This is a genomic window from Curtobacterium sp. VKM Ac-1393, assembly GCF_015350995.1.
In the GTDB taxonomy this organism is placed as follows: domain Bacteria; phylum Actinomycetota; class Actinomycetes; order Actinomycetales; family Microbacteriaceae; genus Curtobacterium.
The window spans coordinates 1-55151 of the sequence record NZ_JADKRW010000009.1 but is presented as its reverse complement, the minus strand read 5'-3'; the positions used below and the strand labels follow the sequence as shown (position 1 = coordinate 55151).

The window sequence follows — 55151 nt, the reverse complement described above, 5'->3', positions numbered from 1 at the left end:
GCGACTTCTCGCTACGAGGGAGGGCGAGTTTGAATCTGACTCGGAAGTTTCGGCGTGGCCAGATCTCCGAGCGATGATGCCGCCCTCCTGGTAACGCCGCCCACGGGTCACCAGACACGCGGGCCGCTCGCCGCATCGCATCGGACGCCATCGCCGCCGAGGCCCTCGTCCTGAACGCCGCCGTGTCCATCGGGGCTGCGCACGGCGCGATCGAGTCCGGTGATGACGGAGCCGACGCGCTGGTCGATGCGGCCGAACTCCGGACGGTCGTCCTCTAGGGAATGGTAGTCGAGATCGTGCTCCGCGGCGACGACGCTCTTCGAGGTCGGCGGGGGCCAGCGCCACCGACCGATCCCTCGGCCGGCACTGGTGGAACGCGGACCTTGTCGTCCGACAACCCGGTGGTGTTCCAGCAGTGGGTGGTTGGCGACCACCTGCTCAACGGCTCCCCGCTGACCTACTTCTGGGCCACAGGCGAGACAGGCTGCTCACTAACGGAGCCTCACAAAGGACCGCCGGATCACCCTGCGTCGGTCTGCCCGGCATTGTGCGGCGGCCGATGCGACAAGCAAGACATTTCGTCGGTGGTACCGGGTAGACAGGAGTCGATGAGCCACGAACGCGTCCGCCCGATGCTCGACGTCCGACGGATCTACGCCGAGCCCGCTGCGCTGGAGTTGCAGCGCGGGCAGGAGGTCGTCGGGCAGTGGCCGGACGCCGAGATCGTCCCGGTCGAGTCGCACTGGAACATCCCCGAGGTGCACGGCGACGAATGGAACGTCCAGCGCTGGGTTCGGATCAAGACCGTGCGTGACCCGACGCCGGTTTGCCCAGTGGTCGCTGAGTGGCCATTGGGGATGCTGAACCGCGTTGGACTCCGACGACTGACCCGGAACGAAATCGTGAGGTCTGCACAGAACGCGCGTTAGCCGGGGCCGAAGGGTTCGGCTTGGTGCTAGGCGCGGGTGTTGCGGCGGCCGGTGATTAAGCCCCAGATGAGGAGGACGACGATCGAGCCGACGATGGCGATGGCGATGGTCCAGGATTGCAGGCTAAAGAAGCCGGTGTAGTTGACGTGGAAGATCAGGCCACCGAGCCATCCGCCGAGGAGCGCTCCGATGACGCCGAGGATGAGGGTCGCGAACCAGCCGCCGGGCTGATTGACGGGGATGATCAGTTTGGCGATTGCGCCGGCGATGAGGCCGAGAAAGATTAAGCCGAGGAAGCTCACGGGTGCTGCCTTCCGAAGTGGGGAGTGTGGCATTTGCGCCTGGTCTACACCGTCCGCGTTCGTGGGAAAGCGGGTACCGGTGCTGCGGGTTTGGGGCTGCGTGGAGGGGATATGCGGCTTGTCTACCGGAATGAGCGGCGGCGGCGCCGTGACATCGTTGCGGTGGCGCCGTCGCCGCGGTGCGCCGCTACGGGTGGCGCCACCGGAACCCAGGAGCTCGCTCAAACCGAGTTCGGAGGGAGGCTAGGTCACACATCCGCGGCGCGCTAGTGGCAAGCAAACCAGCACCAAATCTTGCGGATAGTCCACGCAGTGCCGACGCGGATGTGCCGTTAGCGGCTGCTGCGGCCTTGTGGGGTGACGTTCGTGAAGAAGTCGTGCAGTGACCCATCGCGATCGTTGAACTGGCCGCGCTTCGCGCGCCGACGGATGCCCCGCAACGTCTGCACTCGTGCCGGCTCCACACCAGGAGCACTCTCGTACGTCGAACCGCCCATGACTTGCTCCAACCGTCGTCCCCACCGTGAGTATCGTCCTCGACTCGGCGGCGGGCTCGGTGCTGCGCAAACCGGTCTTTCCCCCCGAAGTTGCCCGGGCCGTTTGCAACAGATCCCTTGGTCGGTGATGACGGGGTGTGGCAGTCCGACCTGGCCACGGTGACATGCCGTGGATTGCACGTTCGCCGGTGCGGCGTCGCTGAGGCCTCGTGCGTCGTCGAAGGCAGCCGTCTCGCGATGCAGGGCCGACCCTGCGGCGTTATGCGCGGGTGTGAGCGCCGATGCGGGGCAGGACGATCCCGAGGACGATCATCGCGACGGCGAGGAAGGCGTGGAGGGCGTTGTCAGCACTGTTCAGCGGGACGAAGTTCGCGGCTCCGGTCATCCCCGCGGTGAAGAGGCCGTAGATGAACAGCACCAAGTAGACGATGCCGCCGACGAGCAAGTACAGGCGTGCACCTGAGGCACTGCGAGCGGCGAGGAGGCCGACGATCCCGAAGAGCAGGTGCACGATGTTGTGGAGCACGGATACCTGGAACAGCCCGAGGAGCAGCGCCATGGAGCCGTCTCCCGCGACCGACATCGAACTCATGTCCATCGTCAGGCCGGGGATGAATCCGGCGATCCCGACGATGAGGAACACGACGCCGAAGAGCAGGGCGCCCTTCTGCGTGAGCGTGGAACCGTATCCGACACGGGGCTGCGCGGCGCTGTTGGTCATGATGTGAAGCCTTTCGTGCATGTGGACGGTGCCACGGGTGCGATCTTGTTGGGTGGTGTTGGTTGCGGTCAGGCTGCCGCAGCAGCTTCGAGATGGGTTCGGAGAGCGATGAGACCGTCCCGAACCCGGGTCTTCGCGGTACCGACGGTGACGCCGAGCTGTCGGGCTACTTCCGGCACGCTCTGCTCGCCGAGGTAGCGCAGCACGACCGCGTCGCGTTGTTTGTCGGTGAGCGTTCCCAGGGCGCGGCGGAGTGTGCTTCTGGTGAACAAGACGTCCCAGCGATCGGTGGTGTGGTCGATACCCCGGTGTTCGCGAGTCCCCATGCGCAGGTCTCGGTGTCGCGCGGATTCGATGCTGCGGATTCGGTCGATTGCTCGGCGGTGCGCGATGGTTCGGAGCCATGACTGAAGGTCGGCTCGCTCCGGGTCGTGACGGTTCGGGTGGATCCACAGCTCGAGGAACGCTTCGTGCACGATGTCTTCGGCGAGGTGCCGGTCGACGATGATCCTCGTCACGAACCAGCGCAGTCGAACGGCGTGTTGCCGGTATGCGTCGGTGAGCGCGTCGGCAGCAGCCTGCTGCGGGGAGTGTGCGTGGGGCATACCGATCCTTCTCCCGTTGTGTGGCTCAACGTAGGCGGTCCTGGGGGATCGGGTTTCCCCCAGTCCGGGTGCCCGACGCTGCGAGAAGGAGCATCCTGACAGCTCGGCATGGTGCTCTCATCTCGTTCTCAGCCAGCCGAACGTGGTTGGAAATCTGAGCGGGCGTTGCGTCGGAGCGCTCTACGGTGAACGTGGATGACGCTCTGACCCGAGGGAGCAGCAGATGAGGACCGAGACGACGGAGTTTTTGCGTCAGCTGATGTGGTGGTTCGCGCGGCCGGTGCTGCACGTGCGGCTGTGGTACTTCCGCACGCTCGTCGGTGACACGGTGTACTTGCCGCCGGTCGGTGTTGCGCTGCCACCGGAGGGCGCTGATCGTGTGTTGTTGCTGGGCAGCACTGACGCGGTGCGCGTTGGGGTGATCCGGGATGAGCTGACGACCCTGTCGCACATCTCCGCGCACGTGGCGAAAGACCGTGACCGGCCGTTCGCGTGGGCCTACACGGGGGCGCCGGTCCTCACCGCGCGGCAAGCGGTCCGACGATCGCCGGTGGAGTTGCGGACCGCGGATGCGGTACTGGTCGTGCTCGGGTTCAGCGATGTGCTGCTGATGACTGATCCGGACCGATGGGAGCGTGATCTGCTCCGCCTCATCGCGGCAATCCGATCCGCTGCGGGGAATCCGTGCGGAATCGTGGTTGCAGGGTTGGCACCGATGGACCAGTTCCGGTACACGGCCCGTTTCGGACGCCGCCGAATCCGCAGACAGGTTGACCGACTGAACCAGACCAGCGCACGCGTCGCCGCCCGCATCAGCCATTGCCAGTACGTGCCGCCACCGGCCTTCCCGCAGGCGCAGGGTCGCCCCGGTGACGAGCAGTACTCATGGGCGCTGATTCACCGAATGTGGGGTGCAACGCTTGCTCCAGCAATTATCACGGCCTTGAACGGTTCGCGTCGAGACGACCGGCCCACCTCGAGTACCCCGTGACATCGCCGTCGCGCGGGCACTCGTCAAAGGTTTACCGACGCTTCAGCAGCGAGTGCAGCGCGGCGGTTCCAGATACGGCTGCGACGATGCCGGTCCAGAACCACCATGCGGCAACAGCGAACGAGTCCCCCGCCTGATTGTCCGCGACGCCACTACCCGGACTGAACAGTTGGGCTTGTTGGTGTGCTGCGTATTGCAGCAGCACCCCAATGCTTGCGGCAGTTGCACCGATAACGAGGAGCAAGAGACCGGCGATCAGCCAGCCCGGACGGGAGCTCCAAGGTGGGAACCGGCGACCGGGGTTCGTATGCAGCATGCGGTTCATCGCGCCGTGCTGTCCACGCGTGCACAATAGACGCCGTGGATCGGCATGCGCAGGCGTGGGAGGTGATGCTGACTGCACTGCGTGTCTTTTCTGCCGCGCATGATCACGCGGATGTGCCGCGGTCGTATGTGACCGAAGCCGGGCAGCACTTAGGGGCGTGGGTGCACCGGCAACGCTCACTCCACACCGCTGGAACGCTGCCGGATGATCGCAGTTCGCGGCTAGAGGATGCTGGTCTCCGATGGTCCATCGCCGACCGTGAGGCGGGCCTTGTCGCGTTTGCAGCGTTTAAGGAAGCGACGGGCCACGGACTCGTCCCGCACACGTTCCGCACCGCAGACGGCTTCCCGCTTGGCACGTGGGTGCAATCCCGTCGACAGCAGTGGGCAAGTGACCCGCAGGTTGCCGAGCGGTTATGGCCGGAGCTTTGTCGCGGAGGGTTCGTGTGGCGAATCCGTGACCACGATGCTGCTTGGGTCGCAGGCGTCGACGCGTTGCGGCGGTACGAGGCGCAGCATGGCGACGTCCTCGTCCCGCACTGGTTCGTCACTGACAATGGGGTCCAGCTTGGACGGTGGCTTGACAGCCGACGGGTGGAGTACCGCGCCGGCGTGCTCGCCGCCGACCGGGTCGAACAGTTAGAGATGCTCGGGGTTGCGTGGCGTCTCCGGTCGTCGCCGGATGACGGGGCGCGTCGCAACCGTGAGGAGGCGCACTTTGTCGCCATGGTGCGCCGCGTCGACCGGTGGGTGCGGGCTCATGACGGGGCGATGCCGCGTGCGCGTGAGGTCGACACGGATCAGGTGGGGGTCGGACGGTGGCTGTTGCGCCAGCGACGGCAACACCGGGACCGGAAGCTTGCACCTGAGCGACGTGTAACGCTCGATCAATTGCTCACCGGATGGCGGGGACGGTCGGCAACGGGTGGCAAGAGTCCTCCTTAGGGATGCCGCCAGCCGGTGTGTTCGGGGCTGGATGCGGCGGTTGCTTCCGGTCGGTAGGTGACGGCGAGAACGGTGACGTCGTCCGGGTGTTCGGCTTCTGCGGCTCGTGCGGTGATCGCGTTGACGATGTCGGAGCTGGTGCGCTGCTGGCTGAGAGTTGCCTCGAACCGCTCGAGGGTGCGCGCGTCATCGCCGAACAGATCGAGGACACCATCACTGATGCTGATGAGCGTGTCACCGTCGGCGAGGACTGTGGTGCGACTTGCCCAGGAGGCGCCGACTCCGATGGGGAGGTCCCTTGATCGAAGATGCTCGAGGGAGCCGTTCGCGCGGCGCAGGATGTTGAGGCCGTGCCCGGCGTCCGCCCACTCAGCGGCACCGTCCTGTCCGATTCTGACGTGGAAGCAGGTTGTGAACTGCGCGCTGAGAATGTCGGATCCGCCGCTGCTGAGTCCAGCACCGACACGTTGCAGGGTCTGCCCGACGTCGTCGTCATTGATGGCGCTTCGGATGACTGAGCGGACCGCGGTCGCGATCATGCCGGCACCGACACCTTTCCCCATCACATCGCCCAGCGTGAACGCTGCACCGGTGCCGCTAGGGAACCAGTCATAGAAGTCGCCACCAACCATCTTCGCCGGCACACAGGCCCCGGAGACCTCGAGAGCAGTCGGTAGGCCTGCCGTGGTGGTCGGAAGGAGAGCTTGTTGCACAGTCGCGGCGCGGACGATCTCGGACTCCGCGACCCGACGTTGTCGTTGTGCGATATCGACACGGGAGCTGGCGTGCCGAGCAAGTTCATTCGTCACCGATGCTGCGGCCGCGCAGACAAGTAGCGCCACGAGCAGTCGGACGAGCTCACTTGCCGCTGGGGTCGTCGGGGAGAGTACGTACGGCAACAGCAGCGTGATGCTGGTGCCGATCAGGGGATAGACAATGTGCTGGCGTCCCGGGTTCGCTGCAATCCAGATGACCGGCAACACGATGATCGCCAGGAACACTGAACGGGTCTCACCGGTGCCAAATCGCAGCAACCCGATCGCGATGAAATCCACTCCCGGAATGAGCAGTTCTGCCAGCAACAGCGTCGGCACTCGGAAAACGGCTCCGGCGAACAGAAGCCCACCGAGTGCGCAGGCAACTCCGGACCACATGCTGATGGGATCTGTCACGGGCAGCCAGGGCAGAGTGCTGCTGGCAACAGCTGCAGCCACGATGAGGCCGGCAACGACAGCTTGCTTCGCAAGCGGTGCCCACGATCGGCTCATGGCACTCAGAACGATTGGGCCGGTGTCCTCAGCCACCCTGATTCGAGTGAGGACGCGCCGCGGCGCGATCCGGGTGCTGCGCTCGGACCGGGGTGCTGCGTTTGAGACCACGTCTGACAGTCAACGGGATGCAGGCTCCACATGTCATATCCCCGTTCAGGCGACGGCCAACCTACTTCCCCGCCGGGTCCAGGCGGCGTGCCGCGGCGCAGTGATGCCGGGCAGCTGCCAGTGCCGGGGACAGATACGCAATCGACAGTTCGAGGATCCCGAGTGAGAGAACGACCGTTCCCCCTGTTTTGGGGATGGACCTACAGAGCGGGACTTGTTTGACTCTGTTCATGAGCAGGTTCGGGTATCTGCTCCGCAGCTGAAGCCGCGTTTGTGTGGTCTCGCTCCGGGATGTCTGGCCGCCTACGGGTGGCGGCCAGACATGCCCCGTTCAGTCCGTAATGGATGCTGTGTCCTCTGTAGTGCCGACTTGTTAGCACATGCGTGTGCGCGCATTCTTGGTGGTGCGCCCCCTGTTCGGGTCAGGGTGTGGCGCGTGCGGGGTGTCGGCGGCGCGTGGTGCGTGGCCGACACCCCGAACCTTTGCCGGGGAAGTGAACAGCGGGGTTCCGCCGGTGATGGGTCGGTCCTATGCTGTGCGGAGCGCTCCGCGGCAGTGATGCTTGCGTGACACTCGTTTCCCGTTCGAGAGGCTTGCCTTTCCTGCCGTCAGGTTGGTAGGGGAGTGCGCTATCCCGGGGGTGGCGGGATGACCCGAACTTTCCATCGCCCCCGGGAACCCGCCCGACCCGGCCTTGCGTCCGTCAGCTCTGTGGGGCGGTGGGGATGTCCCAGTAGGTGGGTTGTTCGTACTGTTCGGACCAACCGCGGCGCATGCGTGCGGCGGCGCGGTCGAACTCGTTGACGACGTCAATGTCGGCGGTGAGTAGGTGCTGCAGGCGGAGGCCGTCGTAGAGGGCGAGGAGCTGCTTCGCGCCGCGGACCGGGTCCATCGTCGATGGCTCTCGCCCTGCGAGAACGTCCGCGGAGAGGCCCTCGTGGATGACTTCGCGGAACCGTCGGTAGGCGGATCGGTAGTAGTCCGCCCCGTCCAACGTGGGATCTACGGAGGCGGCGAGACTGTATGCCAGCAGTTCCATCAGTGCCGGTTCTTCGGCATGTGCCGTCATCAGGGCGTGCAGAAACGCGACGGTGCCCTTCTCACTGATCAGCGGCATGAGTGGCGCCGAGATCGCCCCGGCCCATCGCTCGACGGTCGCTGCCAGCAGTGCTCGGTCGGTGGGGAAGAACTCCCGGACCGATTCCGAGCTCATCCCTGCGTGTTCGGCGGCGATGTTGAGGGTGAAGCGGGTCACGCCGCCGTCGTGGAGGGCGGTGATCGCACCGTTGATCGCCCGCGTCCGCGGTGCTTCCTCGTCGGCCGCGGTCCGACTCGTCAACGGTGCCAGCGGGTGCTTCCGGAACCAGTCCAACAACCCCCGGGCGCGGGTGAGGCCTGCAGCCGGGTCGAGGGGCCGGCTGCCGGCGAAGAGGTCGCTGAAGCCGGGCACGTGCTGCATGAGTGGGTCGAGGGGTTGAAACGCCATCGACCAGTCCGGGAACGACCGCTGCCCGACCTGCTCGTCGAGGAGGACACGGACGTTGGTGTGGCGGGGGTCGATGCGGACCTGCTCGAACCGGGTTTGCACTACCTCGTCGTCGCCCTCGAGGATTCCGAGACAGTTGTGGCCCTTGTGCGCGAGGATCCCCGTCACGCCGAGGGCGGTGTTCTTCTCCCGGCCGACCGCGAGGATTTGCGCGAGCTCGGAGTCCGTGATCGGACGGGTCTGGGTGCTGGTGTACACGATTAAACGCATCAGTCCTGGTCTCCCTACTGGCCGGCGTTGACGTCACCACGAGTCAACGACCCCAGCCCACGAGCCGCAACCCCACATTCGAGCCGCGCCGGATACCCGCTCAGCAACCGACCGGTTATTGAAGCGGCCGTATCAGTCCTGCTGCTCGGGTTCGTGGGCGTACTGGCGGCAGGCCGCCGCGGCTGTCGGCGGATCAGGTGCGGACGGCTCGGCGTTTGTATGAGCAGAGATATGACGGTCGCGCCGATCGGGGACGTGCTCGGGGTCAGCCGGACGACCGTGTATCGGGCGCTCCGACGCGACAGCGATCCCGTTGCAAGGCGCCGTGGCGGGACAGCACTCGAACGGTGAGGCTGATCACCCACGAGCAGGCGCAGCGCCTGAATGCCGGTGGGCTGGCAGTGCATCAGCGTGCCGCTGCTGTCGCAGCACGTCGGCTCGATTGCAGTTTGCCAACGTACCGAGATCAGCGGAGTGCTGATGCGCGCTTTCGGACGTAGCTGGTCACCGCCGAAGTGATCTGACCGCTGTCGCTCGGGCGGCTTCCCCGTGCGTCCTGTCACGGGGGGCAGGGATGAGGTGCGCTACCGGAGGGACGCCTGCTTTTCCACGGTCCTGAGTTAGACGGTCCAGCCGAGCTCGATGTCATTCTTCGTCCATGCCGGACTTCGGGAGGCGGTGGGGCGCTTGCGGTCGGGTTGTTCAGTTGACGCTGTCTTCACGGAACGCGAGTGAGATGCGTTCAGTGAAGTGGATGAAGACGTTGACGTTCTCAACAGGAAGCGATTTCTCGAGCGCTTGCCGGTAGGCCGCGCGAAGTGCGCCGACCACCGCGAACCCGTCCACGCTCAGCTCGATCCGCACGCTCCGCCGGTCATCCGGGTTGCGGACACGATCGAGCAGACCTCGCTTGGTCAGACGGTCGAGCAGCGCGGTGACGGCTCCCGTCCCCATCTCCAGGTACCCGCCGAGTTCCTTCGGCGTGCGGTCGTCGTCCACTGCGCCGAGGAACTTCAGCGCTCGGAGGTCGACCGGGTTCAGGTCGTGCGTGACGGCGAGGTGCTGCATCAGGTGCGCGTGCTCGACCTGAGCGCTGTAGAACGCGGCGACCGCCTCGTCCAGCAGACGATCCTGGTCGGCGTCACTCATCGGAGGAGGGCTTGCACTCATGGACCCATCTTAGACGTGATCCGTTTTGGACGAAAATTGACTTGAATGAATTTGTAGGCGTATGGTTCACTTAACTCGAAATTCGAGTCAAGTTTCAACCTGAACGGATCTCCTCTCATGCGTCGCCCGAACCGCACCATCGCCCGTGTCGCCACCCTCGCCGTCATCCCGGCTGCCCTGCTCGCCGCCGGTGTTGCGGTGTCCACCGCGTCGTACTCGGCGTTCTCGGCCACCTCGTCGGACGACGCCAACAACTGGTCGATGGGATCGGTGGCGCTGAGCAACGACGCATCGAACGGTGCGCTCTTCGCTGCGTCGAACCTCAAGCCCGGTTCCACCGGGACGAACTGCATCGCCGTCACCTCGACTGGCTCGCTCCCCAGTGCAGTGAAGCTCTACGCCACGAACGTGCAGCAGACCAAGGCGCTGGCCTCGTACGTCACCCTGCAGGTCAAGCAGGGCAGCGGTGGAGGCTACGGCACGTGCAACGGCTTCACCGCGGCGGCCGGGTCCGACGGTCTCCTCTACAACGACTCCCTCGCGTCGTTCGCGTCCACCCGAACGAGCTACGCCACCGGCGTCGGGACGTGGAAGCCCACCGGCGACAAGTCGGAGACCAAGACCTACCAGATCACCTACACCGTCTCGTCGGATGCCCCGGCCTCCCTGATGGGTGCCACCGCGAGCCTCGGGTTCACCTGGGAAGCACAGAACTCCTGAGCGGCCGGGAGGACACGAGAGGAGGTCGGTCGTGCGTCCGTCCGTGTGGGGTCGGTTCGCCGTGGTGCTCGGCGCCCGGGGGATCCTGGCTGCCGTCCTCGGTCTCGTGTTCTGGGCTGTCGCTCCGATGGTCCTCGGCTGGCACACCACCACGGTGATGACCGGCTCCATGGAGCCGTCCCTGCACCCGGGTGACGTCGTGGTGAGCAAGACGGTCACCGCGGGAGAGCTCCGGAAGGGACAGGTGTTGCTCTTCGCCGACCCCGACCACGTCGGCACCCTCCGGCTGCACCGGTTCGACTCCCTCAACAGCGACGGGACCCTCACCACGAAGGGCGACGCGAACCCCTCCGCCGACTCCACACACATCTCCCGATCCGCCGTGGTGGGGGTCGGGTACCTCCGTGTCCCGCTCATCGGCACACCCGTCCTCTGGGCTGCGGACCATCGAACGGGCCCGCTCGTCGCCCTCGGTTCGGCCCTCGTCCTCGTCGCTGGACTCGCCGTCCTGCCCGCCGTCGCAGATCCAGGCGGGACGACGGGGGCGTCCCGACGTGGGCCCCGGCATCGTCAGCAGGACCACCGGCCGTGGGCGGTGGGGGCACTCCTCGTCGCGTCTGTCTGCACCGTCGCGGCGCTGGCGATACCTGCTCCGGCGGCCGCCGTGGCCTTCGCCGCCACCGCCACCGCACCCAGCAAGATGGCGACCGTGGCCGCGACCCCGGCCACTGCGCTGACGTGCACGTCGAACACGAACGGGTCGGTCACCATCGGGTGGAGCTACGACGGGGTGGCACCCGAGCGGTTCACCACGGTGATCGACGGCGTCGCGAGCAGCGACACCAGCGCCGGCACCGCCCGATCCACCACGATCAGCTCCTGGGACCTCTTCTCGTTCCGGACCTCCAGTGTCGCCGTCCGCGCCGACGTCACCTCGACGTGGACGACGACCTCCGCCAGCAGCGTCCGCATCAGCACCGTCCGGTTCCTCGGACTCGGCCGCACCAGTTGCGCCTGACCCGATCCCGCCCTCGTGGGCCGGGAGGTCACGGCGTCCGCGAAGGCGCCGCGCGGAGCCCGGTGGAGCGCCGCTCGAGATCGCCCAGCGCGCGGATGACCTCCGGATCTCGGTGCCGCCACCGGTCGACGACGTCGATGCCGAGCCGGCCGGCGGCGTTCCGGGTCGTCAGCGCGCGGACAGCGAGCAACTCGGCTCCGTCCGGCTGCTGACCGAGGTGCTGTGTGAGCGCGGCGAGCCGGATGAAGCCGCCGCGGTACCGGATCCAGACCACCACCAGGACGATGATCAGCACCGCGGTCGACGAGGTGCCCAGGAGGTGCGCCACGTGCAGCGTCTCCTGCTGCTGTTCTCCTCCGGCAGCCGCGATCCGCTGCGCGCTCTGGCTCGCGTCCTGCAGTGGTGCGCTGACCGACTTGCCGATGAACGGCACCTTCTCGAGTGCCGTTGCGGTGCTGCTCAACTGCTCCTGGAACGCGGTGCCCTGGTCGTGGACCCGAGTCCCGATGTCGGCAAGGGCACTGATCGATGCGGAGACTGCTCGCCCGAGCAGAACCACGGCGACCATACCGGCCACCACGACGACATCGAGCACCACCTGCCCTGCCGTGCGGATCGGACGTGCGTCGTAGAACACCATGGACAGGTCCTACCACTCGCGCGATGCTGTGCCTCTCGGCCATCGGCCTATGTGGAGTCGGCGGGACCGGCTCCCGTCGTCAGGCGCTGGGGATCGTGGGCAGGTCCCAGTAGGCGGGTCGTTCGTAGTGTTCGGTCCAGCCCCGTCGCATGCGCGACGCGGCGCGGTCGAAGGCGTCGACGACGTCGGTGTCCGGTGTGAGAAGCGCCTGCAGGCGGATGCCGTCGTAGAGGGCGAGGAGCTGCTGTGCACCGCGGATCGGATCCATGGTGGCGGGTTCCCGCCCGGCACGGACGTCTTCGGCGAGGGCGGTGCGGATGGTCTCGCGGAACTGGAGGTAGGCGGACCGGTAGTAGTCCGCTCCGTCGGTCGACGGGTCGGTCGACGTGGCGAGTGTGGACGCGATCAGGCGCATCAGGGCTGGTTCCTCGGCATGGGCGGCGAGGAGCGCGTGCAGGAACGCGATCGTGCCCTTCTCGGCGGCGAGGGGGAGCAGGGGAGCGGAGACTGCTCGGGTCCACCGCATCACGGTCGCGGCGAGCACGGCGTGCTGCGACGGGAAGAGCCCCAGGACCGCGGGGACGGTCATCCCCGCGCGTTCTGCGACGTCCTCGAGGGTGAACCGGGACGCGCCGCCGGCGTGGACAGCGGTGATCGCGGCGTTCAGGATCCGGGTTCGGGGGATCGCCTCGTCGGCCGCGTCTTGGTTCGTCAAAGGAGCGAGCGGGTGCTTCCGGAACCAGTCGAGCAGGGCCCGCGCGCGGGACGCACCGAAGGTGTAGTCGTTGGGGCGGTTGGCGGTGAAGAGGTCGCTGAACCCGGGCACGTCGTGCAGCAACGGGTCGAGCGGCTGGAACGCCATCGACCAGTCCGGGAAGGACCGGTGTCGGATCGGCTCGTCGAGGAGCACTCGGACGTTGGTGTGGCGGGGATCGGCTCGGACCTGATCGAAGCGTTCAGCGACGACGTCGTCGCCGCCCTCGATGATGCCGATGCAGTTGTCGTCGCGGTGTGCGAGCATCCCGGTGACACCGAGGCGGGTGTTCTTCTCCCGGCCGACGGCGAGGATCTGCGCGAGTTCCGAGACCGTAATCGGTCGGGTCTGCGTGCTGGCGTAGACGAGCGATCGCATGGTGGTTTCCCCTCAGGTTCTGACATGACCGGACCGACCACAGCGTGCTCCACCTCGACCGCCGCGGCAACCCCCCGGAACGGGAGACGCCGCGGTGACCGCAGTACTCACCCGGATGACGTCTTGGTGAGACCGTGCTCCGCCTTCTCCCGGTGGGGAGGTTAGTGGGGGGCACTGTCGCGTTGAACCCGAATCGACGCGCGACGCCCACCCGAGGGGCAATCGCCCTCACATGGTGCCGAGGCTTCGCTTGGCTAGTAGGGGTTCTCCCGCGCGAACCTGTTCTACATGCGCCGGTTCGCGGGGGAGTGGCCGGCGGAGGCGATCGTCCAACAGCCTGTTGGACAACTGCCGTGGGGGCACATCACGGTGCTCCTCGATCGGCTCGCTGACCATGAGCTCCGGGACTGGTACGCCGGCCAAGCAGCCGCGCAGGGGTGGTCACGGAACGTCCTCGAGCACCAGCTCCGCTCGGAGGCGCACGTGCGCCTGCGGGCGGCGCCGACGAACTTCGCCGAGGTGCTGCCGCCGGGGGACTCGGATCTGGCGCAGCAGATCACGAAGGATCCCTACGTACTGGACTTCCTCGCCCTCGATGGTGACGCGAAGGAACGCCGCCTCGAGCAGGCGCTTGTCGACCGGATCATCGATACTCTCCGCGAGCTCGGCGAGGGCTTCGCGTTCGTGGGTCGGCAGGTGCACTTCGATGTCGACGGTGACGACTTCTACGTGGACCTGCTGTTCTTCCACGTCGAGCAGCTCCGGTACGTGGTGATCGAGCTCAAGACGGGGAAGTTCAAGCCGGAGCACCTCGGCCAGCTCGGCTTTTACGTCGCGCTCGTTGACGACAAGCTCCGCAGGTCCCAGCACGCGGGCCCCTTTCAGCGACACTGGGTGCCCGGCCGGGGGTGGTGTTTCAGGGACAGCACCCCGGGCACCAACCCCACCCGGATACCGCCCGGCGGAGGACCCCCGCCGGAGGGCCTCAAAGGCCTAGCGCGGCTGTCGTCGCCACACCCGCTCATCCTTGCCAAGCCCGCGCGGGGAGCTACAGGACCTGCACCGGCCTGATCAAGTACCCGGGTCCTGCACCAGATACTCGAGGTGCCCTTCCGGCGCATCCGGTATCTCGTACCAGCTCTCAAGAATCTAGCAAAACGCACCGCACCCGGGCACGTCAAGGAGTCAGCCAAACCTGCAGCAGTCCCGGGTGTGGCGGTCCGGCCGTGGGCTCTGTCGGGGAGGGGTTACTTCCCGAGGCGGCGGAGGGCGATGCCGAAGAGGGAGGTGACGAGGCCGAGGCCGATGGCGAATGCGGCGGTGCCGAATGAGACCACGGACGTGTACAGGGACGCCCGTAGGAACGATGCGTTCATGATGACGGGTCGGTTCGGGTCGTCTTGGGGGAGTTCGGCAAAGGTCTTCCCGCCGCTGATCGCGGTGGCGTGCGTATTGATGATTTCAGCTTGCGCGTAGGCGGTGAGGGGGCCGCGGACGGGGCGTTCGGGGAGGAGCTTGCTGTCTGGGGCGACGGTGATCTTCTGCGCGGTGAGCTCGGCGGAGATCAAGCCCCACACGATGGCGCCGGTGGTGCTGAGGATGCCGCCGGCAAGGATGCCGATAGCGCCGATGTTCCGAACGGTGCGTGCCTGGTGACGGCGAGAGCGAGACATGCGAGCGGTTCCTTCTTCCGTGTTGGACGATGCACCCGTCTCGGGAGGAGAGGGTGTGGTCAGTGTTAGTGGGCGGCGTTGTAGGCGTCGCGGATGACCTGGCTGATCCGGCCACGCGAGGAGACGTCGTGGCCGTTCGCGGCGGCCCATTCGCGGATCTTCGCGAGCTCTTCCGAGTTATCGCGCTTCGGCGTGCTGCCGGAGCTGGCACGACCGGAGCGCCCCGTCACCTTGCGTGCGGCGGCGACATAGTCGGAGAACGCTTCGCGGAGGGCGTCAGCGTTGCCGTCGGTGAGATCGATCTCGTAGTGACCACCGTCGAACGAGAACTGCACGGTCTTGCCGGTGCCTTCTGCGATGGTGTCGCCGGTGAGGTCGTCGACGAGGTGGGTGGTGACCTTCTGCGCCACGGGATGCTCCTTTTGGTCGGTGATAGGAGCACCAGTGTTGCAGAGGAGCGCGCGAGCGCAACGAAAGCTCGGCGTGAGGAAGCCGCATGCAAACAGAGCCCTACGTAGGTGCGGGTTGTGATGTATGAGGGCAGTGTTGCGGTAAGTGGCTTTGCCACAGTGCGGCTCTGCCCCCGCGACAAGACGAGCGGGTCGAGGAACTAGTTCATCGCGCCGATCCGTCGGTGTCGTGCGGGCGGAGGAGATCAGCGGCCCGGCGTTCGGCGTTACGGCGGGCATGCTCACGGGCTTGTCGCTTCAGCTGCTGCCACTTGGCTGCGGAGACGTGCCGGGGCTGGTCGTGTTCGGGCATGCTCTAACGTTCCCGCGCCACGGCTCCCGCCGGGAGGGCCCTTGGTCCCGCCCTAGGTCACGTCCTCCTCGCGCCGTACACTGCGGCTTGCGTGCGACGTTCGAGGTGCAGTTTTCCGAGCAGGACCGTGACGTTATTCTTCACGGTCTTCTCTGCGATATGGAGCCGGTCGCCGATCTGCCGGTTCGTCAGGCCGTCGACGATGAGGTCGAGAATCTGCTGCTCGCGCAGTGTCAGTCCGTCCGGGTCCAACCGGTTCGGCGTCACCGCCGCGCGCACCCGTTCTGCGGTCTCGGGCGGGAACAGCACCGCACCGCCTGCCGCACGGCGGATCGCCGCTACCAGGTTGTTCCCTCGGATGTCCTTCAGCACGTACCCGCTCGCTCCTGCGAGTACCGCTGCCCGGGTTGCGTCGTCGTCGTCGAACGCGGTCAGCATGAGACAGACCAGTTCCGGACGCTCGGACCTGATGGTGCGGCACAGGTCGATGCCGCTCCCGTCTGGGAGGCGCACGTCGAGTACGGCGACGTCCGGGCTGGTGGCCGCGATCCGCGGGATGGCGCGGGCGATGCTCTCCGCCTCGCCGACGACCTCGAGGTCGGGTTGGGCGTCGATGATTCTCGCGACGCCCTGTCGGACGAGTTCGTGGTCGTCGACCAGGAACACGCGCAGCGTCACACTGTCACCTGCTTGGGGAGCGGGACCCTCCAGCTCATGGATGTCCCGCCGCCGGGACGAGCGTCGAGGACGTAGCGGCCACCGCGGGCTGCTGCCCGGGCCGCGAGGTTGGCGGTACCGCTTGCACGGCCGCGGCGCTGGATGCCCCTGCCGTCGTCGTCGACCCGCACGGTGAGGTGTTCGTTGTCGATCGCGATCTGCAACTCGGTGCTCGCCGCCCGGGCGTGACGGCCGACGTTGGTGAGCGATTCCCGGACGACCGCGACGATGTCGTCGCCGAGCTCGGTCGGCACCATGACGTCGACCGCGCCGACGAAGGTCACACTGACCGGCCCGGTGAGCAGCCGACCGACCTCGGACACGACGTCGAGGACGCGGTGCCGGATGCTCTGCCGCTCGTCGTTCCCGCGCGTGCCCAGCGCGAAGACGGCGGTACGGATCTCAGCGATGGCAGCGTCGATCGCGTCGATCTGGTCGCCGACGTCCTGGCGGAGCGCTGCAGGCACGGCTGGCTCGATGCTCTGCAGGATGAGTCCCGCGGCGAACAATCGCTGAATCACGTTGTCGTGCAGGTCACGAGCGATCCGGCTGCGGTCCTCAACGCGCTGGAGCTCCTGCCGGTCGCGGCGGCCGTGCGCGAGCTCGATCGCGACACTGGCCTGGGCAGCGAACTCCGCCGCCAGGTCGATGTCGGAAGCCGTGAACCGTGGACGTTCGGAACCGCGGGCCAGCAGCAGGGTGCCGAGCGGTCGCTCGGACGCGGCGAAGGGGATAGCCACCGCCCAACGCAGATGCGCGGGCCAGAACGGCGGTTCCTCACGCAGGTCAGCGGTCGTGACGTGGCCACTCTCCATCGAACGGCCGGCGATCGTACCGGCCGGGGCGTCGATGGTTCCGGGGAGGTCCTCGGCGCCGAGACCGCGTGCTCCGTCGATCCGCAGGACCGGGCCGTCCGGCACGAGGACACAGGCGAAGTCCGCCTCGGCGAGCGGTGTGACCCGGTCGACGACAACGCCGAGCCCGTCGACGACCTCGGTCGACATGAGCGCCGTCGTCACCTCGGTCAAGGCTGAGGACCACGCCTGCTGTCGCCGGGACTCGTCGAAGAGCCGTGCGTGGTTGATCGCTGCGCCCGCGGTCGCGGCGAGCGAGACGAGGAGTTCCTCGTCCTCGTCGCTGAAGGAGTCCCCGTCGTCGCGGGTCAGGTACAGGTTGCCGAAGAGTTCACCCCGCACAAGGATCGGCACCCCGAGGAAGGCGTCCATGGGCGGGTGGTGTTCCGGGAAGCCCGCCGAGCGCGAGTCGTCCCCGAGGTGTTCGAGTCGCAGGGGGTGCTTTGCGGCCAGGATGGTGCCGAGCAGGCCGCGGCCGCGGGGGAGGTCGCCGATAGCCCGGACCTCGTCCTCCGGCATGCCCACGTGCAGGAATTGCTCGAGCGTGCCGTCCGGTGCGAGGACGCCCATCGCCCCGTAGCGCGCGTCGACGAGTTCGAGTGCGGCCTCGACGATTCGGCGGAGGACCGTCGGGAGGTCGAGCTCCGCGACGACGAGGCGGTTCGCCCGGAGGAGCCCCCGCAGTCGTCCCTGGGTCGCGAGGACCTCCTGGGCGTGGTCGACGAGTTCGCCGATCGTCCGCTCGAGTGCGGTCTGGGGACCGTTTGGGAACTCGATCCGGTCCTGTTCGTGCGGCATGGCTGCTCCCCTCGTGATGTCAACCCTATGGGGATGCCCGTCGGCGCTCGGGACTTTGGTCTCTCCCGCCCGGCCAGGAGCGGATGGACGATCGATGGCGGGAAGGACGTGCATGGACAAGCGCTACCTCGTCGGGTTCGACGACTCGGGACCGAGCCGACGGGCCTTGGAATGGGTGAAGAGCCGGGCGGCCGACGAACACGCCCCGATCGTGCTGGTCCACGTCTGGAGCGGTGGTCCCGACGCTGACGAGGACGACGGGGTCCTCGCAGCCCGGCAGGCGCTCCGTGCTGCACGGGAACGGCACCCGGAGGCGGACCTGTCGTTGCTCGTGCTCGAGGGCGACGTGGTGGGGGCCCTTCTCGACGTCGTCGACCCGGATACGGTCCTCGTGATCGGAACCCACAAGACTGGGCACCTGCACGGGCGTTCCCTCGGCACCACCGGGCTCGTGCTCGCCACCGCGGCACCGTGCACCGTCGTCGTGGTCCCGGACGTTGACCTCCGGTTCCGTCGCGGTGTCGTGGCCGGTGTCGGAGCTGGGGCGGACGCGGCCGACGTCGGCGAGATGGCCGCGTCCGAGGCCGTGCGTCGTGGCGAGGAACTCGTGCTCATCCGTGCAAAGAGCGCAGACGCCACCGGTGCCGAGGACCTGGCGGCGGCGGGCAGGCGTCTGCAGGACGCCCACCCGCGGCTCACCGTCTCGTGCCGCACCACCGGTCGCGCCGTGGCTCCGACGCTCCTCGACGCGGCATTCGGCCATGCGCTCCTCGTCATCGGCGGTCGCCAGACGTCCGGGATCCGGGCCGGGCACGTCAGCGCTGTCCTGCACGACGTCCTCATCAACCTCACCGCCCCGGTCCTCGTCGCCCGACACGACGACGGCCGGGGCCGGGCAGCAGCACCCCTCACGAAGGAGACGGTATGACCGACACGACGACCCAGACCACCGCCCCGCAGCGAGCCGAGGGCGAGCACACCGCCTTCCGGCGCGGTAGCGGGGTGTCCCTCGACGAGGCGACCGTGGACCGCCTCGATGCGGCTTGGCGAGCGGCGAACTACCTGGCGGTTGGCCAGATCTACCTGCTCGACGACCCGCTGCTGCGTCGACCGCTCACACGCGATGACGTAAAGCCACGACTGCTCGGCCACTGGGGCACGACGCCCGGCCTGAACTTCATCTACGCGCACCTGAACAGGACGATCCAGGAACGCGACTTGAACACGCTGTACGTCACGGGGCCCGGCCACGGGGGCCCTGGGATGGTCGCGAACGCGTACTTGGACGGCACGTACAGCGAGGTGTACCCGGGCATCCCGCAGACGACGGACGGCGTCCGCAGGCTGTTCCGGCAGTTCTCGTTCCCCGGCGGGATACCGAGTCACGTCGCCCCGGAGACGCCGGGCTCGATCCACGAGGGTGGTGAACTCGGGTACGCGTTGTCGCACGCGTATGGCGCGGCGTTCGACAACCCCGATCTGCTCGTCGCAGCGGTGGTGGGCGACGGCGAGGCCGAAACCGGTCCGCTCGCCACGAGCTGGCACTCCAACAAGTTCATCGACCCGCTGCATGACGGCGTCGTCCTGCCGATCCTGCACTTGAACGGGTACAAGATCGCCAACCCCACCGTGCTCGCACGCATCCCCGAGGACGAGCTTCTCGCCCTCATGCGTGGCTACGGGCACACCCCGTACATCGTCTCCGGCGGCTTCGACGGTGAGGATCCGCGCGCCGTGCACCGGCGGATGGCGGAGACGCTCGACCGGGTGCTCGACCACATCGCCGACATCAAGGCGCACGCCGCCGCGGGGACGCTCGACGGCCGACCGGCCTGGCCGATGATCATCCTGCGCACCCCGAAGGGGTGGACCTGCCCGGCCGAGATCGACGGCAAGCCGGCGGAGGGCAACTGGCGTGCCCACCAGGTGCCACTGGCCAGCGCCCGCGACACCGCGGAACACCTGCGCGTGCTCGAGGGGTGGCTCCAGTCCTACCGGCCGGAGGAACTGTTCGACGAGACCGGCGCGCCGGTCGAGCTCGTCACCGCCCTCGTCCCGCGGGGAGGCCGACGCATGAGCGCCAACCCGGTCGCGAACGGCGGGCTGCTCAAGCGCGATCTCGTCCTGCCAGACTTCCGGAACCACGCCGTCGACGTCCCGACCCACGGCGGCACGATCAGCGAGTCGACCAGAGTGCTCGGCGAGTGGCTCGCGGGTGTCGTCCAGTCGAACCCGGAGAACTTCCGGATCTTCGGTCCGGACGAGACCGCGTCGAACCGGCTCGGCGCCGTGCTCGAGGTCACCGACAAGCAGTGGGACGGCGAGTTCCTGCCCTCCGACGAGCACCTCGCCCGCGCGGGGCGCGTGATGGAGATGCTGAGCGAACACCAATGCCAGGGCTGGCTCGAGGGCTACTTGCTCACCGGGCGCCACGGACTGTTCACGAGCTACGAGGCCTTCATCCACATTATCGACTCGATGCTCAACCAGCACGCCAAGTGGCTCAAGGTGAGCAAGGGGATTCCGTGGCGCCGCCCGATCGCCTCGCTCAACTACCTGCTGTCGTCGCACGTGTGGCGGCAGGACCACAACGGACTCTCGCACCAGGACCCGGGATTCATCGACCACGTGGTGAACAAGAAGCCCGACGTCGTCCGCGTGTACCTGCCCTTCGACGCGAACACCCTGCTGTCGACGTACGACCACTGTCTCCGATCGGTCGACTACGTGAACGTCGTCGTGGCGGGCAAACAGCCCACGTTCAACTGGCTGCCGATGGACGAGGCGATCGCGCATATGACCCGCGGGCTCGGGATCTTCGAGTGGGCCGGCAACGAGGTCGCCGGCGAGGAACCGGACGTCGTGCTCGCCTGCGCCGGGGACGTGCCGACGCTCGAGACGCTCGCGGCCGTGTCGATCCTGCGCCAGGAAGTCCCGGAACTCCGCGTCCGCGTGGTGAACGTCGTCGACCTGATGCGGCTGATGTCGGAGGGCGAGCACCCGCACGGCCTGTCCGACGCGGAGTTCGACGCGGTGTTCACGACCGACTGCCCGATCGTCTTCGCGTACCACGGCTACCCGTGGCTCATCCACCGCCTGGCGTACCGACGCCACGGACACGCGAACCTGCACGTGCGCGGCTACAAGGAGGAGGGCACGACCACGACGCCGTTCGACATGGTGATGCTCAACGACATGGACCGGTTCCACCTGGTGATCGACGTCCTCGACCGCGTGCCCGGCCTCGGCTCGCGCTACGCCGGCGTGCGCCAGCAGATGCAGGACAAGCGGGTCGCCGCCCGCGCCTACACGCGTTCGCACGGCGAGGACCTGCCTGAAGTGGCTGACTGGACCTGGACCGACACGGGCCCGGCATCGCACGACGCCGGCGCGGTCCGCTCCGCGAACGTCGGCGTCGGCGCTCCGGCGCCAGCGTCCGCCGCGGTCGCGACCGGCGGGGACAACGAGTGAGGGTGACCGCCTGACACGGGCGAGGCGGGTGCGTTCCCCATCAGGGTGCGCACCCGCCTCGCCAGTTCGCCCGTTCGCCCGTCAGACGAGTTCCACCGTCTGGCGGGCGATCTCCAGCTCCTCGTTCGTCGGGACGACGAGGACCGTCACCGGGGACCCTTCCGGCGAGATCCGTCGGGCGCGCGTGGACGCGAGTTCGTTCCGGTCGATGTCGACCTCGACACCCAGGTGTTCCAGCCCCGCCAGGCTCCGGCGACGGAGCAGCGGGTCACGCTCGCCGACACCCGCCGTGAACACGACGGCGTCGAGCCCGCGCAGCTCTGCGGTGTACGCGCCGATGTGCCGGCGGATCCGGTGCCGGTAGACCGACAGGGCGAGTTCGGCGTGGTCGACGCCGTCGAGCGCCGCCGCCTGGACATCGCGCATGTCCCCGTGGCCGGTGAGCCCGAGCAGACCGCTCCGGTTGTTGAGCAGCGTCTCGAGCTCGTCGAAGTCCAGGCCGGCTTCACGGTGCAGGTGGAAGAGCACCGCTGGGTCGATGTCGCCGGACCGGGTGCCCATCACGAGTCCTTCGAACGGCGTCATGCCCATCGAGGTCTCGATCGATCGACCGCCGTCGATCGCGCGGGCTGAGGCGCCGTTGCCGATGTGCAGGACGATCATCTTGAGTTCCTCCACCGGCCGCCCCAGGAATGCCGCGGCCGCGCGCGATACGAAACGGTGCGACGTGCCGTGGAACCCATACCGTCGGATGCCGTACCGCTTCGCAATGTCGGCGTCGATCGCGTATGTCGCGGCGGCGTCGGGGATTGTCTGGTGGAAGGCGGTGTCGAAGACGGTCACGTGCGGGGCACCGGGCAGTGCGGCGCGAGCTGCCCGGATGGCGGCGAGGGCGGCCGGGTTGTGCAAGGGCGCGAGCCGGGACAGGTGGTCAATCGCCGCCTCGACCTCCTGGTCGACGACCACCGCTCGGTCGAAGCGATCGCCGCCGTGGACGACACGGTGGCCAACCGCGACGGGCGCGTCCGCGCCCTCCGCCGTGAGCCGGTCGAGTGTGTCCCGGACAGCCGCTCCGTGGTCCGGTGACGGACCTCCTGGCTCGCCGATCCGCTCGACGGAACCGTGTGCGCGGACGGACCCCGTCTCGGGGTCCACGAGCTGGTACTTGAGGGACGACGAACCGGCGTTGAGGACGAAGACAGTGGACACGGGTCGACACTCTCGCCGATCCGTGCGCGCGGGCAGGGCCGTTGGTCCCGCCCGACGGGCCAGGGCGGGCGAGGAGGAGCCCGTGACCATCCGGGAGGACCTGCACCCGCCCGGTGCCGGTCACGTCTGGCACCCGCGCCGACCAGGGCCCCGGCGCCGGACCGTCGCGCTGGTGCGGCCGAGGACGTCAGGCGCCGATCCGGGACCTCGGTCCCTGTCGTCGCCCGTCCAGCCGCAGGAGGATTGCAGCACAGCGAGGGCGACGGGCCCGAGCGATAGTCCGGAGGGATGAGCACCATGACAACGACAGCGCACGACCTGCACCACACGGAACACCCCGCCGGCGTTGTCCAGCCGCAGGCGGCCGCCGCCGAACGGAGCGTCGTCACCACGGTCGTCGGCCGGCGTGCACTCGCCGCGCTCCGGCTAGGGACGGGGTTCGTTTTCCTCTGGGCCTTCCTCGACAAGACCTTTGGACTCGGGTTCTCGACCCCCGCCGCTGGCGCCTGGATCCACGGGGGAGCCCCGAGCCAGGGCTTCCTGATGAGCGACGCCGTGAGCGGACCCCTCAAGGGATTCTTCGCATCGATCGCGAGCCCGGTCACCGACGTGCTGTTCATGGCCGCCATGCTCGGTATCGGTCTCGCCGTGATGGCGGGCGTCGGCCTGCGCCTCAGCGCCGTCGCCGGCAGCGTGGTGATGCTGCTGATGTACTTGGCGGAGTGGCCCTTTACCGCGAACGCCGCCTCGACGAACCCCCTGGTCGACTACCACATCGTCTACGCACTTGCCCTCATCGCGGTCGCAGCGGTCTCGGCCGGCGACACCTGGGGGATCGGCGACTGGTGGAAGCAGCTGCCGCTGGTCCGCCGAGCACAGTGGCTCGCCTGACACGAACGACCGGTGGCGGATGCCGTGGGGGGGTCCGCCACCGGCCTCTACAGTTCCGCCCCCAAGTGCTACATAGAGCGCCGCCGGACTTCCCGCCGGCGCTCGACTCACGAGAGAAAACAACCATGAAGGCAGCTCGTTACCACGCCCGCGGCGACATCCGGATCGAGGATGTTCCGACGCCGGAAGCCAGCCCCGGGACTGTTCTCATCAACGTCGCCTGGTGCGGCATTTGCGGGACTGACCTGCACGAGTATCTGGACGGCCCAATCTTCGTACCGCCGGCCGGATTCCCGCACCCGATCTCGGGGGAGGCAGCGCCCGTGACACTCGGACACGAGATGTCCGGTACGGTTGCAGCTCTTGGCGAGGGCGTCACCGACCTCTCGATCGGAGAGCACGTCGTCGTGGAGCCGTACATCATCCATGACGACGTGCGCGTTGTGCCTGGCGTCGAATACCAACTTTCCCCCGACATGAACTTCATCGGGCTCGCCGGCCGCGGCGGTGGATTGTCCGAGAAGATCGTCGTCGAGCGCCGCTGGGTCCACTCCGTCGGCGACCTACCCCTCGACCAGGCCGCGCTCATCGAGCCGCTTTCGGTCGGACACCACGCATTCGTCCGCAGCGGAGCGTCGGCCGGCGACGTCGTCCTGATCGGCGGCGGAGGTCCGATCGGCCTCCTCACCGCCGCGATCTGCAAGGCGGAGGGACTCACGGTTGTTCTCAGCGAGGTGAGCGCCGCGCGCAAAGCGATGGCGCTCCGTACCGGTGTCGCCGACCGCGTGCTGGATCCGACCGAAGTCGACGTGCCTGACGAGGTCCGCACGTTCACCGATGGGCGCGGCGCCGACGTGGCGTTCGAATGCTCCGGTGTCGATGTTGTGCTCGACACCCTGCTTGAGGCGGTCGGGCCTGGCGCCGTCATCGTGAACGTGTCAATCTGGGGACACAAGCCCGTAGTCGATCTCGAGAAGCTTGTCGTCAAGGAGATCGACTTGCGGGGCACCATCGCGTACGCGAACGACCACGCAGCCACGATCGAGCTTGTTCGATCTGGCCGACTCAATCTCGCCCCGTTCATAACCGGTCGCATCGCGCTCGACGACCTGGTGGAGCACGGCTTCGACCAGCTAATTCACCATAACGAGGACCACGTCAAGATTCTGGTCCACCCCTAACCACACCCGGCCAGCAGCGCGGGTGGTGTCTCCCTCGGGGCCTCCGCGAAGATGTCCTGCCACCTCGATGGGCGCAGGGGCTTTGCCCTATCTGCTTCAGAGCCTGCACCCTCCACACAACGTGGTGTGGTGATTTGACCGACTCGGCTGATCGATCCGGCACGTGCTGGCCTCGGTGATGCCCCAGAGGACGAGGTTGTCCAGGTCGCCATGGTGCTCAAATCAGCCGGATGGGTCAGCGGCGTCCTATGGGAGTTCGGCAACGACCCTGATCCCCACCCACACCGCGCCATCGTCCTGACCCAGCCTCAATACCGCCCAAGCGGAAGCGACGATGTCGAACCGCTCGAGGGGGTGGACTACGTCGTCATCGAAGCCGACGAAATCGAACAGCTTCACGCGGCCTTCGTTCCCGTCGAAGAGCCGGAAGTCGGCGGCCCGATCGAGGAGTAGATCCTCCCCATGTGCAGAGCACGGCGCGCGGCAAGGATGCCCCCAAAGCTTCCGGCGCCGTCGCGGTAGCCGATCGGCTACCGGGCCGAGTGGGGCCGGCGCGATCTTCGTGATTTGCTCGTATCCGCTTGCGTGAAACAGAACTGGTTGAGGTGCAGGCTCATTGCTCGCTGTGCGTCGGCCTGCAGGCCGATGCGGACGTCGCGGAAGGGGCTTACGGTGGCGGCATTTATGAGACAGAGGTTTCTGTAGGGGACACCGGCCTGACGACGGGAATGCGAGTCGCAGCACCCTCGACCATCACGACAAGCAGCAGCGACGTGGCTGCACCCGTAGCGTTGCCCGTTGCCATCCACGAGGAGTCGCTGGTCAACGCCGGCGTCGACTCGGCAACACTGCAGCATGTCGGCGATGACGGATCGGTGCAGTTCTGGCGAGCTGCGACCACGACGGGGGAGCGGTGCTCGTCGCGGTCGATGGTGAGTACGTCACTATTTCGGTCCGTAGCGCCAGTGACTTCAAGCAGGCAGGCCTCACGCTTCGCCTCGACGACACTGACCTCTCCGCGCAAGGAGTGCTGCTGCCTGAGGGCACGGCCATCGATGCGTTTCGTAATGCTGGCCTGCACCAGGTAAGTGATTCGTTCCTCGTAGGAATCACATCACATGCCGAAACTATCGCTGTGGGCACCTCGGCTTCCAACGTGCGGCTGAACGTGGCTGCAGGAACAGTCGGCAACAGCCCGGCCGTTCAGCTCTACGCCGCGGGTTGAGGTTCGTGTGACACATAGGGCTTGCGGCGAGACGTCCGGCTGACTGGTCGATATCGCATGGAGGAGGGACCCGCCAGCTAACGTTGGCCGGTCCCCTTCTCTCGTGACAGTGTTGCATCGTCGTGACGGGACCGCCCGTCGGAGTGCCGTACCGGTGAGGGATCGGCTACCGGGCTGTAGCAGCTGGCGCGGGGAGACGGGGAAGCCGGTATCCACTTATGCGTTTCCTGTGTCGAGTTGGTAACGGTGCTTGGTGCACCGGCGCCATCATGCTTCGATCACGTTGGGGGATCGACTCGACGATCACTCACGGGGGGAGGGGCCGCGCTGACGCGGGGCTCCTGGTTGCCCCGTTCGTTCGGATCTTTGGGGTGACATGAACAAGTTCACTGCTCGTTTCGCTGCACGTGTGCAGGCGGGGCGGACACGACGGTACGTGATGCTGGGAACCGCTGTCTTGGCGGTGGGGGCGATGGTCGCATTGCCCACGTCCGCGCAGGCGTACGCGAAGCTCGGCTACAACTGGGCCAACGGGAACCTCCGCGTGTACGTGGCCACGACGTCGGGGAACTACCGGACAGCGATCGGACAGGCGGCCACGAACATCTCCGCAACGGATGTGAACCTGACCCTCACCAACACGGGTGGACCCGCGTTCACCGCGGCGCAGACCAACGAAGGCGCGACCGGCTACGAGGGCCACACCGACCAGATCCACATCGGCTCACGCACGACCAGTGCCCACTCGTTCCTGAACACGCACTACCTCGCGGGTAAGCCGGTCGCGCAGCTGAAAGTCGTGTGGTTGCACGAGCTCGGGCACGGTCTCGGTCTCGACCACGTCTCGGGTGTAAAGCACGTCATGTACAAGAGTGCATCTGCCGCATACGGCGCAGGCATTCGTAACCTCACCGCCGACGAAGTCGCCGGCCTGAACTCCATCTACTGAAAGGGACCGCGCACATGAACAAGCACATCATCCGCAGCGGCGCCGGTCTCGTCCTCGCTGCCGCCTCGATCGCCGCTCTCGCCGGCTGCGTATCGAGCAGCAGCCACGGGTCACGGGTCGAGTTCTACTCATCCACCGCGGATCTGTCGGACGCCAGCACCCTCGTAGTGTCCGGCACGGTCACGGAACAGCACGTCGCGCAGGACATCGAGGGATCCGGAGACTTCACTCTCTCGACTCTGCATGTCGCTGATGCTCCGAAGGATGCCGACGGGGTGGATGCCGGTAGCGACATCGTCGTCCGGCAGCTTGGCAGCACCGCGAACCCGGGGCCTGCGGCGTTCCTCGAGGATGGCGGGACCTACCTGCTGTACCTCACGGCCTCCGGGCTTGATGGCGATCTCGCCAGCCAGTATTACGTCACCGGTGGCGAGGCCGGCCTGTACGAGGAGGCGACGCAGACCGCTGCGAAGCGATCGGCGTCGACGTCCGACGTGTCCACGTTCACGAAGGTTCCCGAGGGCGATGAGGGCGGCGACACGCTCCCGGAGCAGGTCACCTTTGAGGAAGCGGCCGGCTAGCGACGCACTTCGGCGGCCGGTGATACCGATTCGGTGTTGCCGGCCGCTGTCGTCCGTGCGGCGACGATTGCGCGCCAGATAGCGATTGCGATGACGGCGGCTCCGAGTACCGAAATCACCCAGACCCCGGCCGTGCCGACCGCGGGCCCGGTCGCGCTGCAGGTGCTGTCGGTACCGGATGCTGCGTCGTTGCAGGAGCTGCCCTGCAGGACGAACGCAAAGAACACGACCACGAGCACCGCAGCGACCGCGACCGCGATCCAACCAGCAACTCGGCTCACCCCTGAATTAGTCATGGCGACACACAACCACCGATCTGGGCGGATCCTCCGCTCGGACGATCATCGACACCGAATCGCAACACGTCCACAGGAGCCACTATCGAGACGGCATGTGCGCCTTAAAGTTACGGGCTCTCGTCTTGACCTTCCTCGATGGGCGGTGCTGGGGTACCGCTTAGCCGGTGTCTCGCCGGCCACGGCGGGGCAGGTGGGTCATGCGGGGACACGCCCGTAGGACGGTCGTTCCACGGCGCGGCGAATCCGCGTTACCGTCGGCACCATGAGCACTCAGGACAACACCGGTTTCACTGTTCGACACTCGGGGTGGGCGCGGGTATGGATGATCCTCGTCGGGGTGCTTGCAGTCGGCATCGCGGCGGGGGTTGGGCTCCTTGTCGCAATCCCGTTCGCGATTTCAAGCTCCCTGAGCGGAAGTGATGAGGAGAATCTCCAGCTGGTGCGGGAAGTGGGCTGTGTTTCGTACGCGAACGGCGTCCTCGAGCTGGCGAAGCAGGGCTATTCCGCGGAGCAGATCCAGAAGGTCTACGAGACCGCCACGACGCCGGAGGCTGATGGTGAGCGCGTTGACGGCGCCCCGGCGGGTCTCGCAATCCGCTACTGCGGATCGCCGCAGCACGTGATCGACAGCGCGAAGTGACGACACCTCCGTGATCGATGAGGCAGAAGTGTGGCGCATGGCGGCGAGGCGTCAGCTCACTCTGACGAACGCCGAGGTCGCCGGTGTGCTCGCTCTGATGAACCGAACAGGGAACTTCAGGCCCGAGGCCGAGGTGGTCCAGTGTTTCCAGGTCGGAGAACTCACGTCCGGGATGGTGACGCTCTTCTTGCCGTCCATGTGGCTGAATCGACGCGACGAGTCACCGGTGCCGGCCGAAGTGTGGCGGGCGATGTTCGAGTGTGCGGCGTACACGGAAGACACGATCGTGCGGCGCCGGCCGCGGCGCTCTTCGTTGGCGTATCGGGGTGCGACGGAAGCGAACCGGGAAGGGCTCTCGTGGAGCCTTGACGTGCAGCAGGCTCGCGACTTTGCTCGTTCTCGTCAAGCGCCGGGAATAGCCGGGAGTATCTGGGTCACGAGGATCCCGGGCGACCGTGTTTTCGCGCGGTTCATGGAGGGCTGGGAGAAGGAACTGACTGCCGATGTGCGTGGTCTGGAGATCTACCCGCTCGAGGACGCATCCCGCCTAGTCCGACCCTGGTGGCGGATGGGTCTTTCCCGGACGCCCGCGAGGGCGTAACCTCGCGTCGACTCGGTTTGAGCTTGCTCCTGGGTCATGGCTCGCCGTCCGTTCGCGGTGAGGTCGCGGCGGCGGTGCCGGACCAGTGGGGCACTGGCACCGTCGCAGCGATCGACACCAGCGTCGACTGTGAGCGCTCGAGGTGTTGCGGTGGTTGACCGTCGACGTGCCTCGTCACCGTGCGATCAAGCAGGGGAACCTCCTCGACTATTCTGCGTCCGGGCGCTAGGCATCAGGGCTGCACTGCAGTGCCGCCGTGAACCGGTTGGGCTGGCGCAGAACGCGCGACGGTACCGGGGGCCCGACACAGCAGATCAGGAGCCGAGTGCTGCCTGCGCTGCCCTGCAGCCCGGGCACCAGTCGACGTCGTCTGCTGAGCAGTCCCACCCGTACGATTCCGCGTGGCCACGCGCGCCGTGGTAGCTGACCGCGTTGGGGCCGATCAGGGCAAGCTTCTCGCTGCACTGGTAACCATCGCAGGTGAGCACAATCGCGGGGTGGATTGCCATGTCCCTATCGTCTCTCGTCGACGTCAGGCGTCGATGGTGATGCCGAGGCTGATCCACCCGTCGGGGATCGACTGGAGATACGCGGCCAGGGCAGCTTCGTAGTTCGGCCCGGACGCTTCGTGCGGCTGGTTCTCGGTCGACCGGGCGACAGCGCGAACGGTGATGTTCCCGGCCGCGGTCGAGCTCAGCGTGTTCGTCTGCACGACGTCGTACCCGGCGAGATCCAACCCGTCGACGGCGCGGGCCCGGGCGGTGCTCTGGTCGTCTGCAAGGCCGTCAGCGGTGATGGTGTTCGTGGAGCGGATCGTGCCGCGGACGGTGGCCATGGATCCATCTTCACCGATCGCGCCGACACCACCGGTCCGAGTGAGCGTGAGGGATCGTTAGGTGTACTGACCGGGGACATTGATCGACGGTGGGGTATGGCGCTTACCGGTCATCAGACTGGGGCGAGTGCCGCTCGGCCATGTCCGTGGCGAGCTGACGGATGCGTTCGCGGGCTGTTTCCGGGGTGAGTATCTCGATGTGGTCGCCGAACTGGAGGAGCTGACGCACTGATTCGACGTCGGGGTAGCGGACGACGACGGTGCACCACCCTTTCTCCGCGCAGGAGACCTCGTGGATGCGGGTGCCGAGGATGCGTCGTGCGAGGTCGAGTCGGCTTTCTCGGAGGCGGACGGTCACGCTCACCCGACCTGGCGACTCGGTGCGTTCTTTCAGCGCCGCCCACACGGTGCGGAGGGTTTGACCTGAGCGAAGGGCGGCCGGTGCGTCGAGCGGCTTGTAGTCCGAGAGCCGTTCCAGGGCGAACAGCCGGCCGGTGCCCAGGTCGTCGGCGATGAGGTACCAGCGGCCCGACTTCGCCGCGAGCCCGTACGGGTCGACGATACGGGGCGAGGCCCGCCCCTCGGCGCTGCGCCGGTACTGGATTTGCATCCGACGTCGGTGACGCAGCGCCCACGCAAGTTCGGCGACGTCCACCTCCGCCCTCGGATCTGCCAGCCACGCGCTGCTGTCCACCACGACCAGGTCAGCCAATCGCGTCAAGTTCGGAGCCCCGGGCGCCGCGGCCTGACGGGCAGCGATCTTCCGCGCGGCCGTCTCATGCACTGCAGTCAGTCCGAGGCGCTCGAGATGCTCGCCGTCCAAACCAGCGACGGACAGTGCTTCCAGCTCCCCAGGTTCCAGGTGCGAGACATTGAGCCGCGCACCGGGGAGCAAGACGATCCCGCCGTTGCGCCCCCGTTCGGCATAAACCGGCACACCTGCCATCGAGAGCGCCTCGACATCCCGCAGCACCGTCCGCCGGGACACCTCCAGACGCTCGGCGAGCTCGGTCGTGGTCATGCGCTGGCGCGTCTGCAAGAGCAGCAGGAGATGCAGCAACCTCGAAGCCTTCATGCCGACCAACCCTCGCAGAAAAGATGACAGGTCCTGTCGTGATTTGGTGGTCTGCTGATCCTGTATCGAGATCCATCAATCGGAGGAGCACTCCATGCCCGCACCCAACCTGTTCCTGATCTACGTCAGTGACGCCGAGGCCGCCTCCGCCTTCTACAGCAACCTGTTCGAGATCGAACCGACCTTCACCAGTCCCCGCTACGTGGCTTTCGAAGTTGCCCTCGGAGTCCTGTTCGCGCTGTGGACCGGCCGCAATGAGCACGCCGTCCCGAGCACTCCGCGCACGAGCGAGCTCGGGCTGATGGTGCCCGGCCCGGCGTCCGCAGTTGACGAGACCTTCACGAGTTGGGTCTCAAAGGGCGTCCACGTCGTGGAGGAGCCGCACGACGACATCTTCGGCCGCACATTCGTGGTTACGGACCCGGACGGCAATCTCATCCGGGTCTCCCCGGTGGACTGACCGCACGAACCCCGCCCACGTCTTTCGCCCTCGAAGGGCCGGCCACGCCCGCTGGTCGGCCCTTTGGCCTGTTCAGGGGGACAGACATGTCACATCCGAACGCTGCCCTCACCCCACGTCACCGCCTGAAAGTCGCGCGACTCGTCGTTGACGACGGGTGGCCGATCAGCGAAGTCGCCGCCCGCTTCCAGGTGTCCTGGCCCACCGTGAAGCGCGGACTCTTCTCGATGGATGGTGTGTGTTGATTCAGCTGCCAGCCGGCCTGAGTCGGTTCAGTTCGAGCGCACCGGGGCTTCGCCGAAGTGATCGAAGTACGTGTTGGTGAACCGGCCGAGGTGCGCGAATCCCCACCGGCGGGCGATGATCCGGACATCGGTACCCGGGGTGGGCGGGCCGAGTTCGGCGCGGACGCCTTCGAGTCGGAGCTGCCGAACGTACTGCAGCGGTGTGACGCCGAAGTGGGCGAGGAACTGCCGTTGCGACTCCCACATGCTCAGGTTGGCGACGGAGGCGATCGTCCCAGCCGACAGGGATTCGGCGGCGTGGGTGTCGATAAACGCGACGGCGATGGCCAGGCTCGCCGACACTGGCGTGTTACACGAGGTGGTGAGACCGGTCGGGAACTCGTTCGGGTCGGCACCCGACCGGTGGTTCGGGGTATCCGATGACGAGTCGTCGAGGGAACGCTGTGAGCTCACGATGTCCTCCTGGTCGTCATCGGAATGGGGTGGTGTTCCGGCGACCAGGGACTGGGGCAGCTGAGACGCGACGCTAGGTGGTCGGCTCCCGCTCGCGCAAGACCAGCGTCGTAATCAGGAGAACTACACGTCATCACGCGTGCTCGTTCATGATGGGGATGACCGTCTCGCGGCGCACGACCGACCGCGCGAGGTCGGCAAGCCGGATCTGGTGCGATCGGGCGTAACTGCGGAGTAGCTGGAACGCGGTGTCCGTGTCGACGTGGTGCGTGTACGAGACGAAGCCCTTGGCTTGCTCGATGACAACGCGGCTGTTCAGCGCACGTTGCAGCTGCTCCTGCGCGAGGGTGGCGTGATCGACGCTGCGCTGCTGCAGGATGCTGATCGTTGCCACGTCTGTCAGCGCCCGCGCCGCGGTCGCATCGTCTTCGTTGAGCGCGCCGGATGTCTCGCGGAACAGGTTCATCGATCCGAGGATGGTGTCGCGCAGCCGCAGCGGGATGGAGTGCACGGAGGTGTAGCCGGCTTCCTGCGACGCTGCCGCGAACTGCGGCCACCGTCGACGCATCTCGTCGGCGTCCTGTACGGACACCGGTGACCCCGTCGTGAACGCCTCCACACAAGGACCCTCACCGGCTTCGAGCTGCAGCAACCCGACGAGCGCACTGCGCTCACTGGTGGAGACCACCACTTCCAGGTCCTGCGACTGGTTGACGAGCAGGATGCCGGCCGCAGTCGCGTCGAACAGGTCAGTGGCGTTGTCGACGAGGGACTGGAGCAGTTCGACGACGTCGTACTCGGTGACGAGGGTGTCGGTGAGGGTGACGAACGCGTCAACGAGTCGGTGCTCTCGAGTGTGGACCAAGGTCTGCCTTCTTCCCTACGATGCTGCGTCGTGATCGGTGAAGTCCACGACCCGGGCGACTACGTCAGCGGCCAGGTCACGGACAGAGCGGCCAGCTGCGTAGGCATGGCCGCGGAGGATGAGCAGCGAATCGTCGACGTCGGCGCCGGTCTGGGCTGCGAGCATGCCGGACGCCTGGTGCACTTCCCGACGCGAGTAGCGCCCCGCGTCGAGCCCCGGGTGGCCCTCGGCGTCGGCCTCCGCGCGCTCCAGTGCCTGCTGGAGCACCCGCCGTGACACAGCAGTCGTCAATGCGACCGCACGAGCCTGATGCTCAGCAGGCAGGGCGCCGGGTCCGTCCGTGTAGAGGTCGACAGCCCCGATGTCGAGTGTGCCGAACCGCATCGGGAACGCGAACACCGCGCCGAGCCCAGCCGCTTGCAGCCCCTGCAACGCGACCGGCCACCGCGTCGTGGCCGTACCCTGCACGTCCGGGACGATGACCGGGAAACCCGTCTGGATCGCCTCCCAACAGGGGCCCTCACCGAGGTCCAGTTGGATCTCGTCCAACCGGGCAGCCGCATCGTCGCTGGCGCAGACCGTCTCGGAGCCGAACGGGTTCCCCACCGTCGAGATCGCAACCCCCGTCACCGGCAGCACGTCCAGGAACGGCGCGCAGAGGTCATCGTCGGCGTCCCTGCCGTGCAGGGCAGCGACGGCTGCTGCGAGATCGTCACCATCCATCAGCCGCACCCGTCCGGGATGCAGGCAACAGCGACCGAACCTGCACAGCACCACCCCCGAGAGTCTCAACCAGCGCGGGGTCCGGGCACTGAACTTTGCTCCGACCGTAGCGCCTTCCCTGCATCAGCGACAAATGCGCACCACTCAGCGACTTGCGCTGATGCCACGTCGGCCCTGTCGTGCCCAGCTGTCCCAACCCCTCGTCGTGGCCCAGAACTATAGGAGGGCCGTCCTGCCAGATGGGATGTGACGCCTGCCGCTGTCTGGCCTGAACTGTGCCCGCACGCGTGCCTCGCAAAATTGCCCGGTGGGGGTACGCGAATCGCAACACCGCCGCATGCCTCGGAACCTATAGTTTTTCGAGACGCGGCCGTGGGACAGATCGCCACATCGGCGAGATCAGCATCCAAGCGGGGTCGCTGTGTCTCGAAAGTCGTCTCGACGTGGTCGGGGTGTTTCACGGCGGTGGAGGGGTTTTCTGAGACACTTGCCGGGTGAGGCTTCTCGGGTATACGCGTATCAGTACTAGGGCACAGGATGCGCAACTGCAGGTTGATGCATTGGTGGCGGCGGGGGTGCAGGAGCGGGACATCTTCGCCGACGTCACTTCGGGCCGGAAGGAGGCCGCGGCTCGTCCCGGGATGGGGCGGCTGCTCGAGCACGCGACCAGCGGGGACACGGTGGTGGTGTGGCGAGTGGACCGGCTCGGCCGGTCGCTCGTTGATGTGTTGAGCACGGTTGCGATGTTGGGGGAGCGGGGGATCGGTGTCCGGAGTGTGTCGGACGGGATTGATCCGGCGACGTCGACGGGGCGGCTGATGTTGAACCTGATGGCGACGTTGGCGGAGTACGAACGCGAGCTCATCGTCGAGCGCGTCACCGCCGGCATCGCTGCAGCGCGGGAGTCCGGGATTCGGTTTGGCCGGCCGCCGTCGGATCCGGCGGTGATTGGCCGGAAGCTCGCGATCGTGAACGAGGCTCGCGCTGCCGGCCATACCGCGGCGGACGCTGCGAACCTCGTCGGATGGTCGCGCGCGACGCTGTACCGCCACCAGGCCGCTACGGAGCGCGTCATGGGGGAGGAGCGGTGATCAACGAGCGTGCGAAGGGATTCGCGATGCGACAGCCGGCGGAGTTCGTTCGGTGGTGGCGTGGCCGCGAGGGGTGGGAGTCCGAAACCATCGCCGGCATCCCGACCGGCTGGTCACCGAAGGGCCTCTACCTCCGCATCGACGGCCGCACCGTGGTGCTCGACCGGGACGAGTGGTCGTACTGTGACAGCAGCAGCTGAGCGGTAAGGCCTCTTTGCTTTGACGACGTCCGTGCCTCCGGTTCAGGCGGCGTCCGGTTATGCGTGAACTCGGCCCTTTGGTGCTTTCGCAACCGTGCGGCTCCAGGAGTTCTTCACGGGCGGGAGCGACTTGAGGAGCTCGTTCGCGCGTCGGACGTCGGCTTGCGGGGCCTTCACCTTGTGGCGGTCCTGGACGGCGTTCAACTCGCGGACGACTTTCGACACCTCGATGTACAGCACTGGGGCGTGAGCGGTGACCCACCCGTTGCCCTTGATACCGTCCACCACGACGGTGAGCTGCGCGAGGCGTTCGACCTGGTGGGCGTATGCCGCGGTCATGGCCCGGCGCTTGCGTCGGCTGAGTCGTCGTGCGGCGGTTGCGTCCACGATCGTGGCGCGGTCGGCGCGAGCGGCATCGGTGGAGAGCGTGTTGAAGCTGGTCATGACGCTGCCGGTGTAGCGGCTTCCCGAAGCGATCGACACGCTCGCGATCGCGGCCACGGCTGACATTACGGCGGTAGCGAGCGACAGCCAGGGAATCACTTCAAGTGTCATGGGTGCGCCTTCCGACGGGGTGACTATGCGAGCGGCACCACAGCTGGCGCCGCGGGGAGGTGCTTACTGCTGGGCTTGCAGCCAGATACCGACGGCGACGACGAGCGCAGCGAAGAGGCTTGCGGAGATGACCATGCCGTTGTCACGACTGTGCTGGTCATGGTGGATGCTGCAGTACCCGCCACGTGGTGTCGGGTTTTGGCAGTACACGTTCCGGCCACGAGACCGGTTCGGAGCAAGGCACGAGTGTGCCGGCTCCCGACGTGTATGGCGGTGGCGCGCGCGAAGAACTGCGCCACCCACAACCGCGATAGCCACCAGCACCGCGAACACGATCAGCATGTTGAACCCCCCGCACCGGCCTATCGGCCGAGACGCCGGCTGCGGTAGCCGCTTCGCACATGCGAATTGCTCGGACGGTGCAGCCTGTCTCGGTTCCCATCAGCCTGGCAGGATGGGCCCATGGGGGATATCACGCAGCGTACGTGGGCCGTCGGAGCCGCTATCACCATCACGGTGGGATGCGCACTCAGCGGATGCGCTTCGAGTGGCAACGCCGACACTGACCGGGGCGAGGGAACGAAGACCGCGACTGCAACGCCGTCCGCACATGCCGGCCTGACGGAGGACGTGCTGTCTGGGGCGGTGCTCACCACAGCGGAACTACCGGTTGGCGGCTGGGCGGAAAAGCCCAGCAGCGACTCCACCGATGACGGTGCGACGTCGACCGATGCGGAGGGGCCCGGTGCCTGCGGTGCCGACTTCTCCGATCAACTCGGCGAGGATCTCGAGAACACTGCACAGAGCGGTCGCGACTGGACCCGAGAGTCCACCGGTGCGTACCTCAACGTCGGTACGTTCGCCGACCCAGCCGCCGCCGAGCATGTACAAGCGATCACGAATGCTGTGCGAGGGTGCCCAACCGAGGGAAGCACCTTCACGATCGATGGTGCCGAGGAAACCATCGTCACCACGGTGAAGGACCTCGGCTCCTGGGGCTCCGCCACGTACTGCGGCGGATTCGAAGCGCGCGGAGCCACAACGGTCGCGGGAACGACCTGCATGATCGCCGGGGACGGGTTCGGCGTCATGGTGGTCGTTGGTGCCGCGTACTCGTTCAACGTGCCCAAGGACGCCGAGGTGCAGCAGATCGTCGAAGCGGCGTACCGGAAGGCCGACGCGCAGCTCGGCTGATGCGTACGGGTCCAGACCCGTGCTCAGATCTGTGGCGAAAACCGCGAGCTCGACCCCAACGCCACGCAGATCTCCCTAAGCAGCGCTGTAGCGCTGGGGCATACCCCACAGCAACTAGCGAGCGGAGACGCACTCCGGGTGTCTCATCATGGCGCCGCCGACGGTTGGGATTGCGGATCACCAACCTGAGACGGTGTGACCGGTGCAGCTGCAGGGGCTCGGCCGAGCCGCGAAGCCGACCCGTGCCCGATCCCTATGCGGGCCACGACGGCCCATCGACGGCTGTGTGGGGATGGCGCCACAAATGAGCGTCGGCCGGACGCGTCCTGAGCAGGTCCGAGGGGGTAAAGCTTGGAGAGATATGAGCGTGACCTGGCGGACCGCAGTTTCCGGTCGTGCCAGTAGGCTCGCTGAAACCACTCCACGCAAAGGGGCATGATGGCGTTCAAGGGCACCACTACCGAAGGACCAGCGCCGGCGACCCCCGAGGACCTCTACATAGACTTGCCGAGGCGTCGAGACGCGGTCCCGGGCCTCTGGTCCCATCAGGTCGACCTGCTCCGTCTATACATGGAGGAGCACCAAGAAACTGCGGACCTCGCAATCGAGCTGCCAACCGGCACTGGCAAGACCCTTACCGGTCTTCTCCTGGCCGAGTGGGTGCGACGCCACACAGGCAAGCGCGTTCTTTACGCGTGCCCGACCAAGCAATTGGTAAAACAAGTGCAAGCCACAGCCGACCGCGAAGGCATTAAAGCGGTGACGCTGATTGGGCGGCATCAGGACTGGCCGATGCCAGACCAAACGGCGTTTGAGGCGGCCGAGAAGGTCGCAATAGTTACCTATAACACTATCTTTAATAGCAACCCGCACGTTGAAGTTCCCGATCTGATCATTTTCGACGATGCGCACGCAGGTGAGCAGTATGTCGGTGAATCTTATGCGGTCGACATCAAACGCCATAAGCATCCTGCCGCGTACGCGGCGGTCCTAAAGACACTGAAACCAGGTCTCGATGGTGTATTCGCTAATCGACTCTCCGAGGAGTTCCCGGACGCGAGTATCAGCGAATCTGTTCGCTTGGTGCTTCCATCGATGACCAACGGCATGCTAGCCGAACTGGACACGGCTCTGGCGTCACTATCCGATTTTAAGTTTGACTTTGCTGTCATTCGCTCTGGGCTCACTGCGTGCCTCGCGTATGTGAGTTATGGTGGGATTCTCATCCGCCCCATAATCCCACCAACAGGCGATAACAAGGTATTTCCCCGCGCACGCCAGCGCATGTACCTGTCTGCAACGCTCGGCGTTGGAGGGGAGATTGAGCGAGCGTTCGGGCGTGAGACAATTCAACGACTGCGCCTCCCAGAAACCGCACCGACGCCTCGTTCAGGACGCCGCTTCTTTGTTTTCCCAGAGCTGATGGCAAGAGTCGACCCAGTGGACGTTACGAAGCAAATCGTTGCCCGTGCCGGAAAAGCCCTCGTCCTCGGACCTGAGACGGCGCGCGCCGTCGCTCTCGGTAAAAAGCTCGTCAGCAACGATTGGCCTGTCCTCGGTATCGACGACGTCGCCGACGGAATGAAACCGTTTGCGGACTTGCCCAACGGTGTATGCGCCCTCGCTAGCCGGTACGACGGGATAGACCTGCCCGATGATGCATGCCGAGTCGTTGTCCTTGATGGGAAGCCGGATCAAGACAGCCTGCAGGAACGCTTCTTGTATGGCCGTGCGAAGGCGGGGGCCGCGATCGCAGAGCGAGTCCGTACACGCGTGGTGCAGGGGGCCGGCCGCGCTACCCGTCAGCCGAACGATGCTGCGATTGTTGTGATCCTTGACCGAGGGTTGACAAAGTATTTGCAACAGCCGGAAACGATCAACGCACTCGAGGCTGATTTGCAGGCGGAAATTCAGTTTGGGAGAACGAATAGCACTGACGTATCCGTCGAGGAAGTGCTGAGCAACGTCGATGCGTTCCTCGAACAGGGTGACGCATGGCGCTCCGGAGCTGAACCCCACATCGCCAAAGCTCGCCGGGAAGCTGTGCAGATTCTACCTGCGGGAAGCGAAGCCCTCGGGAAGTCTGTTCCACACGAAGTGGAAGCCTGCGTGTTTGCGGCCGCAAGCCAATGGGACAAGGCTGCCGCGAAGGCGCTGGACGCTGCGCGAGTCATCGGTGAAGGTGGAAACGCCACACGCGGTTATCGTTCAGTGTGGCTGTACCTCGCAGGCATTTGGACCGAATTGAATGCTGCATCCGATCCAGGAGCACATGCGAACGCCGTACAGTTGATCAGTCAGTCCGAGAAAACAGCCGAGGGCACTTGGACGCGCGAGATGCCAACTCTCACGACTGTCGCCTCGCGTGCCCTCGCGCCAGAAGACGCGTCGGCGGTGACGAAGATCGTGAGTATTCTGAGCGCCGGTGTGAACATCGGCAAGCACAACCGGCAAGTTGGCGAGATGGTGGCCGGGCTCGGTGAACGAGAACCTGGGAAGTACGAGCCGGCGTTGACAGCGCTTGGAAAGCTACTCGGTGCCGAGGCAGGGAAGCCCCCTGAGAAGGGTCGGTGTGATTCTACCTGGTGTTGGGAAAACCATCTGTGGTTAGCGATGGAAGCAAAATCCGACCATGATCTCACGGGGGTGATTACCCATAAAGAAATTCGTCAAGCGAACGATCAATTGCAACTTCTTGCATCCGATCGTGGCCACACTCCTCCGCCGCCTGGTAGTGCAACGATCATCATTTCCCCGAAGTCTGGCGTCGACATTGACGGCATCAAGGCGGCTCAATCGCATGTCTATCACATTGATTTGTCGGATCTCATGACACTTGGCAAGGACGTGGTGCAGGCCTGGAGTGAGATTCTGGCATCGAAGGACGGCCGTACGCCCTCGCAGCTTTCGGACCTGGTCCGCGAAACTATGTCCGGTCATGGTCTTTTGCCCACGCAGGTGCGAGAGGGATTCACCTCGGACCCGGTTGCAGCCGACTGAGAACACCACGGCGGACGCACGTGTCGGCGGGCGAGTCACGAGTGGCGTGTGGTCACTCTAAGAGACGGACATTCGGCCTCCGGTTGACAGGATGGTCTCAATTTCGTCGACCCGTTTCCGTCCGTTAAGTTCGGTCGCCTGCGTCATGCGGACCTGACATAAGAGCGTCGTATCGGCACGCATGAGAACAGCCGGCCACCTTGACGGGTGGTCGGCTGTTTTGCGGGGAGTGGCGTTAGTGTGCGGCGTCGTATGCGTCGCGGACGGCCTGGCTGATGCGGCCGCGGGAGGAGACTTCGTGGCCGTTCGCGGCGGCCCACTCGCGGATCTTCGCGAGCTCTTCCGAGTTGCCCCGCTTCGGAGCGGCTCCAGCGTTGGCGCGGCCGGTGCGGTCTGTGACTTTGCGGGCGGCGGCGATGTAGTCGGAGAACGCTTCGCGGAGCGCGTCGGCGTTGTCGTTGGTGAGGTCGATTTCGTAGTGTGCGCCGTCGAAGCCGAAGGTGACGGTGCGGCCGTGGCCGTCTTCGATGGTGTCGCCGGTGAGGTCGTCGATGAGGTGCGTGGTGACTTTCTGCGCCATGGTGAGGTTGCCTTTCGCTCGGGGGTCACACCTACCTTGGCATATCCGCTGCGGCGAAAGTGCAGCAGGAAGCCTGGCGGTTTATCCGGCTTTGGAAGGCGGGATGGGTTGTGTTGTGCGTTCTGGCGGGATGTTGCCGAAGGGGTAGAGCTGGCGGATGGCGGCGAGCATGTCGGGGCCGGGTTGGACTCCGAGTTCTTCCTCGAGTGCGCGGCGGAAGCGGTGGTATCGGCGGAGCGCATTGGACGGGTCACCGCGGCGGGCGTGGATCTCGATGATGAGACGGTTCGCGCTTTCTGACCAAGGCTGAGCCTGGACAGCGGACAGAGCATACGGAAGCGCTTCTGCGGTGCGTCCGGCGGCGATCAGACGTTCCGCTGCGACCTCGAGGGCTTGCGTTTGGAGGAGCTCCAACCGTTCTCGAACATCGGTGAGCCATTCCTCGTCCCACCCGGGGAGCAGTTGCTTCCCGATGGAGGCCGGCGGGGGTGTGACTGCGGAATTGGCGGTTCCGTAGATGGTCTCGTTGATCCAGGCCAGGGTGTCGTCGACATCCAGGGTGACCGTGTCGGGGAGAGAGAGGACTTCTCCGCTGAGATGGAGGAACCGGTCGTCAGCCGTCGCCATTCGGGAGAGGGCTGCCCGCAGGTTGGCTGATGACCGGGTGGTGTCGGCATCTGGCCATAACAACGCTCCCGCGTGTGAGCGGGAGAGTGGGCCGATGAGCGCGGCGGCGGCGAGGACGCGTTCGGCACTGTGCGGCAGCGGCTGCAAGTGGCCGTCACGCCGCGCCTGGAACGGGCCAATCACCCGTATTTGTCGTTCCACCGGTCTCGCGGGGAGCTCCTTAGAGGCAGGCTGTCGCTGCTCTTTTGCGCTGTCCCCTTGGCGCCGCGGCTGCCCCATGTTGCTGAGGCTATCGAGGTTCGTGAGGTTTGGTCGGACTGCTCGTCACGATGCGGTCACGCGCGGAAGACATCACCGTCACGGTGTCGTCGCACACCACCTCCATGCATGCGTCATCACCGTGTGCCTTTCGTCATGCTGCGCTGCGTTTTGTCGACGTCGGGCCGTGACTGAAGCGATGGGTTTGGTGCGGGTGTTGGGGTTTCCTGATGCCGTCTCCAACCGGAGGCGCTCACCCAACGATGGGAATATTGATGTCCGTCTCAATCGAGCAGGCTGTCGCAGCTGTCGCAGCCCTTCCCCGCCTCCAGCACCCCGTCCGGCCTGGTGGCCTCGCCGCGGTGGACGACCCCGCCGCTCCTGCGCTTGCGCCGGCTCCGCAGCCCAGCGGTAGCGCCGCGACGGTCGGCAACTCGCTGGTGTCCTTCACCTCCGACGTCTCCCCGACGCATGCCACGGAGCTGCAGTACGCGGTCGGCTTCGCGCAGTTGCATGCCGTGCAGACGGGCGGTTTCGACCCGCTCAAAGACCCGCTGGACTACTTCAAGTACGTCCAGAACATGCTGACCAACATCGGTTTCGTCGGCCAGGGGTACGCCTTCTCCGATTTCTCCCTGGCGACCCAGACCGTGGAGCTGGATCAGGTTGTTCTTCAGGTCCTCGGGGGGCTTCTCACCGCGGACGCCCTGGCGATCGCGGAGTCCGCGGTCAAGGCGCTCGAAGACTCCGCGGACAGCGGGGGAGCGCCGTGGACCATCTTCTCCAGCCACTCGCAGAGCACCAACCAGGGCACCTTCTCGCTCGGGACCGCGAACGAAACAAACGGCCAGGTCACGCTCCAGCTCTCCGCCTTCCAGATGACAGGGGCGGAAGAGACCGACAAGTTCCTGTGGGCGAGCTACTCCTCCACCAGCCTCAGCATCCAGTACGCCGACACCACGCTCACCCTGAACGACAACCTCTGGAACAGCCCGGGCGTGGGCGACACCGTCACCAGCCAGATGCAGGCCCTCTCCGCCGGGTACATCGCCGGCCTGCCGCCTCTGAAGCCGGCATGAGCGGGGCCACCGGGACCCCGTCGGGAATCCCCCTCGAGGGGGTCCCGGTGGCGACCGGCTACCTCATCGACAACACCGTTTTCTACCTGACCCCGAACCAACCAGCGCTGGCGCTGGTGACCGTCTCCGAAGTCACCGACGCGATCATCGACTGCCTCCTGTACGCCGGCAACCCCGTCCCCACCCCCGCGGCCCTTCCCACGTGGTTCCCCAACTACGTGAACGTGATGAACCAACTCGGGTGGGTCACAACCGCGACCACCACCGTCACAGCGCCCCTTGTGAGTGCTGGACAGGCATCGGCGAAGGGCATGGGAGTGCCCTGGCTGAGCATCCGCGACCAGCTCAAGCCGACCTCGAGCCCCTCCGTGATCTCAGCCCTCGGGGGACTGGTCACCAAGCTGGCCACATTGAGTGGGCCTGGCCTGCAGCACTGGAACACGCACAGTCTTGCCGGCACCGCCGGGATCGCGGTCATCGCAATCGCCGAGATCAACGGCGCGACCTGCCAGATGAGCCTCGTCGCCGCGTCCCTGACCTACCCGTCCAGCGCCCACCCCGCCCGCCTCGCGGCCTACCCCAGCCGTCCAGCCACTGCCGCCGGCAGCAGCCTCACCATCGACACCGTCACCGTGCAGATGAACCTCGACCAGCTCCTCCAGCTGACGGGGAAACTCGACCCGCTCGTCGCCGCCGTTCGGCAAGCAGTCATCACTGTGACCGCCTGAACCAACCGCTTCGACAAACCACGCACCGCCCCCTCTGACGGAAGGACACACCATGGGAATCGCAATCGACTTCCTCATCAAGCACGTTCGTCCCATCGACGACGGAACCGAGCTCCTCTGCGGCCCAGAAGTACGAGCCGGACTACGGGCCTACGGCATGACGGACACGGAAGTGACCGCCCTCTTCACCGGCTGGCGGGCAACCGCGAAACTCTCCAGCACCGACCCCCACCAAGACATCGACTTCGTGCGGACCGCATGGACCGTCGCCGAAGCGCGATGGGGTGAGCTCTACCCGACCAACAAGTCCACCATCGTGTTCCTCAACGCTCCGCTGCTGAAGGAACTCTCCTACCAGTCATCGCAACACCCGGGTCAGAACTTCACGTTCGACCCACATGAGATGCTCCCGGTGGCCGTAACGATCACGAAGGCAAGTAGCACCTACCAGATCGTGAAGGGCGCCTCCGGGTTCCAGGCCGCTGCCGACGCCGCCGGCCTCTGCATCCACTTCGAACGCCTGATCCCGTAGACCGTTCCCCTCCGGCATTGTCACCGTCGGGACATGACGGTCGCCCTGCTGAGTCTCAGTGAAGGCCCCCCGGATTCACTTGGTCGACGCAACACCTTCCTCGGAGGTGTTCCGCGTGTACCTGTCTCTGTCGTCACCGCAAGCTGTTCGGTTCCTCGCGCTGATTGCGGAGGGGCGCGGTCTCAAACCTTCCGCCCGAATCGCTGGCATCGGTAAGGAGACCGGGTACCGGTTCCTGCGTGAGCGGTATCTGCAGCTGCGCCGTTCCGGCCATGATCCCGCAGCAGCGTTGACCATCGTCGGGGTGACGAGCAGCCGTGCAGCGTCCTGGGAAGCGCGCCTGAACCTCGACGGACGGCACCATCTGCGCGTCGAGCTGAGTGTCGAGGACCGGTTCTGGTCGGCGTTCCACGCGGGCGCATCCGTCGAAGCTGCCGCGGTGGAATCCGGGCTGGGCCGCGCGACCGGCTACCGGCTTCTACGACGTCGATTCGATGAACTCCGGGAGGGAAGCTCCGTCGCATCTGCCGCCGGCACGCTTCGGCTGAGCGGGAAGCGCGCTGACTTGCTCGAACGGGAGCGGCGGAGCAGACTCCGCAGCGACCAGAGCGCCGCCACGGCGGCGCTGCGCAAGGCGTTGGCTGCTTCGGCGCGAGTTGCTGAGCTGTCACTGACGACGACGCGGCGAGGCCGAAAACCCCGTGGCGTTGAGGACGAGTACTGGCAGCTGATACGGCAGGGCATGAGTAACACCGACGCCTGCAGACTGCTGGGCATGTCTCGACGTTCCGGCACCCTGATTCGCCACCGAGCCGGCTACCGCATCCCGCCAGCGAGCCCTGTCGAGCCGGCGTCGTCGGGACGTTACCTGGCGCTGCGGGAACGACTCCAGATCGCCGACCTGCGCCGCCTGGGACTCTCGATTCGCCAGATCAGCGTCCGTCTGGGCCGGCACCCCTCGACGATCAGCCGCGAACTCCGACGACACCGGACGGGAAGCGGGGACTACTTGCCGCATCTTGCTGACGATGACGCCAGGCGCCAACGCGCCCGTCCGAAACCGCACCGCCTCGTCGCCGATGCCGCGCTTCGGCGGCTGGTGCAGCGGAAGCTGAACCGGTTCTGGTCACCGGAAGAGATCAGCGGCTGGCTACGAAAGACCTACCCCACCGACCCGGCAATGCGGATCTGCCACGAGACCATCTACCGAGCCCTGCTCCTCCGAGACGATGCCGGCCTGCACAAGCGCTACACGGGCAGACTCCGCACCGGGCGGCGGGTCCGACGCAGCAGGTGGAACAACCCCATCGGTCGAGGGTCCCGGATCCGGAACATGGCCAGCATCACCATGCGTCCAGTCGAGGCCGCCGACAAGCTGACCGCCGGCCACTGGGAAGGTGACCTCATCGTCGGTGTCGGTTCCGTGTCCGCGATGGCCACCCTCCGTGAACGCACCACCCACTACGGCATCGTCGTGAACCTCCCGAACGATCACACTGCGCGCAGCGTCAACGCCGCGATCACGGAAGCGTTCGCTGCGATCCCCAAGCACCTGAAACGGTCGCTGACCTGGGATCAGGGCGTCGAGATGGCTGCCCACGAACAACTGACCGCCACGACCGGCGTCCCCGTGTTCTTCGCCGACCGTTCCAGCCCCTGGCAGCGCGGCGCGAACGAGAACTTCAACGGACTCCTCCGGCAGTACTTCCCCAAGGGCACGAACCTTGCCCTCCACAGCAGCAGCCACGTCACCGCGGTGATGAACGAGCTCAACAACCGCCCGCGAAAGCGCCTCGACTACGACACTCCAGCCAAACGATTCAACGCCGAGAAGCGCCGCATCACTGCCCTCCAGCTACCCTGAAACCAGCCCCAGATCAACCATCTGTTGCGTCGACCCTCAGAATCCGCCGCCCCGTCACCGCACAGATCCCCGGGCGGGTCTTTTGCGACACCGTGAAGCTTGGATACAGCGGGTGCAGGTGCTACAGGCGAGCGTGCGGTAGCCGATCGCCTACCGGGCGTGGAGTTTGAGGTAGTCGAGAGCCTGGCGGACCGTCTCTTCAAGTGGGCGGGTGCTGTCGATGACGAGCCGATCGTCCGTGCGAGGCTCGTACTCCTCGGCGGTGCGCTGTACCTCGTCCCACGTCGGCAAAGTGAACCCGGGCAGGTCGTTCGCACGCTGTTCCACGCGGCGACGGTGTTCGTCGACGTCCGCACACACAACCTCGATCACGCGCAGCGGCACCCCGGCGGCTTCCGCTGTCGACGCCCATCCGGCCCGAGCGGGTTCAACGCCGCTCACCGCGTCCGCGATGACCGTCTGTCCTCGCCGCAGGTTCGGTACCGCGATGGCATGCATTATCGAGTACGCGGCGATCCCGGACTGCTCGCGCGGGATTTGGTACTTCCACATCGCACCCTCGATCGCGTCGACGCGGAGCGTCAGCGAGGGCATCAGCTCCGCGATCGCAGCAGACAGCGTCGACTTCCCTGCCCCGGGAAGACCACAAACCTGAACCAGCATCGACAACTCCTTCGTTGGCTGTAGCTCCTTGTCTATCGGTCGGCGACGCGCAGGACCAGCGAAGCTGATACTCCGCCGAAGCTTCGACCGCGTATCCGATCACCGGTCGTGGATCGGACCGTCTGCAAGAGTGACGGCATGCTTTCTCCGCAATCGCTGTCCGAGGATGATCGTCGTCTTGTTGCCGCGTGGGCGGCTGATTGCGCCGAGAGGGTCCTGCCCCTCTTTGAGGCCGAATCTCCGGACGACAGCCGACCACGAGACGGCATCACTCGAGCGCGAGCGTTCTCACGGGGTGAGCTCGATGCGGCAGGAGAGATTCGGCGCCGTTTCGTCGCGGGCCGGGCCGCGCAGTCGGCAACATCCGTGGCGGGCAAGGCCGCAGCGTGGTCCGCGGGGCAGGCCGCCGGCGTAGCGCACATGGGTGCTCACGCTCTCGGTGCAGCCGCTTACGCGGCGAAGGCGGCCGAGCTTGCGACGCCGGGACAAGGCGACGCCGAGGTGCTGTGGCAGCTGCAGCACATGAGCCGCGCAGTCAGGGAGGCGCTCGAGACCCTGCCACTCCTCGGAGAAGACCCGTCAGGCCCTCTCGGCTCCGGGCTCTTGGCTTCCGGAGCGCTCGGAAGAACGGTCCGCACTCTGCAAGCCGCACTTAGGAGCACCGAACAGGCCTGAGCTCGCGCTACGGCTGCCTTACGACCGTTCCGATAGGGGATCCGTTAGCGGACGCCACTAACGGAGCTTAATGACTCGCGAGATTCGAACCCCAGCTCCGCGCGGGGCTCGCCCACTGAACGATCGCTGCATCCCGACCACTTTTCCCGGCGCGGGCAAGCTCGTCCGCGGGTACCCACATGGCCTGACATGATCACAGCACCGTAGTGAGCACGCCCCCGTCGGCGCGCAGCGCGGCCCCGTTCGTCGCTGAAGAACGCGGGCTGGCCAGGTATGCCACGAGGTTCGCCAACTCCGACGGCTCAATGAACCGCTTGAGGAGTGTCGTGCGGTTCTGCCCGATGATCGCGTCTCGCACCGCGTCGAGGGGCGCTGACTGAGCGGTTGCGATGGACTCGACGGCCGCTGCGACACCGTCGGAGTAGGTCGGGCCGCCGAGCACGCTGTTGACTGTGACCCCGGTCCCCCGCGTGCGTTTGGCCAGGCCATTTGCGACCGCGAGCATCGCAGCTTTCGTGGTGCCGTAGTGCACCATGTCGACCGGCACGTTCACCCCGGACTCGCTGCTGATGAACACAACACGCCCCCAGCCTCGCTCGAGCATGCCGCCCATCAGCCGGCGGGAGAGGCGCACGCCGCTCATCACGTTCACGTCGAAGTAGCGCTGCCAGGTGTCGTCATCGACGTCGTCGAAGTCAGCGAGGCCGAAGAGCCCAACGTTGTTGACGAGGACATCGACCTGGCCGAGGTCCTCGAGAAGGCGCTCGACGGCTTCTGCGTCGCCGAAGTCGGCGACGAGCCCGGACGGCTTTGATCCTGGGTGCGCACTCCGGAGCCGGTTGACCGCATCCTGCACACGGCCGGTATCCCTGCCGTTGACCACGACGGCCGCCCCCTCGCCGGTGAGTGCAGACGCGACGGCGTAGCCGATGCCGCCGGTCGAGCCGCTGACGAACGCCGTTTTACCCTCGAGTCGCAGATCCATCTGTTGCCTTCCTGCTGATCAGGACTTGCCTACGCAAGTACGGAGTGTACGGTATCACTTGCGTGGGCAAGTCAATACGCTGCGATATCCTCTCTCCATGTCGACGTCGGAAGCGCCTCAGGGACTGAACGCGGAACAGCTCCAGGTCTGGGGTTCCCTCGCCACGCTGCTCGAGCGGCTGCCGGTCGCGCTCGATGCCCAACTTCAGCGCGACAGCGACCTGACCCACTTCGAGCACGGCGTGCTATTTGCACTCGATACAGCACCGGACCGCACCCTGCGGATGAGCACGCTCGCGGGCTATGCGAGTTCGACTCTCTCGCGGCTGTCCCGTGCCGCGGCCCGGCTCGAGAGCAAGGGGTGGGTGCGTCGCGCCCCGGACCCAAAAGACGGGCGATTCACGTTGGCGATTCTCACCGAGGATGGCCATGACAAGGTGCTTCTCTCAACACCCGCGCACCACGCCCTGGTGGAGCACCTCGTCTTCGACGCGCTCTCGCAGACTCAGGTACGGCAGCTGCAGGCGATCAGTCACCGCATCTCCGCTGCAGTCAACACAGCACCGGCTTGGACCGCCCCGACTGTGCGATAGCGGATCCCCAAGCGGAACGGGTCTCAGCTGGCCGCGCTTTCCGTTCCGGACCGCCACCAGTGCCGGAACGTGGCTCGGTCGAGCCACGTTCGTGTGCCCGAATAATCGATCCCCGGGATCGGTTACCGAGACCGTCCACGGTCATCAGATCCTTGCAGCAGCTCAGCATCACTAGGCTTCCCCGGATGTCTACTAACCCGTTCGGCGAAGTCCCCGTCCTACCGGTCGCTGTCCCCGTCGGCGCCGTCGTGTTCCTCATCCAGCTTGCGCTCCTGCTCAGGGGGCAACGTTTCACCCGGCCGCGCGCGGCTGTCGCGGCCGCCATCGCCGTCTACGCCGCGGGAATCTTCGCGAACACGGTCTTCCCGATCTTTCTCAACCCGACGCCAAGGTCTGAGCCATGGGAGCCGGCGCTGGCACTGATCCCGTTCCAGGACTACGAGCTCGCGGACGCGCTCACCAACCTGGCGGTGTTCATACCGCTCGGCATCCTCATACCGCTCCTGATGCGCCGGCCGTCCTGGTGGAAGGTGCTGCTGACCTCGGCGGTGGTCAGCCTGACAATCGAGCTACTGCAACTCGCCGCGCAGAAGCTGTTCTCCGGTGGTCACGTCGCTGACGTCAACGACTTCATCTGGAACACCTTCGGGGGAATCCTCGGCTACGTAATCTTCGTTCTGCTCACACGTGTACCGATCTTGTCCGCACTCGCGGACCGGTTCCGCTGGCACACGAACCCCGGGGCAGCACCCACCGCCTAAACCGCGGAGCAGCGCCCGCTTGGGGATCGGCTATCGGACACGTTAGCGACGACGCCGGAAGATGCCGACCACTCCGACGATGACGATGACAACAACGGCCGCAACGATGAGCCATACCGGCACGGACATGCCGTGCTGAGAACCAGCGCCGCCGGCTGGGCCGGCGAGCAGAAGCAGGATTGAGTTCATGACGTAGGCCTCCAAGCAGTTCAGGTCAGCTTGCCACTGGCAGGTGTGCCGGAGGCCGATCGGCTATCGGACGATGCGTAGCTACCCGGGGTGCACAATCTCGTCGAGAAGGTTGTCGGCGTCGTTCGCGGCCGCCTGGCCGAGCGAGAGCATCTCCCGTACCTGACGCAGCCGCCCCTCCACCGCCGTGTCTCCGGATGATTGAGCGGCGAGGATCAGATCCGACAGTGCGGCGTGCGCGTCGTCGCGGTCCTTCGTCTCACCGCCCACGGAATAGCCACGCAGGGCCTGGCTGGCGCGAGTCACTACTGCTGAGTTGAGGGTCATGCGGCGCAGCCTAGGTCATCGGCCCGACGCGACAGAGGCCCGGTCACCAACGGTGACCGGGCCTCTACGCGAAAGGATGCTCGGGTCAGCCCTTCACGTTCTTGGGGTCGTTGCCCGGCGCGATCGTGTCCTTCGCGCGCACCTGGCCCTCCCGGTTGTGGATGGAGAGTTCACCGCCACCCTGGTTGTTGATGATCGTCCGCGCGCGGTCGATCGCCTCAGCCTGGGTGTCGGTGTGTGCGGAGGCTCGGCTTCCGCCGCCCCGCACGTCCCAGCCGCCGTTCGGGTTGGGCACCACGTTCCTGTTGCTACTCATGTCACCTCCCTCGTCACGAACAAGGTAACCCCGACCGCCGACACCTAAATATGACACGCCGTATGGCTGTGTTACAGATGTGTGACGACGGGAGGCTAGTCGTCGGGCCGGCTGGTAGCTCGGATGCCGGAGAAGGAGCGAGGCGGCTCAACGCCCGTCGTGCGCCGGGCCTCCGTACGTGCGCGGTCACGGGTGCCGTCGAGCCCGTACACAGTGCCGCACTCCGAGCACGATGTGCCGCCGGCGGGATCGTCGTCGATTGGTTCGAACCAGATCACGGATTGGTCGAAGCCGCAGCCCTCGCACGCTCGCCCGAACACCATGCCGCTGTCGTAGTCGGTCATGTCGCCCCTCTCGTTGTGGGGACGGTACCGATGGGCGCCGACAACCAGGTACCTGCTCGAGCATCCGGTGCGAACCCGCGGTGAGCGGCCACCTCCAGGCGCGACCGACAACCGAGCCGTGCGCTCCACTGGATTGGCGATGAGGCTGTCACAAACGATCGTTTGTGGCACATCCGATTCGGAGCTGCTCGAAGGGCCTGATTGGCGGCGCGTCGTGTGGCGGATACCAGTGCCACTATCTCTGCATCAATACCAACCCGGTGTGACGAGTTCCGTTACGTTTCTGCGCATGGGTGAGCGTCTCGGGTACGCGCGGGTGTCGACGACGGATCAGGATGCGGCGTTGCAGCTCGACGCGTTGCACGCGGCCGGCTGCTACCGGGTCTGGACCGACACCATGTCCGGGTCGCTCGAGCACCGTCCGGAGCTCGCGAACCTGCTTGATCAGCTCCGTCCGGGTGACACGCTCGTGGTGTGGCGGCTTGACCGGCGTGACCGGCTTGGCCGGTCGATCCGGAACCTCATTGACCAGCTGCAGGCGTTGGGGGAGCGGGGTGTGGGGTTCCGGTCGTTGCAGGAGTCGATCGACACGACCTCTCCGGGTGGCCGGTTGGTGTTCCAGGTGTTCGCGGCGTTGGCGGAGTTCGAACGGGACCTCATCAAGGAACGCACCCACGCCGGCCTCGCGGCGGCGCGCGCTCGTGGGCGGACGGGTGGTCGGCCGCCGCGGCTATCGGCGGACCAGGCGCGGACGGCCCGGCGCTTGTATGACCAGCGGGACATGACGGTTGCGCAGATTGGTGACGTCCTCGGGGTGAGTCGGACAACGGTGTATCGGGCTCTCCGGCGCGATAGCGACCCGGTCGCGGGACGCCGCAGCAAGACCGTGCCGACGCACCTCGAACGTTGACGTTGATCACCTACGAAGACGCGCAGCGTCTGACTGGCAGTGAGCTCGAAGCGCAGCAGCGTGCCGTGGTGACCGCGCTGCGCCAGCTCAGCCGGAGTGTGCCGACGTACTGGGATGACCGGACCGACCTTGAGCGTGCGCGCCGGATCCTTGCCCGGGTGGATCGGGACCGACGCGCTGGCTGCTAGCCGGAGTGTTGCAGTGACAGCAGTCAGACACGGTTCTCGTCGGCTGCCCGCCAGTCGCCTCTCCAGCGGCGTGGGTGCAGAAAGAGGGCTCCCCTCCGGCGATGTCGGCGTGCTCCTTCCGATGTTGGTCGGAAATCGGCTACGGAGCTGTGCGGCGTGTGCTGGCAGCGGTGTTCGGAGCGCGGAATCACTGCGTCCTCGAACAGGGGGCACGAACCTGAACGCCTTTACATTGTCTGGCTGCGGTCGGTGCCCTAGGTTGTGGAACAGATAGGGGGTCGCAATGTTGCAGAACAGCGGTCGGATTGTTGCTGTCGCGTTGAGCACTGTGGCGCTCATCGCCACTGCGGGGTGTTCAACGCAAGGAGTTCATGCCAAGACAGCGGCGGCTACTTCGCATTGGCCGGTGGACCCGATCGTGCAATTGCGCGACAAGTCGCACGATTTCTACACCGATGCGACACCAGTGCTGCATCGACGCGGAACCGGCACGAAGACTTTTACGCTCAAATCCGTCCCGGCTGGCACAACGCAGATCACGTACTACGTGTCGTGCAGTCCGTCGAGTCATTATCAGGTGACAATGGGCAAGAATTTCGACGGGCCGTGCGCGAACGTGGTGCAGAACAGTGGCGGAATTCCCTTGGCTTCCACGGGTGAAGTGAAGGTCAAGATCAAGCTTCCGGCGAAGACATCGTTCTACATCGTCGGTATTCCCGATAGTAATTAACTGACACCCTTGGGGGGACAATTGAAGAAAATCATCGCGACGTCGGTGCTCGCTGCTGCGCTCATCGGCTTCGGAGGGACCGCGGCACACGCTGACACGGCTCCGACCACGGACCCGGCAGAATCCGGCGACACGTCGGTGTCCACGGACGCCACCGATGGCGGGATCGTGTCCGACAACGGAACTGTCGTGACCGTCGGTGACGTGCCGATCAGCAACCATCCCGGGACGATCGACTCACCCAACGGTCTGTGTGAAGGGGGAGTCGTGAGCCGCAAGGCGACTGAGACCCTGACGAACTTCACGATCGCGACCGGCCGGGACAGCACCGTCAGCGGTGACAGCGGCGTCACTTTGACGATCAGTCGGTCCACGACGTTCGGCGTGACCGGGACGATCTCATCCACCACGAGCGTGTCGGCATCTGATGTGATCACGACGGTCAAGGAGGACGTCGGTGTTTCCGTGGCGGCGACCAAGTCCGGGACGAGCAGCACCAGCGGTGCGTGGAAGGTGCCGTCCGCGTGGAAACGCGGTCAGCTGCAGATCGGTGCGATCAAGCACAAGGGCTCGGTCCAGAAGTACGTCGAGAACAAGGCCTGCAAGAAGGTCGCGTCGGGTACTGCCGCGACCTACAACATCCCCGAGACCGGGTGGTATTTCCACCACGTCAAGCTCGGCTAACCCGTCACGCCAGACAGAAGCACCCACCCCGCTCCACGGGTTGGGTGCTTTGCGTGATTACGGCAATTGTTTGCTGTGGCGAAGAGCCACTGGCCACCGGACGCCGAAGTGAGCTCAGTCATTGAGGTTCCGATTGGGCTGTCGCAACATTGGCAGTCCGGCCGTTACTCGCTCAACGATAAAGCAGCGAAACGGGACGCCCTCGGGTTGCTCGGAGGAGCTTTTCGAAGCGTGGGCCGCAGGTGGCGTGGCAGGGTAAGGTTTGATGTACCAGATGCGTTTTTCGCGTCAGTTTCGGAAATGCTATATCGGGGATTCACTGTCAGTGATATCGGAGCGTGCGGATGCATAGCTCTGAATGTGAATCAATTCGCCGATGACGACTGCGAGCCGCACGGCCATGCCTACCGCGAGGACGGCGTATCCGATGATTACGAACGCCTTCGTCCATGCTGTCCAGATCGTCGATCGGCGATCGGCGATCGGTGGCCGGGTGGCCGGGTGGCCGGGTGGCCGGGTGGCCGGGTGGCGCTGTACGTGCTCGGAACCACCCATCATGATTGGCGACGGGAGAGAGTGACGGGGGAGTGGTGTGACCGAAGTGTCGGGTGGTGGGCCGGGAGCAAGACGACGGGTGAGTGGGGTGTCCGTTGGTCTCGCGATCGCGGCTCTGGTGGCGTTGTTGGTGGCGTTTGTGCCGTACTTCTTCGGCGGTCTCTTGGCCGGTTACGGGCAGGACGGCGGCGACGGTGGTGACGGCGGCGGTCCCGGTGGGTTCGCTGGCTACGGAGTCGTCGCGATCGTGCTCGGTGTCGGGATCCCCGGGTGGGCGCTGGTTTGGGGCATCGTCGACGTGCGGCGGACTCGTGGGACACCGGGTGCAGCGCTCCTGGTCGGAGCTGTGGCGCTGGGTATCGCTCTCTGCACGATCGTCCCCGGGTCGGTGACGATCATCCGGACCTCGGTGCGGCTGCAGGCGGCGTACGAGCGGGAGAATCCGCGGTCAGAGGTGCTGGCGACGGCGAGAGCCGAGGCCCGAGCATCGGAGAGCGCGGCCTCGCCGGCGGGTCGGGCTGCGGAACGCAACGCTCCCGCGCGCCGGGCCGCGACGAAGCAGCGACTCGACGCTGTGAGCCAAGCCGTAATGGATGCGCTGGCGATCACACCGGACGACATCGTCCCCGCTGGGCAGTCATTGCCGACGGGTTCGGCTGCGGCGCGGTCTGTCCGCGTCACCCCGTCCACGGGGCACTGCGATGCGGGATACGGTCCGAAGGCGGGCATGTTCTACCGGTGGGACCTCTTCCTCGATGATTCCGTCGACCCGGTCCGCGCTGCCGCGGCGGTCCGGGCAGCGGTCGAGGCGACCGTGCCGGGTGCTGATCTGCAGCAGCAGAAGGTCGATGCCAGCTCGAGCCGGTTGGAGTTCACGGACGACGTGTCCGGCTCTCCGGACTTGCATGGAAGCTTCACGTGGGGGGACGGCATCGGCTCGACCAGCCGGATCGTCGCCCTCGACACGGCTTGTCACTGAGCGCGTTGCAGTGCGGCACCCGAACCGCGGTCAGCGCAGGTTCGGCGGTCCCTGGTGCTTCGCGATGATGACGAGTCCATAGATGCGTGACCACACGTACGCGATGATCGCCACGCCCAGTCCCACGAGGCCGATGGCCCCGAGCGCGGCACTGTTCAGGTGAGCGGCGCCGTTGATGCCGAACGCTCCGCCGCCGACGACCGCTGCGATGAACGCGACCATCTGGATGCGGAGCTTGAACTGCACCCGTTTCTTGTGTTCCCCGACCGCGATGATGTCCGACACTGTGTCCCCCTTGGTGGCAGACCATCCGCCCCAGGGCGATGCTAACCCGCGGAGCAGCTCAGCACTGACCCATCTGACGCCGACACGGAGGCGCAAGGCTGCAACTGAACCCGGCCGAACGTGCAGGATCGAACAACACGACATCCCTGGACACCGAGAATGAGTCCGCCGTCGCTCTCGTCCGCCATCGGTGTTGGTACACCCGAGCGCAGTCTCGGTCGCTCTGACCGGCGAATGCCGCATCTGCGTCGCGTGGAGTTCGTACCCATAGCGGGCCGTCGTTCTACTCGTCCTTCAGGCGGTGGAGTGTCCCGTCGCGGTGCGCGGTGCGCGGTGCGTCTATGGGGCGCGCCGTACCGGTGATCATTGTCGCGGAAGTCCTGCAATGTAGGCGGTCAGGACGGAGACGGGGTCGAGCGGTGCAACCGCAGCCGTCCGGTAGAGCAACATCGCGTCGATGAGGCCGACGAGATCGACCGCCGCGCGGTCAGGGTCGTCCACTCGGAGCGCGTTTAGGAGTGATCGGGCTGTTTCGTTCAGCCGGCCGCGCACCGGATCGGCCCCGGTGAGCGGCGCGCGGAGTTCCTCGTCCGCCCGGAGCTCGAGCAGGAGCGCGAGGCGAG

62 protein-coding genes and 2 pseudogenes are annotated in these 55151 nt (G+C 66.2%); 34 read left to right on the top strand and 30 right to left on the bottom strand.

Annotated features, from left to right (window positions below; translation table 11 throughout):
• Window positions 1-383: 383 nt before the first annotated feature.
• Window positions 384-929: a hypothetical protein gene (locus ITJ59_RS19295; RefSeq protein ID WP_228511872.1), complete on the top strand. Its 546-nt coding sequence runs from the start codon at window positions 384-386 to the stop codon at window positions 927-929.
• A gap of 26 nt (window positions 930-955) precedes the next feature.
• Here ITJ59_RS19295 and ITJ59_RS17945 read toward each other — a convergent pair whose 3' ends face one another.
• The 3 genes from ITJ59_RS17945 to ITJ59_RS17935 form a co-directional block, all read right to left on the bottom strand.
• Window positions 956-1231: a GlsB/YeaQ/YmgE family stress response membrane protein gene (locus tag ITJ59_RS17945; protein WP_194652667.1), complete on the bottom strand. Its 276-nt coding sequence runs from the start codon at window positions 1229-1231 to the stop codon at window positions 956-958.
• A 756-nt stretch (window positions 1232-1987) separates the two neighbouring features.
• Window positions 1988-2449 carry a DUF4383 domain-containing protein gene (locus ITJ59_RS17940; protein ID WP_194652666.1) on the bottom strand — a complete coding sequence of 154 codons (462 nt, stop codon included), beginning with the start codon at window positions 2447-2449 and terminating at the stop codon, window positions 1988-1990.
• A gap of 68 nt (window positions 2450-2517) precedes the next feature.
• Window positions 2518-3054, bottom strand: coding sequence for a sigma-70 family RNA polymerase sigma factor (locus ITJ59_RS17935; protein ID WP_194652665.1), 537 nt, complete (start codon window positions 3052-3054; stop codon window positions 2518-2520).
• Window positions 3055-3277: 223 nt separating this feature from the next.
• Between ITJ59_RS17935 and ITJ59_RS17930 the strand changes: the two genes are divergently transcribed.
• The gene (locus ITJ59_RS17930) at window positions 3278-4045 is read left to right on the top strand and encodes a GDSL-type esterase/lipase family protein (protein WP_194652664.1); all 768 of its coding nucleotides are present in this window, start codon (window positions 3278-3280) and stop codon (window positions 4043-4045) included.
• Window positions 4046-4076: 31 nt separating this feature from the next.
• On the opposite strand, the gene ITJ59_RS17925 is transcribed toward ITJ59_RS17930, so the two are convergent.
• The gene (locus ITJ59_RS17925) at window positions 4077-4370 is read right to left on the bottom strand and encodes a hypothetical protein (protein ID WP_194652663.1); all 294 of its coding nucleotides are present in this window, start codon (window positions 4368-4370) and stop codon (window positions 4077-4079) included.
• Between the two features lie 35 nt (window positions 4371-4405).
• Here ITJ59_RS17925 and ITJ59_RS17920 point away from each other — a divergent pair, with 35 nt between their 5' ends.
• Window positions 4406-5314, top strand: a complete 909-nt coding sequence (locus ITJ59_RS17920; RefSeq protein WP_194652662.1) for a helicase associated domain-containing protein — start codon at window positions 4406-4408, stop codon at window positions 5312-5314.
• Here the strand turns inward: ITJ59_RS17920 and ITJ59_RS19750 are convergent.
• From ITJ59_RS19750 to ITJ59_RS17905, 3 genes are all read right to left on the bottom strand, one after another.
• Window positions 5311-6618, bottom strand: coding sequence for a PP2C family protein-serine/threonine phosphatase (locus tag ITJ59_RS19750; protein WP_194652661.1), 1308 nt, complete (start codon window positions 6616-6618; stop codon window positions 5311-5313). The genes ITJ59_RS17920 and ITJ59_RS19750 overlap by 4 nt on opposite strands.
• 779 nt (window positions 6619-7397) lie before the next feature.
• Window positions 7398-8438: a BLUF domain-containing protein gene (locus ITJ59_RS17910; RefSeq protein ID WP_194652660.1), complete on the bottom strand. Its 1041-nt coding sequence runs from the start codon at window positions 8436-8438 to the stop codon at window positions 7398-7400.
• A gap of 714 nt (window positions 8439-9152) precedes the next feature.
• Window positions 9153-9599, bottom strand: coding sequence for a MarR family winged helix-turn-helix transcriptional regulator (locus ITJ59_RS17905; protein ID WP_194652659.1), 447 nt, complete (start codon window positions 9597-9599; stop codon window positions 9153-9155).
• 138 nt (window positions 9600-9737) lie between these two features.
• Between ITJ59_RS17905 and ITJ59_RS17900 the strand changes: the two genes are divergently transcribed.
• Entirely contained in the window at window positions 9738-10340 is a 603-nt protein-coding gene (locus ITJ59_RS17900) for a hypothetical protein (RefSeq protein WP_111086138.1), read from the top strand.
• 31 nt (window positions 10341-10371) lie between these two features.
• Window positions 10372-11358 (top strand): signal peptidase I, encoded by a 987-nt coding sequence (locus ITJ59_RS17895; RefSeq protein ID WP_194652658.1) that lies wholly within the window; start codon window positions 10372-10374, stop codon window positions 11356-11358.
• A gap of 28 nt (window positions 11359-11386) precedes the next feature.
• On the opposite strand, the gene ITJ59_RS17890 is transcribed toward ITJ59_RS17895, so the two are convergent.
• Together ITJ59_RS17890 and ITJ59_RS17885 are read right to left on the bottom strand one after the other, a co-directional pair.
• Window positions 11387-11998 carry a hypothetical protein gene (locus ITJ59_RS17890; RefSeq protein ID WP_194652657.1) on the bottom strand — a complete coding sequence of 204 codons (612 nt, stop codon included), beginning with the start codon at window positions 11996-11998 and terminating at the stop codon, window positions 11387-11389.
• Window positions 11999-12077: 79 nt separating this feature from the next.
• On the bottom strand, window positions 12078-13130 hold the full coding sequence (locus ITJ59_RS17885) for a BLUF domain-containing protein (RefSeq protein WP_194652656.1): 1053 nt from the start codon (window positions 13128-13130) through the stop codon (window positions 12078-12080).
• Window positions 13131-13391: 261 nt separating this feature from the next.
• Between ITJ59_RS17885 and ITJ59_RS17880 the strand changes: the two are divergent.
• A pseudogene (locus ITJ59_RS17880) lies at window positions 13392-14003 on the top strand (PDDEXK nuclease domain-containing protein); the annotation flags it as partial.
• A gap of 374 nt (window positions 14004-14377) precedes the next feature.
• On the opposite strand, the gene ITJ59_RS17875 reads toward ITJ59_RS17880, so the two are convergent.
• From ITJ59_RS17875 to ITJ59_RS17860, 4 genes are all read right to left on the bottom strand, one after another.
• Window positions 14378-14803, bottom strand: a complete 426-nt coding sequence (locus ITJ59_RS17875; RefSeq protein ID WP_194652655.1) for an aromatic ring-opening dioxygenase LigA — start codon at window positions 14801-14803, stop codon at window positions 14378-14380.
• 65 nt (window positions 14804-14868) lie between these two features.
• Entirely contained in the window at window positions 14869-15213 is a 345-nt protein-coding gene (locus ITJ59_RS17870) for a histone-like nucleoid-structuring protein Lsr2 (protein ID WP_194652654.1), read from the bottom strand.
• A gap of 409 nt (window positions 15214-15622) precedes the next feature.
• Window positions 15623-16243: a response regulator transcription factor gene (locus ITJ59_RS17865; RefSeq protein ID WP_323749552.1), complete on the bottom strand. Its 621-nt coding sequence runs from the start codon at window positions 16241-16243 to the stop codon at window positions 15623-15625.
• Complete coding sequence (locus ITJ59_RS17860; RefSeq protein WP_194652653.1) at window positions 16240-17934, bottom strand: GAF domain-containing protein; 1695 nt, start codon at window positions 17932-17934, stop codon at window positions 16240-16242. Before ITJ59_RS17860 ends, ITJ59_RS17865 begins: the two co-directional genes overlap by 4 nt.
• Before the next feature lie 112 nt (window positions 17935-18046).
• On the opposite strand from ITJ59_RS17860, the gene ITJ59_RS17855 reads away from it, so the two are divergent.
• Together ITJ59_RS17855 and ITJ59_RS17850 are read left to right on the top strand one after the other, a co-directional pair.
• Complete coding sequence (locus ITJ59_RS17855; RefSeq protein ID WP_194652652.1) at window positions 18047-18862, top strand: universal stress protein; 816 nt, start codon at window positions 18047-18049, stop codon at window positions 18860-18862.
• Window positions 18859-21405, top strand: a complete 2547-nt coding sequence (locus ITJ59_RS17850; RefSeq protein ID WP_194652651.1) for a phosphoketolase — start codon at window positions 18859-18861, stop codon at window positions 21403-21405. Before ITJ59_RS17855 ends, ITJ59_RS17850 begins: the two co-directional genes overlap by 4 nt.
• Window positions 21406-21486: 81 nt before the next feature.
• On the opposite strand, the gene ITJ59_RS17845 is transcribed toward ITJ59_RS17850, so the two are convergent.
• Window positions 21487-22614, bottom strand: a complete 1128-nt coding sequence (locus tag ITJ59_RS17845; RefSeq protein WP_194652650.1) for an acetate/propionate family kinase — start codon at window positions 22612-22614, stop codon at window positions 21487-21489.
• 297 nt (window positions 22615-22911) lie between these two features.
• On the opposite strand from ITJ59_RS17845, the gene ITJ59_RS17840 reads away from it, so the two are divergent.
• The 8 genes from ITJ59_RS17840 (at window position 22912) to ITJ59_RS17805 (ending at window position 28981) form a co-directional block, all read left to right on the top strand.
• Window positions 22912-23505 carry a DoxX family protein gene (locus ITJ59_RS17840; RefSeq protein ID WP_228511868.1) on the top strand — a complete coding sequence of 198 codons (594 nt, stop codon included), beginning with the start codon at window positions 22912-22914 and terminating at the stop codon, window positions 23503-23505.
• A 125-nt stretch (window positions 23506-23630) separates the two neighbouring features.
• On the top strand, window positions 23631-24686 hold the full coding sequence (locus tag ITJ59_RS17835) for a 2,3-butanediol dehydrogenase (RefSeq protein WP_194652649.1): 1056 nt from the start codon (window positions 23631-23633) through the stop codon (window positions 24684-24686).
• Window positions 24687-24896: 210 nt separating this feature from the next.
• Entirely contained in the window at window positions 24897-25139 is a 243-nt protein-coding gene (locus tag ITJ59_RS17830; protein ID WP_194652648.1) for a hypothetical protein, read from the top strand.
• Window positions 25140-25599: 460 nt separating this feature from the next.
• Window positions 25600-25911 carry a hypothetical protein gene (locus tag ITJ59_RS17825; RefSeq protein WP_194652647.1) on the top strand — a complete coding sequence of 104 codons (312 nt, stop codon included), beginning with the start codon at window positions 25600-25602 and terminating at the stop codon, window positions 25909-25911.
• A gap of 376 nt (window positions 25912-26287) precedes the next feature.
• Complete coding sequence (locus ITJ59_RS17820) at window positions 26288-26860, top strand: matrixin family metalloprotease (protein WP_228511866.1); 573 nt, start codon at window positions 26288-26290, stop codon at window positions 26858-26860.
• A gap of 14 nt (window positions 26861-26874) precedes the next feature.
• Window positions 26875-27441, top strand: a complete 567-nt coding sequence (locus ITJ59_RS17815; RefSeq protein ID WP_194652645.1) for a hypothetical protein — start codon at window positions 26875-26877, stop codon at window positions 27439-27441.
• A 561-nt stretch (window positions 27442-28002) separates the two neighbouring features.
• On the top strand, window positions 28003-28380 hold the full coding sequence (locus ITJ59_RS17810; RefSeq protein ID WP_194652644.1) for a hypothetical protein: 378 nt from the start codon (window positions 28003-28005) through the stop codon (window positions 28378-28380).
• A 10-nt stretch (window positions 28381-28390) separates the two neighbouring features.
• Window positions 28391-28981, top strand: a complete 591-nt coding sequence (locus tag ITJ59_RS17805) for a hypothetical protein (protein WP_194652643.1) — start codon at window positions 28391-28393, stop codon at window positions 28979-28981.
• A 532-nt stretch (window positions 28982-29513) separates the two neighbouring features.
• Here ITJ59_RS17805 and ITJ59_RS17800 read toward each other — a convergent pair.
• Window positions 29514-29816 (bottom strand): hypothetical protein, encoded by a 303-nt coding sequence (locus ITJ59_RS17800; protein WP_194652642.1) that lies wholly within the window; start codon window positions 29814-29816, stop codon window positions 29514-29516.
• Between the two features lie 103 nt (window positions 29817-29919).
• Window positions 29920-30891: a helix-turn-helix transcriptional regulator gene (locus ITJ59_RS17795; protein ID WP_194652641.1), complete on the bottom strand. Its 972-nt coding sequence runs from the start codon at window positions 30889-30891 to the stop codon at window positions 29920-29922.
• Between the two features lie 94 nt (window positions 30892-30985).
• Here ITJ59_RS17795 and ITJ59_RS17790 point away from each other — a divergent pair, with 94 nt between their 5' ends.
• Window positions 30986-31351, top strand: coding sequence for a VOC family protein (locus ITJ59_RS17790; RefSeq protein ID WP_194652640.1), 366 nt, complete (start codon window positions 30986-30988; stop codon window positions 31349-31351).
• Window positions 31352-31437: 86 nt separating this feature from the next.
• Window positions 31438-31566 (top strand): annotated as a pseudogene (locus ITJ59_RS17785) (helix-turn-helix domain-containing protein); the annotation flags it as partial.
• Between the two features lie 57 nt (window positions 31567-31623).
• Here ITJ59_RS17785 and ITJ59_RS19745 read toward each other — a convergent pair.
• From ITJ59_RS19745 to ITJ59_RS17770, 3 genes are all read right to left on the bottom strand, one after another.
• Entirely contained in the window at window positions 31624-32049 is a 426-nt protein-coding gene (locus ITJ59_RS19745) for a helix-turn-helix domain-containing protein (RefSeq protein WP_194652639.1), read from the bottom strand.
• A gap of 133 nt (window positions 32050-32182) precedes the next feature.
• A complete protein-coding gene (locus ITJ59_RS17775) occupies window positions 32183-32914 on the bottom strand; it encodes an ANTAR domain-containing protein (RefSeq protein WP_194652638.1) in 732 nt (243 codons plus the stop codon).
• A 15-nt stretch (window positions 32915-32929) separates the two neighbouring features.
• The gene (locus ITJ59_RS17770) at window positions 32930-33637 is read right to left on the bottom strand and encodes a GAF and ANTAR domain-containing protein (RefSeq protein WP_194652637.1); all 708 of its coding nucleotides are present in this window, start codon (window positions 33635-33637) and stop codon (window positions 32930-32932) included.
• 494 nt (window positions 33638-34131) lie between these two features.
• Here ITJ59_RS17770 and ITJ59_RS17765 point away from each other — a divergent pair, with 494 nt between their 5' ends.
• Both ITJ59_RS17765 and ITJ59_RS17760 read left to right on the top strand, forming a co-directional pair.
• A complete protein-coding gene (locus ITJ59_RS17765; RefSeq protein ID WP_194652636.1) occupies window positions 34132-34728 on the top strand; it encodes a recombinase family protein in 597 nt (198 codons plus the stop codon).
• 26 nt (window positions 34729-34754) lie between these two features.
• The gene (locus ITJ59_RS17760) at window positions 34755-34928 is read left to right on the top strand and encodes a hypothetical protein (RefSeq protein ID WP_194652635.1); all 174 of its coding nucleotides are present in this window, start codon (window positions 34755-34757) and stop codon (window positions 34926-34928) included.
• Window positions 34929-34985: 57 nt separating this feature from the next.
• On the opposite strand, the gene ITJ59_RS17755 is transcribed toward ITJ59_RS17760, so the two are convergent.
• Complete coding sequence (locus ITJ59_RS17755) at window positions 34986-35483, bottom strand: hypothetical protein (RefSeq protein WP_194652634.1); 498 nt, start codon at window positions 35481-35483, stop codon at window positions 34986-34988.
• A gap of 462 nt (window positions 35484-35945) precedes the next feature.
• On the opposite strand from ITJ59_RS17755, the gene ITJ59_RS17750 reads away from it, so the two are divergent.
• Together ITJ59_RS17750 and ITJ59_RS17745 are read left to right on the top strand one after the other, a co-directional pair.
• The gene (locus ITJ59_RS17750; protein WP_194652633.1) at window positions 35946-36677 is read left to right on the top strand and encodes a hypothetical protein; all 732 of its coding nucleotides are present in this window, start codon (window positions 35946-35948) and stop codon (window positions 36675-36677) included.
• A 435-nt stretch (window positions 36678-37112) separates the two neighbouring features.
• Window positions 37113-39677: a DEAD/DEAH box helicase family protein gene (locus ITJ59_RS17745; protein ID WP_323749551.1), complete on the top strand. Its 2565-nt coding sequence runs from the start codon at window positions 37113-37115 to the stop codon at window positions 39675-39677.
• Window positions 39678-39912: 235 nt separating this feature from the next.
• Here ITJ59_RS17745 and ITJ59_RS17740 read toward each other — a convergent pair whose 3' ends face one another.
• Entirely contained in the window at window positions 39913-40257 is a 345-nt protein-coding gene (locus tag ITJ59_RS17740) for a histone-like nucleoid-structuring protein Lsr2 (protein WP_194652632.1), read from the bottom strand.
• 81 nt (window positions 40258-40338) lie between these two features.
• Complete coding sequence (locus tag ITJ59_RS17735; protein WP_228511864.1) at window positions 40339-41163, bottom strand: AfsR/SARP family transcriptional regulator; 825 nt, start codon at window positions 41161-41163, stop codon at window positions 40339-40341.
• 341 nt (window positions 41164-41504) lie between these two features.
• Here ITJ59_RS17735 and ITJ59_RS17730 point away from each other — a divergent pair, with 341 nt between their 5' ends.
• The 4 genes from ITJ59_RS17730 to ITJ59_RS17715 all read left to right on the top strand — a co-directional run bounded on the left by ITJ59_RS17730 (window position 41505) and on the right by ITJ59_RS17715 (window position 45345).
• Window positions 41505-42221 carry a hypothetical protein gene (locus ITJ59_RS17730; protein WP_194652630.1) on the top strand — a complete coding sequence of 239 codons (717 nt, stop codon included), beginning with the start codon at window positions 41505-41507 and terminating at the stop codon, window positions 42219-42221.
• A 47-nt stretch (window positions 42222-42268) separates the two neighbouring features.
• The gene (locus ITJ59_RS17725) at window positions 42269-42949 is read left to right on the top strand and encodes a hypothetical protein (RefSeq protein ID WP_194652629.1); all 681 of its coding nucleotides are present in this window, start codon (window positions 42269-42271) and stop codon (window positions 42947-42949) included.
• Window positions 42950-43001: 52 nt separating this feature from the next.
• Window positions 43002-43481 carry a hypothetical protein gene (locus ITJ59_RS17720; RefSeq protein ID WP_194652628.1) on the top strand — a complete coding sequence of 160 codons (480 nt, stop codon included), beginning with the start codon at window positions 43002-43004 and terminating at the stop codon, window positions 43479-43481.
• 115 nt (window positions 43482-43596) lie between these two features.
• Window positions 43597-45345: an IS30 family transposase gene (locus ITJ59_RS17715; protein WP_323749550.1), complete on the top strand. Its 1749-nt coding sequence runs from the start codon at window positions 43597-43599 to the stop codon at window positions 45343-45345.
• Window positions 45346-45495: 150 nt separating this feature from the next.
• On the opposite strand, the gene ITJ59_RS17710 is transcribed toward ITJ59_RS17715, so the two are convergent.
• Entirely contained in the window at window positions 45496-46008 is a 513-nt protein-coding gene (locus tag ITJ59_RS17710; protein WP_228511892.1) for an AAA family ATPase, read from the bottom strand.
• A 138-nt stretch (window positions 46009-46146) separates the two neighbouring features.
• Between ITJ59_RS17710 and ITJ59_RS19280 the strand changes: the two genes are divergently transcribed.
• Window positions 46147-46683 (top strand): putative immunity protein, encoded by a 537-nt coding sequence (locus ITJ59_RS19280; RefSeq protein ID WP_228511862.1) that lies wholly within the window; start codon window positions 46147-46149, stop codon window positions 46681-46683.
• 193 nt (window positions 46684-46876) lie between these two features.
• Here ITJ59_RS19280 and ITJ59_RS17705 read toward each other — a convergent pair whose 3' ends face one another.
• Window positions 46877-47668 carry an SDR family NAD(P)-dependent oxidoreductase gene (locus ITJ59_RS17705; RefSeq protein WP_194652626.1) on the bottom strand — a complete coding sequence of 264 codons (792 nt, stop codon included), beginning with the start codon at window positions 47666-47668 and terminating at the stop codon, window positions 46877-46879.
• A gap of 97 nt (window positions 47669-47765) precedes the next feature.
• On the opposite strand from ITJ59_RS17705, the gene ITJ59_RS17700 reads away from it, so the two are divergent.
• On the top strand, window positions 47766-48260 hold the full coding sequence (locus ITJ59_RS17700; RefSeq protein ID WP_194652625.1) for a MarR family winged helix-turn-helix transcriptional regulator: 495 nt from the start codon (window positions 47766-47768) through the stop codon (window positions 48258-48260).
• Window positions 48261-48508: 248 nt separating this feature from the next.
• Complete coding sequence (locus tag ITJ59_RS17695; protein ID WP_323749549.1) at window positions 48509-49021, top strand: VanZ family protein; 513 nt, start codon at window positions 48509-48511, stop codon at window positions 49019-49021.
• Between the two features lie 42 nt (window positions 49022-49063).
• Here the strand turns inward: ITJ59_RS17695 and ITJ59_RS17690 are convergent, their stop codons facing one another.
• From ITJ59_RS17690 to ITJ59_RS17675, 4 genes are all read right to left on the bottom strand, one after another.
• A complete protein-coding gene (locus tag ITJ59_RS17690) occupies window positions 49064-49210 on the bottom strand; it encodes a hypothetical protein (RefSeq protein ID WP_194652624.1) in 147 nt (48 codons plus the stop codon).
• Window positions 49211-49291: 81 nt separating this feature from the next.
• Window positions 49292-49537, bottom strand: coding sequence for a hypothetical protein (locus ITJ59_RS17685; protein WP_194652623.1), 246 nt, complete (start codon window positions 49535-49537; stop codon window positions 49292-49294).
• 85 nt (window positions 49538-49622) lie between these two features.
• Window positions 49623-49853, bottom strand: a complete 231-nt coding sequence (locus ITJ59_RS17680; RefSeq protein ID WP_111124171.1) for a DUF2188 domain-containing protein — start codon at window positions 49851-49853, stop codon at window positions 49623-49625.
• A gap of 95 nt (window positions 49854-49948) precedes the next feature.
• Entirely contained in the window at window positions 49949-50197 is a 249-nt protein-coding gene (locus ITJ59_RS17675) for a hypothetical protein (RefSeq protein WP_194652622.1), read from the bottom strand.
• Window positions 50198-50486: 289 nt separating this feature from the next.
• Between ITJ59_RS17675 and ITJ59_RS17670 the strand changes: the two genes are divergently transcribed.
• The 5 genes from ITJ59_RS17670 to ITJ59_RS17650 all read left to right on the top strand — a co-directional run bounded on the left by ITJ59_RS17670 (window position 50487) and on the right by ITJ59_RS17650 (window position 54243).
• On the top strand, window positions 50487-51107 hold the full coding sequence (locus ITJ59_RS17670) for a recombinase family protein (RefSeq protein ID WP_133939098.1): 621 nt from the start codon (window positions 50487-50489) through the stop codon (window positions 51105-51107).
• A 2-nt stretch (window positions 51108-51109) separates the two neighbouring features.
• Window positions 51110-51295, top strand: coding sequence for a hypothetical protein (locus ITJ59_RS17665; RefSeq protein WP_166673406.1), 186 nt, complete (start codon window positions 51110-51112; stop codon window positions 51293-51295).
• 283 nt (window positions 51296-51578) lie between these two features.
• Window positions 51579-52025: a hypothetical protein gene (locus ITJ59_RS17660; RefSeq protein WP_194652620.1), complete on the top strand. Its 447-nt coding sequence runs from the start codon at window positions 51579-51581 to the stop codon at window positions 52023-52025.
• A 21-nt stretch (window positions 52026-52046) separates the two neighbouring features.
• Window positions 52047-52709 carry a hypothetical protein gene (locus ITJ59_RS17655; RefSeq protein ID WP_194652619.1) on the top strand — a complete coding sequence of 221 codons (663 nt, stop codon included), beginning with the start codon at window positions 52047-52049 and terminating at the stop codon, window positions 52707-52709.
• Between the two features lie 643 nt (window positions 52710-53352).
• Window positions 53353-54243, top strand: a complete 891-nt coding sequence (locus ITJ59_RS17650; protein WP_194652618.1) for a hypothetical protein — start codon at window positions 53353-53355, stop codon at window positions 54241-54243.
• A 30-nt stretch (window positions 54244-54273) separates the two neighbouring features.
• Here ITJ59_RS17650 and ITJ59_RS17645 read toward each other — a convergent pair whose 3' ends face one another.
• A complete protein-coding gene (locus ITJ59_RS17645; RefSeq protein WP_111086732.1) occupies window positions 54274-54528 on the bottom strand; it encodes a hypothetical protein in 255 nt (84 codons plus the stop codon).
• Window positions 54529-54891: 363 nt separating this feature from the next.
• A partial coding sequence (locus ITJ59_RS17640; RefSeq protein ID WP_228511860.1) for a hypothetical protein occupies window positions 54892-55151 on the bottom strand: 260 nt, incomplete at its 5' end.

Bases quoted from the DNA above. Each gene is read 5' to 3' on its own strand.
- ITJ59_RS17940 (WP_194652666.1), bottom strand. From the start codon at position 2,449: ATGACCAACAGCGCCGCGCAGCCCCGTGTCGGATACGGTTCCACGCTC.
- ITJ59_RS17935 (WP_194652665.1), bottom strand. From the start codon at position 3,054: ATGCCCCACGCACACTCCCCGCAGCAGGCTGCTGCCGACGCGCTCACC.
- ITJ59_RS17930 (WP_194652664.1), top strand. From the start codon at position 3,278: ATGAGGACCGAGACGACGGAGTTTTTGCGTCAGCTGATGTGGTGGTTC.
- ITJ59_RS17925 (WP_194652663.1), bottom strand. From the start codon at position 4,370: ATGAACCGCATGCTGCATACGAACCCCGGTCGCCGGTTCCCACCTTGG.
- ITJ59_RS17905 (WP_194652659.1), bottom strand. From the start codon at position 9,599: ATGAGTGACGCCGACCAGGATCGTCTGCTGGACGAGGCGGTCGCCGCG.
- ITJ59_RS17900 (WP_111086138.1), top strand. From the start codon at position 9,738: ATGCGTCGCCCGAACCGCACCATCGCCCGTGTCGCCACCCTCGCCGTC.
- ITJ59_RS17890 (WP_194652657.1), bottom strand. From the start codon at position 11,998: ATGGTGTTCTACGACGCACGTCCGATCCGCACGGCAGGGCAGGTGGTG.
- ITJ59_RS17885 (WP_194652656.1), bottom strand. From the start codon at position 13,130: ATGCGATCGCTCGTCTACGCCAGCACGCAGACCCGACCGATTACGGTC.
- ITJ59_RS17875 (WP_194652655.1), bottom strand. From the start codon at position 14,803: ATGTCTCGCTCTCGCCGTCACCAGGCACGCACCGTTCGGAACATCGGC.
- ITJ59_RS17860 (WP_194652653.1), bottom strand. From the start codon at position 17,934: ATGCCGCACGAACAGGACCGGATCGAGTTCCCAAACGGTCCCCAGACC.
- ITJ59_RS17855 (WP_194652652.1), top strand. From the start codon at position 18,047: ATGGACAAGCGCTACCTCGTCGGGTTCGACGACTCGGGACCGAGCCGA.
- ITJ59_RS17850 (WP_194652651.1), top strand. From the start codon at position 18,859: ATGACCGACACGACGACCCAGACCACCGCCCCGCAGCGAGCCGAGGGC.
- ITJ59_RS17840 (WP_228511868.1), top strand. From the start codon at position 22,912: ATGACAACGACAGCGCACGACCTGCACCACACGGAACACCCCGCCGGC.
- ITJ59_RS17835 (WP_194652649.1), top strand. From the start codon at position 23,631: ATGAAGGCAGCTCGTTACCACGCCCGCGGCGACATCCGGATCGAGGAT.
- ITJ59_RS17830 (WP_194652648.1), top strand. From the start codon at position 24,897: ATGGTGCTCAAATCAGCCGGATGGGTCAGCGGCGTCCTATGGGAGTTC.
- ITJ59_RS17820 (WP_228511866.1), top strand. From the start codon at position 26,288: ATGAACAAGTTCACTGCTCGTTTCGCTGCACGTGTGCAGGCGGGGCGG.
- ITJ59_RS17815 (WP_194652645.1), top strand. From the start codon at position 26,875: ATGAACAAGCACATCATCCGCAGCGGCGCCGGTCTCGTCCTCGCTGCC.
- ITJ59_RS17810 (WP_194652644.1), top strand. From the start codon at position 28,003: ATGAGCACTCAGGACAACACCGGTTTCACTGTTCGACACTCGGGGTGG.
- ITJ59_RS17800 (WP_194652642.1), bottom strand. From the start codon at position 29,816: ATGGCCACCGTCCGCGGCACGATCCGCTCCACGAACACCATCACCGCT.
- ITJ59_RS17795 (WP_194652641.1), bottom strand. From the start codon at position 30,891: ATGAAGGCTTCGAGGTTGCTGCATCTCCTGCTGCTCTTGCAGACGCGC.
- ITJ59_RS17790 (WP_194652640.1), top strand. From the start codon at position 30,986: ATGCCCGCACCCAACCTGTTCCTGATCTACGTCAGTGACGCCGAGGCC.
- ITJ59_RS17770 (WP_194652637.1), bottom strand. From the start codon at position 33,637: ATGGATGGTGACGATCTCGCAGCAGCCGTCGCTGCCCTGCACGGCAGG.
- ITJ59_RS17760 (WP_194652635.1), top strand. From the start codon at position 34,755: ATGCGACAGCCGGCGGAGTTCGTTCGGTGGTGGCGTGGCCGCGAGGGG.
- ITJ59_RS17755 (WP_194652634.1), bottom strand. From the start codon at position 35,483: ATGACACTTGAAGTGATTCCCTGGCTGTCGCTCGCTACCGCCGTAATG.
- ITJ59_RS17750 (WP_194652633.1), top strand. From the start codon at position 35,946: ATGGGGGATATCACGCAGCGTACGTGGGCCGTCGGAGCCGCTATCACC.
- ITJ59_RS17745 (WP_323749551.1), top strand. From the start codon at position 37,113: ATGATGGCGTTCAAGGGCACCACTACCGAAGGACCAGCGCCGGCGACC.
- ITJ59_RS17740 (WP_194652632.1), bottom strand. From the start codon at position 40,257: ATGGCGCAGAAAGTCACCACGCACCTCATCGACGACCTCACCGGCGAC.
- ITJ59_RS17735 (WP_228511864.1), bottom strand. From the start codon at position 41,163: ATGGGGCAGCCGCGGCGCCAAGGGGACAGCGCAAAAGAGCAGCGACAG.
- ITJ59_RS17720 (WP_194652628.1), top strand. From the start codon at position 43,002: ATGGGAATCGCAATCGACTTCCTCATCAAGCACGTTCGTCCCATCGAC.
- ITJ59_RS17710 (WP_228511892.1), bottom strand. From the start codon at position 46,008: ATGCTGGTTCAGGTTTGTGGTCTTCCCGGGGCAGGGAAGTCGACGCTG.
- ITJ59_RS19280 (WP_228511862.1), top strand. From the start codon at position 46,147: ATGCTTTCTCCGCAATCGCTGTCCGAGGATGATCGTCGTCTTGTTGCC.
- ITJ59_RS17705 (WP_194652626.1), bottom strand. From the start codon at position 47,668: ATGGATCTGCGACTCGAGGGTAAAACGGCGTTCGTCAGCGGCTCGACC.
- ITJ59_RS17700 (WP_194652625.1), top strand. From the start codon at position 47,766: ATGTCGACGTCGGAAGCGCCTCAGGGACTGAACGCGGAACAGCTCCAG.
- ITJ59_RS17690 (WP_194652624.1), bottom strand. From the start codon at position 49,210: ATGAACTCAATCCTGCTTCTGCTCGCCGGCCCAGCCGGCGGCGCTGGT.
- ITJ59_RS17685 (WP_194652623.1), bottom strand. From the start codon at position 49,537: ATGACCCTCAACTCAGCAGTAGTGACTCGCGCCAGCCAGGCCCTGCGT.
- ITJ59_RS17680 (WP_111124171.1), bottom strand. From the start codon at position 49,853: ATGAGTAGCAACAGGAACGTGGTGCCCAACCCGAACGGCGGCTGGGAC.
- ITJ59_RS17675 (WP_194652622.1), bottom strand. From the start codon at position 50,197: ATGACCGACTACGACAGCGGCATGGTGTTCGGGCGAGCGTGCGAGGGC.
- ITJ59_RS17670 (WP_133939098.1), top strand. From the start codon at position 50,487: ATGGGTGAGCGTCTCGGGTACGCGCGGGTGTCGACGACGGATCAGGAT.
- ITJ59_RS17660 (WP_194652620.1), top strand. From the start codon at position 51,579: ATGTTGCAGAACAGCGGTCGGATTGTTGCTGTCGCGTTGAGCACTGTG.